At 65.1% G+C, this 55,441-nt stretch carries 56 protein-coding genes, 1 tRNA gene, 1 pseudogene and 2 riboswitches (1 of these 60 cut by a window edge); of the genes and pseudogenes, 35 read left to right on the forward strand and 23 right to left on the reverse strand.

Annotation, left to right across the window (positions count from 1 at the left end):
* The first annotated feature begins 144 nt into the window (after positions 1-144).
* Both aroQ and B0G38_RS14715 read left to right on the forward strand, forming a co-directional pair.
* Positions 145-603: a type II 3-dehydroquinate dehydratase gene (gene aroQ / locus B0G38_RS14710; protein ID WP_264670105.1), complete on the forward strand. Its 459-nt coding sequence runs from the start codon at positions 145-147 to the stop codon at positions 601-603.
* 4 nt (positions 604-607) lie between these two features.
* A complete protein-coding gene (locus B0G38_RS14715) occupies positions 608-1,657 on the forward strand; it encodes a DUF2332 domain-containing protein (protein WP_264670106.1) in 1,050 nt (349 codons plus the stop codon).
* A 28-nt stretch (positions 1,658-1,685) separates the two neighbouring features.
* On the opposite strand, the gene B0G38_RS14720 is transcribed toward B0G38_RS14715, so the two are convergent.
* A complete protein-coding gene (locus B0G38_RS14720) occupies positions 1,686-2,873 on the reverse strand; it encodes a MarP family serine protease (RefSeq protein ID WP_264670107.1) in 1,188 nt (395 codons plus the stop codon).
* Between the two features lie 258 nt (positions 2,874-3,131).
* On the opposite strand from B0G38_RS14720, the gene B0G38_RS14725 reads away from it, so the two are divergent.
* Positions 3,132-3,809 (forward strand): Crp/Fnr family transcriptional regulator, encoded by a 678-nt coding sequence (locus B0G38_RS14725; protein ID WP_074701094.1) that lies wholly within the window; start codon positions 3,132-3,134, stop codon positions 3,807-3,809.
* 79 nt (positions 3,810-3,888) lie between these two features.
* Here the strand turns inward: B0G38_RS14725 and B0G38_RS14730 are convergent, their stop codons facing one another.
* From B0G38_RS14730 to B0G38_RS14740, 3 genes are read right to left on the reverse strand one after another with little or no spacing between them, the layout of a single operon-like run.
* The gene (locus B0G38_RS14730; RefSeq protein ID WP_264670108.1) at positions 3,889-4,824 is read right to left on the reverse strand and encodes an NUDIX hydrolase; all 936 of its coding nucleotides are present in this window, start codon (positions 4,822-4,824) and stop codon (positions 3,889-3,891) included.
* Complete coding sequence (locus tag B0G38_RS14735; RefSeq protein ID WP_264670109.1) at positions 4,808-5,302, reverse strand: RidA family protein; 495 nt, start codon at positions 5,300-5,302, stop codon at positions 4,808-4,810. The genes B0G38_RS14730 and B0G38_RS14735 overlap by 17 nt, the downstream gene beginning before the upstream one ends.
* A gap of 1 nt (position 5,303) precedes the next feature.
* A complete protein-coding gene (locus tag B0G38_RS14740; protein ID WP_074701091.1) occupies positions 5,304-5,459 on the reverse strand; it encodes a DUF4177 domain-containing protein in 156 nt (51 codons plus the stop codon).
* A 90-nt stretch (positions 5,460-5,549) separates the two neighbouring features.
* On the opposite strand from B0G38_RS14740, the gene B0G38_RS14745 reads away from it, so the two are divergent.
* From B0G38_RS14745 to B0G38_RS14765, 5 genes are all read left to right on the forward strand, one after another.
* On the forward strand, positions 5,550-7,763 hold the full coding sequence (locus B0G38_RS14745; RefSeq protein ID WP_264670110.1) for a transglycosylase domain-containing protein: 2,214 nt from the start codon (positions 5,550-5,552) through the stop codon (positions 7,761-7,763).
* A 2-nt stretch (positions 7,764-7,765) separates the two neighbouring features.
* Complete coding sequence (locus B0G38_RS14750; protein WP_264670111.1) at positions 7,766-8,710, forward strand: metallophosphoesterase; 945 nt, start codon at positions 7,766-7,768, stop codon at positions 8,708-8,710.
* 150 nt (positions 8,711-8,860) lie between these two features.
* Positions 8,861-8,934 (forward strand) — tRNA-Pro (locus tag B0G38_RS14755).
* Between the two features lie 102 nt (positions 8,935-9,036).
* A complete protein-coding gene (locus B0G38_RS14760) occupies positions 9,037-10,194 on the forward strand; it encodes an FAD-dependent monooxygenase (protein ID WP_169993580.1) in 1,158 nt (385 codons plus the stop codon).
* Positions 10,195-10,254: 60 nt separating this feature from the next.
* Positions 10,255-10,932 carry a hypothetical protein gene (locus B0G38_RS14765; RefSeq protein WP_264670112.1) on the forward strand — a complete coding sequence of 226 codons (678 nt, stop codon included), beginning with the start codon at positions 10,255-10,257 and terminating at the stop codon, positions 10,930-10,932.
* Here the strand turns inward: B0G38_RS14765 and B0G38_RS14770 are convergent.
* Together B0G38_RS14770 and purD are read right to left on the reverse strand one after the other, a co-directional pair.
* Positions 10,910-11,866, reverse strand: coding sequence for a phosphoribosylaminoimidazolesuccinocarboxamide synthase (locus tag B0G38_RS14770; RefSeq protein WP_264670113.1), 957 nt, complete (start codon positions 11,864-11,866; stop codon positions 10,910-10,912). The genes B0G38_RS14765 and B0G38_RS14770 overlap by 23 nt on opposite strands.
* Positions 11,863-13,173 carry a phosphoribosylamine--glycine ligase gene (purD, locus tag B0G38_RS14775; protein WP_264670114.1) on the reverse strand — a complete coding sequence of 437 codons (1,311 nt, stop codon included), beginning with the start codon at positions 13,171-13,173 and terminating at the stop codon, positions 11,863-11,865. Before purD ends, B0G38_RS14770 begins: the two co-directional genes overlap by 4 nt.
* 79 nt (positions 13,174-13,252) lie before the next feature.
* On the opposite strand from purD, the gene B0G38_RS14780 reads away from it, so the two are divergent.
* The 6 genes from B0G38_RS14780 (at position 13,253) to B0G38_RS14805 (ending at position 18,386) form a co-directional block, all read left to right on the forward strand.
* Positions 13,253-14,257 (forward strand): asparaginase, encoded by a 1,005-nt coding sequence (locus B0G38_RS14780; RefSeq protein WP_264670115.1) that lies wholly within the window; start codon positions 13,253-13,255, stop codon positions 14,255-14,257.
* 22 nt (positions 14,258-14,279) lie between these two features.
* Positions 14,280-14,666, forward strand: coding sequence for a sterol carrier family protein (locus tag B0G38_RS14785; RefSeq protein ID WP_264670116.1), 387 nt, complete (start codon positions 14,280-14,282; stop codon positions 14,664-14,666).
* Between the two features lie 9 nt (positions 14,667-14,675).
* The gene (locus B0G38_RS14790; protein ID WP_264670117.1) at positions 14,676-15,032 is read left to right on the forward strand and encodes a hypothetical protein; all 357 of its coding nucleotides are present in this window, start codon (positions 14,676-14,678) and stop codon (positions 15,030-15,032) included.
* A 154-nt stretch (positions 15,033-15,186) separates the two neighbouring features.
* Positions 15,187-16,743 (forward strand): amidophosphoribosyltransferase, encoded by a 1,557-nt coding sequence (purF, locus tag B0G38_RS14795; protein WP_264670118.1) that lies wholly within the window; start codon positions 15,187-15,189, stop codon positions 16,741-16,743.
* Positions 16,740-17,861 (forward strand): phosphoribosylformylglycinamidine cyclo-ligase, encoded by a 1,122-nt coding sequence (gene purM / locus B0G38_RS14800; RefSeq protein ID WP_264670119.1) that lies wholly within the window; start codon positions 16,740-16,742, stop codon positions 17,859-17,861. Before purF ends, purM begins: the two co-directional genes overlap by 4 nt.
* 33 nt (positions 17,862-17,894) lie before the next feature.
* Positions 17,895-18,386, forward strand: coding sequence for a 2'-5' RNA ligase family protein (locus tag B0G38_RS14805; protein ID WP_264670120.1), 492 nt, complete (start codon positions 17,895-17,897; stop codon positions 18,384-18,386).
* 80 nt (positions 18,387-18,466) lie between these two features.
* On the opposite strand, the gene B0G38_RS14810 is transcribed toward B0G38_RS14805, so the two are convergent.
* Entirely contained in the window at positions 18,467-18,694 is a 228-nt protein-coding gene (locus B0G38_RS14810) for a DUF3073 domain-containing protein (RefSeq protein ID WP_074701078.1), read from the reverse strand.
* A 273-nt stretch (positions 18,695-18,967) separates the two neighbouring features.
* On the opposite strand from B0G38_RS14810, the gene B0G38_RS14815 reads away from it, so the two are divergent.
* Entirely contained in the window at positions 18,968-20,200 is a 1,233-nt protein-coding gene (locus B0G38_RS14815; protein WP_264670121.1) for a septum formation family protein, read from the forward strand.
* A 61-nt stretch (positions 20,201-20,261) separates the two neighbouring features.
* Here B0G38_RS14815 and clpB read toward each other — a convergent pair whose 3' ends face one another.
* Positions 20,262-22,862, reverse strand: coding sequence for an ATP-dependent chaperone ClpB (gene clpB, locus B0G38_RS14820; protein WP_264670207.1), 2,601 nt, complete (start codon positions 22,860-22,862; stop codon positions 20,262-20,264).
* 241 nt (positions 22,863-23,103) lie between these two features.
* On the opposite strand from clpB, the gene B0G38_RS14825 reads away from it, so the two are divergent.
* Both B0G38_RS14825 and B0G38_RS14830 read left to right on the forward strand, forming a co-directional pair.
* The gene (locus B0G38_RS14825) at positions 23,104-23,631 is read left to right on the forward strand and encodes a GNAT family N-acetyltransferase (RefSeq protein ID WP_264670122.1); all 528 of its coding nucleotides are present in this window, start codon (positions 23,104-23,106) and stop codon (positions 23,629-23,631) included.
* A 15-nt stretch (positions 23,632-23,646) separates the two neighbouring features.
* Entirely contained in the window at positions 23,647-24,249 is a 603-nt protein-coding gene (locus tag B0G38_RS14830) for a HutD/Ves family protein (RefSeq protein ID WP_264670123.1), read from the forward strand.
* A gap of 14 nt (positions 24,250-24,263) precedes the next feature.
* On the opposite strand, the gene B0G38_RS14835 is transcribed toward B0G38_RS14830, so the two are convergent.
* Entirely contained in the window at positions 24,264-24,836 is a 573-nt protein-coding gene (locus B0G38_RS14835; RefSeq protein WP_264670124.1) for a YceI family protein, read from the reverse strand.
* A 242-nt stretch (positions 24,837-25,078) separates the two neighbouring features.
* On the opposite strand from B0G38_RS14835, the gene B0G38_RS14840 reads away from it, so the two are divergent.
* Entirely contained in the window at positions 25,079-25,549 is a 471-nt protein-coding gene (locus B0G38_RS14840) for a pyridoxamine 5'-phosphate oxidase family protein (RefSeq protein WP_264670125.1), read from the forward strand.
* Positions 25,550-25,554: 5 nt separating this feature from the next.
* On the opposite strand, the gene B0G38_RS14845 is transcribed toward B0G38_RS14840, so the two are convergent.
* Both B0G38_RS14845 and B0G38_RS14850 read right to left on the reverse strand, forming a co-directional pair.
* Complete coding sequence (locus tag B0G38_RS14845; protein ID WP_264670126.1) at positions 25,555-26,004, reverse strand: YccF domain-containing protein; 450 nt, start codon at positions 26,002-26,004, stop codon at positions 25,555-25,557.
* Positions 26,005-26,121: 117 nt separating this feature from the next.
* Complete coding sequence (locus tag B0G38_RS14850; RefSeq protein WP_264670127.1) at positions 26,122-27,771, reverse strand: DEAD/DEAH box helicase; 1,650 nt, start codon at positions 27,769-27,771, stop codon at positions 26,122-26,124.
* 252 nt (positions 27,772-28,023) lie between these two features.
* Here B0G38_RS14850 and trmB point away from each other — a divergent pair, with 252 nt between their 5' ends.
* Positions 28,024-28,962, forward strand: a complete 939-nt coding sequence (gene trmB / locus B0G38_RS14855; protein ID WP_264670128.1) for a tRNA (guanosine(46)-N7)-methyltransferase TrmB — start codon at positions 28,024-28,026, stop codon at positions 28,960-28,962.
* Between the two features lie 24 nt (positions 28,963-28,986).
* On the opposite strand, the gene B0G38_RS14860 is transcribed toward trmB, so the two are convergent.
* Together B0G38_RS14860 and B0G38_RS14865 are read right to left on the reverse strand one after the other, a co-directional pair.
* Positions 28,987-29,646: an anti-sigma factor family protein gene (locus tag B0G38_RS14860; protein ID WP_264670129.1), complete on the reverse strand. Its 660-nt coding sequence runs from the start codon at positions 29,644-29,646 to the stop codon at positions 28,987-28,989.
* A complete protein-coding gene (locus B0G38_RS14865; protein WP_169993612.1) occupies positions 29,643-30,134 on the reverse strand; it encodes a sigma-70 family RNA polymerase sigma factor in 492 nt (163 codons plus the stop codon). The genes B0G38_RS14860 and B0G38_RS14865 overlap by 4 nt, the downstream gene beginning before the upstream one ends.
* A 209-nt stretch (positions 30,135-30,343) precedes the next feature.
* On the opposite strand from B0G38_RS14865, the gene B0G38_RS14870 reads away from it, so the two are divergent.
* Both B0G38_RS14870 and B0G38_RS23340 read left to right on the forward strand, forming a co-directional pair.
* Entirely contained in the window at positions 30,344-30,889 is a 546-nt protein-coding gene (locus tag B0G38_RS14870; protein ID WP_264670130.1) for a COG4315 family predicted lipoprotein, read from the forward strand.
* A 372-nt stretch (positions 30,890-31,261) separates the two neighbouring features.
* On the forward strand, positions 31,262-31,597 hold the full coding sequence (locus B0G38_RS23340) for a UPF0758 domain-containing protein (RefSeq protein ID WP_413542076.1): 336 nt from the start codon (positions 31,262-31,264) through the stop codon (positions 31,595-31,597).
* Here B0G38_RS23340 and B0G38_RS14875 read toward each other — a convergent pair.
* From B0G38_RS14875 to B0G38_RS14895, 5 genes are all read right to left on the reverse strand, one after another.
* Positions 31,527-31,952, reverse strand: a complete 426-nt coding sequence (locus B0G38_RS14875) for a heat shock protein transcriptional repressor HspR (RefSeq protein ID WP_264670131.1) — start codon at positions 31,950-31,952, stop codon at positions 31,527-31,529. The two genes, B0G38_RS23340 and B0G38_RS14875, sit on opposite strands and share 71 nt — an antisense overlap.
* 21 nt (positions 31,953-31,973) lie before the next feature.
* Positions 31,974-32,951 (reverse strand): DnaJ C-terminal domain-containing protein, encoded by a 978-nt coding sequence (locus B0G38_RS14880; protein ID WP_264670132.1) that lies wholly within the window; start codon positions 32,949-32,951, stop codon positions 31,974-31,976.
* A gap of 96 nt (positions 32,952-33,047) precedes the next feature.
* Positions 33,048-33,719, reverse strand: coding sequence for a nucleotide exchange factor GrpE (locus B0G38_RS14885; protein WP_264670133.1), 672 nt, complete (start codon positions 33,717-33,719; stop codon positions 33,048-33,050).
* A 2-nt stretch (positions 33,720-33,721) separates the two neighbouring features.
* Positions 33,722-35,599, reverse strand: coding sequence for a molecular chaperone DnaK (gene dnaK, locus B0G38_RS14890; protein ID WP_169993621.1), 1,878 nt, complete (start codon positions 35,597-35,599; stop codon positions 33,722-33,724).
* Between the two features lie 255 nt (positions 35,600-35,854).
* Positions 35,855-37,966: an MMPL family transporter gene (locus B0G38_RS14895; protein ID WP_413542077.1), complete on the reverse strand. Its 2,112-nt coding sequence runs from the start codon at positions 37,964-37,966 to the stop codon at positions 35,855-35,857.
* A 142-nt stretch (positions 37,967-38,108) separates the two neighbouring features.
* Between B0G38_RS14895 and B0G38_RS14900 the strand changes: the two genes are divergently transcribed.
* From B0G38_RS14900 to B0G38_RS14945, 10 genes are all read left to right on the forward strand, one after another.
* Entirely contained in the window at positions 38,109-38,678 is a 570-nt protein-coding gene (locus tag B0G38_RS14900) for a DapH/DapD/GlmU-related protein (protein ID WP_264670134.1), read from the forward strand.
* Positions 38,679-38,792: 114 nt separating this feature from the next.
* Positions 38,793-39,599: a class I SAM-dependent methyltransferase gene (locus B0G38_RS14905; RefSeq protein WP_264670135.1), complete on the forward strand. Its 807-nt coding sequence runs from the start codon at positions 38,793-38,795 to the stop codon at positions 39,597-39,599.
* Positions 39,600-39,611: 12 nt separating this feature from the next.
* Entirely contained in the window at positions 39,612-41,195 is a 1,584-nt protein-coding gene (locus B0G38_RS14910; protein ID WP_264670136.1) for a phytoene desaturase family protein, read from the forward strand.
* 41 nt (positions 41,196-41,236) lie between these two features.
* A complete protein-coding gene (locus B0G38_RS14915; protein ID WP_264670137.1) occupies positions 41,237-41,473 on the forward strand; it encodes a type II toxin-antitoxin system Phd/YefM family antitoxin in 237 nt (78 codons plus the stop codon).
* Entirely contained in the window at positions 41,449-41,847 is a 399-nt protein-coding gene (locus tag B0G38_RS14920; protein ID WP_264670138.1) for a type II toxin-antitoxin system VapC family toxin, read from the forward strand. Before B0G38_RS14915 ends, B0G38_RS14920 begins: the two co-directional genes overlap by 25 nt.
* Positions 41,848-41,877: 30 nt before the next feature.
* Positions 41,878-42,498, forward strand: coding sequence for a LysE family transporter (locus tag B0G38_RS14925; RefSeq protein ID WP_264670139.1), 621 nt, complete (start codon positions 41,878-41,880; stop codon positions 42,496-42,498).
* A gap of 14 nt (positions 42,499-42,512) precedes the next feature.
* Positions 42,513-43,010, forward strand: a complete 498-nt coding sequence (locus tag B0G38_RS14930; protein WP_264670140.1) for a low molecular weight protein-tyrosine-phosphatase — start codon at positions 42,513-42,515, stop codon at positions 43,008-43,010.
* Positions 42,997-45,081, forward strand: coding sequence for an aminodeoxychorismate synthase component I (pabB, locus tag B0G38_RS14935; RefSeq protein ID WP_264670141.1), 2,085 nt, complete (start codon positions 42,997-42,999; stop codon positions 45,079-45,081). Before B0G38_RS14930 ends, pabB begins: the two co-directional genes overlap by 14 nt.
* Before the next feature lie 138 nt (positions 45,082-45,219).
* Positions 45,220-45,819, forward strand: a complete 600-nt coding sequence (locus tag B0G38_RS14940) for a TetR/AcrR family transcriptional regulator (RefSeq protein ID WP_264670142.1) — start codon at positions 45,220-45,222, stop codon at positions 45,817-45,819.
* Positions 45,816-46,991: an FAD-dependent oxidoreductase gene (locus tag B0G38_RS14945; protein WP_264670143.1), complete on the forward strand. Its 1,176-nt coding sequence runs from the start codon at positions 45,816-45,818 to the stop codon at positions 46,989-46,991. Before B0G38_RS14940 ends, B0G38_RS14945 begins: the two co-directional genes overlap by 4 nt.
* A gap of 30 nt (positions 46,992-47,021) precedes the next feature.
* On the opposite strand, the gene cls is transcribed toward B0G38_RS14945, so the two are convergent.
* Positions 47,022-48,431: a cardiolipin synthase gene (gene cls, locus B0G38_RS14950; protein WP_264670209.1), complete on the reverse strand. Its 1,410-nt coding sequence runs from the start codon at positions 48,429-48,431 to the stop codon at positions 47,022-47,024.
* Between the two features lie 155 nt (positions 48,432-48,586).
* On the opposite strand from cls, the gene B0G38_RS14955 reads away from it, so the two are divergent.
* The 3 genes from B0G38_RS14955 to B0G38_RS14965 all read left to right on the forward strand — a co-directional run bounded on the left by B0G38_RS14955 (position 48,587) and on the right by B0G38_RS14965 (position 51,382).
* Complete coding sequence (locus B0G38_RS14955) at positions 48,587-49,459, forward strand: aminodeoxychorismate lyase (protein ID WP_264670144.1); 873 nt, start codon at positions 48,587-48,589, stop codon at positions 49,457-49,459.
* A 133-nt stretch (positions 49,460-49,592) separates the two neighbouring features.
* Positions 49,593-49,707: riboswitch (SAM riboswitch) on the forward strand.
* Positions 49,708-49,717: 10 nt separating this feature from the next.
* Positions 49,718-50,134 carry a rhodanese-like domain-containing protein gene (locus tag B0G38_RS14960; RefSeq protein WP_264670145.1) on the forward strand — a complete coding sequence of 139 codons (417 nt, stop codon included), beginning with the start codon at positions 49,718-49,720 and terminating at the stop codon, positions 50,132-50,134.
* A 3-nt stretch (positions 50,135-50,137) separates the two neighbouring features.
* On the forward strand, positions 50,138-51,382 hold the full coding sequence (locus B0G38_RS14965) for an O-succinylhomoserine sulfhydrylase (protein ID WP_264670146.1): 1,245 nt from the start codon (positions 50,138-50,140) through the stop codon (positions 51,380-51,382).
* A gap of 122 nt (positions 51,383-51,504) precedes the next feature.
* Here the strand turns inward: B0G38_RS14965 and B0G38_RS14970 are convergent, their stop codons facing one another.
* The 3 genes from B0G38_RS14970 to B0G38_RS14980 are packed head-to-tail and all read right to left on the reverse strand — an operon-like array spanning position 51,505 to position 54,479.
* Positions 51,505-52,302 carry an energy-coupling factor transporter transmembrane component T family protein gene (locus B0G38_RS14970; RefSeq protein WP_264670147.1) on the reverse strand — a complete coding sequence of 266 codons (798 nt, stop codon included), beginning with the start codon at positions 52,300-52,302 and terminating at the stop codon, positions 51,505-51,507.
* Positions 52,299-53,861: an ABC transporter ATP-binding protein gene (locus B0G38_RS14975; RefSeq protein WP_264670148.1), complete on the reverse strand. Its 1,563-nt coding sequence runs from the start codon at positions 53,859-53,861 to the stop codon at positions 52,299-52,301. Before B0G38_RS14975 ends, B0G38_RS14970 begins: the two co-directional genes overlap by 4 nt.
* 3 nt (positions 53,862-53,864) lie before the next feature.
* Positions 53,865-54,479 carry an ECF transporter S component gene (locus B0G38_RS14980; RefSeq protein ID WP_264670149.1) on the reverse strand — a complete coding sequence of 205 codons (615 nt, stop codon included), beginning with the start codon at positions 54,477-54,479 and terminating at the stop codon, positions 53,865-53,867.
* A gap of 50 nt (positions 54,480-54,529) precedes the next feature.
* A riboswitch (TPP riboswitch) is annotated at positions 54,530-54,667 on the reverse strand.
* Positions 54,668-54,776: 109 nt separating this feature from the next.
* Here B0G38_RS14980 and B0G38_RS14985 point away from each other — a divergent pair.
* Complete coding sequence (locus tag B0G38_RS14985; protein WP_264670150.1) at positions 54,777-55,037, forward strand: DUF4235 domain-containing protein; 261 nt, start codon at positions 54,777-54,779, stop codon at positions 55,035-55,037.
* Positions 55,038-55,219: 182 nt separating this feature from the next.
* Here the strand turns inward: B0G38_RS14985 and mnhG are convergent.
* A pseudogene (gene mnhG / locus B0G38_RS14990) lies at positions 55,220-55,441 on the reverse strand (monovalent cation/H(+) antiporter subunit G); its annotated part runs 156 nt beyond the window's last position; the annotation flags it as partial.

Below are 55,441 nucleotides of genomic sequence, written 5' to 3' on the forward strand. Positions count from 1 at the left end.
CCATACCCACGATTCTTCCAGCCACCGATCCCGGAACCCGGTAATTCACCCGGCGTTTTAAACCACCGGCCGGCTAATGACCCACGCTCCTAGAGGACGTAACGCGGCTCGGGGGCGCGTCCGCCGCTGAGGCATAGTTAAGCCATGACTTCGCAACCCGCCGGCACGGCAGACAAGACGATCCTGGTTCTCAACGGCCCCAATCTGAACCTGCTGGGCACCCGGGAGCCGGCCATCTACGGCTCGGCCACGCTGGCAGACGTGGAGCAGCTCGCCGCGCAGACGGCCAAGGCCCACGGACTGGGCACCACCTGCTTCCAGTCCAACCATGAGGGCGAGCTCATCGATGCCATCCACGGCGCCCGCGGCACCGCAGCCGGCATCGTGATCAACCCCGGCGCCTACACCCATACCTCCGTGGCACTGCGGGATGCGCTCTCCGGCGTCGAGCTTCCCGTGGTGGAAGTGCACATCAGCAACATCCACCGCCGCGAGGAGTTCCGCCACCACTCCTACATCTCCGGTGTCGCCCAGGCTGTCATTGCCGGCGCGGGCATCAGCGGCTACAAGTTCGCCATCGACCTGCTCGCCGAAGCCCTCTGACCCGATGGACTCGGTCAACGGCGCCGGCCCGGACCGTGGCAGGAGCGCCGGCACCGGCGCGGATCCGGGAACGGTTTCGGGCACGGCGGACTGGTACCGCAATTTCGGCCTACATGAAGCCCGCGGCCAGTCTGGCTGCTATGAGGAGTGGGCGCTGGCCATCAGCCAGGATCCGCAGCTGCTGGCCCTGATTGACACGCTGCCGTATGCCAAACGCCAGCCGAACCTCGTCCTCGCCGCAGCCAGGTTCCTCGGTGCCGGCAACACGCCCTATGCGGAATTCCGGCGGTTCCTGTTCTCCCGCTGGCCACAGGTACGCCAGGTCATCCTGACCCGCTCCACGCAGACCAATGAACCGGGCCGCTGCGCCGTTTTCCTGCCCTCCCTGGCCTGCATCGCCGCGGCCGAAGGCAAACCGCTCGCGTTGCTGGAGGTCGGCGCCTCGGCGGGGCTGGTGTTATTTCCGGACCGCTACCGCTACCAATACAACGGCGGGCCGATCCTTGCGGGGCCGGCCTCTGCCCCGGACGCGCCGATCCTGCCCTGTGCCGTCACCGGGCCTGCACCGCTTCCGTCCGAGCTGCCGACGATCAGCTGGCGGGCCGGCATCGATCTGAACCCGCTGGACAGCACAAACGACGACGACGTCGCGTGGCTCCATGCGCTGATCTGGCCGGAACAGGAGTTCAGACGGCAGCGGCTGCGGGCGGCCCTGGAGATAGCCCGGGAGGATCCACCGCGGCTGGTGGCCGGCGATCTCAACCAGCGCCTTGCGGAAGTGGTTGCCGAGGCACCTGCGGAAGCGGCCGTCGTCGTACTTCATTCAGCGGTGCTGGCCTACCTGGCTCCGCCCGAGCGGCGGAAGTTCGCGCAGACGGTGCGGGAACTCGGCGTGAACTGGCTGTCCAACGAAGGCGCGCAGGTGCTGCCGCAGCCCGGCGACGGGACCGAAGGCATCGACGCCGACCATGTCCGCGGCAGGTTCGTGCTCCGGCACAACGGCCGTCCGGTTGCGCTCACCGGCCCGCACGGGCAGTCGCTGGACTGGCTCTGACACCGACCGGAAGCTCGGGGGCCTGCCGCTACTTCCGGATGCACTGCCCGGCGGAAACTGTCTCCTGGTACACCATGGCGTTGTCGATGACCGGCTGGATTTCCTCCAGCGACAGCGCGTAGCCTACCGGCACGTCATCGGTGGCTTTGGCGAAGACGAGACCGGCAATGCGCCCGTCCTGGTCCAGCAGCGGGCCGCCGGAGTTCCCCTGTTCCACGTCGGCGGCCAACGTGTAGACCTCCAGCTCCTCCGGGTCCGCGCCATAGATGTTCTGCACCAACACGGTGGACAGGCCCTGCACCGTGGCGGGCTGGCTCTGGAACGGGCCGCCGGCCGGGTAGCCCTGGAAGGCGGCCAGCGTACCGTCGGCCAGCTCCGCCCCGATCGGAAGCGGGCGCACGACCAGGCCCTCCACGGCAAGCACGGCGATATCGTGAACCGGGTCGAAATACACCACACGGCCCGGCAGGACCCGGCCGTCCGGGATCTCCACGACCGGCTCATTCACCGACGCAACCACATGGGCGTTAGTCATCACGCGGTCCGGCGCAATCACGAATCCTGAGCCGGTCTGGTTCTGCCCGCATTGGAATGCGGTGCCGGCAATCTTCACCACGGACTCGGCGGCCTCGTTCAGCGCGGCCGTGTCCGCGCCTGCGTCCGGCACCTGCACCGGCTCGGCGGGCGCCACGCCATCGATCACTTGCGGAATGCCGTCCTGCACGGCGATGGAGCGGGCCTGTGCCAGCAAGGACTTCACCGGGGCAGGCGTCAGGGAGTCGATGGTCTGGATGACCTTCGAACCGGCGATCTGCTGCGAGACAAACGGCACACCCAAAGCGCTGATACTGAAGGCCAGCATCGACATCACCAGGGCAGCGACGGCCACGTTGGCGGCTCCGCCCAGCAGCCGGTCCACGGGTCTCACCGGGGGAAAGTCGAGCCTTCGCCGGATTGCCCGGCCAATGCCCGAGCCCATGGCGTGGCCCAGGATCACCAGCAGGACCGCGGCGGCGATGATCGCGGTCAGGCGCCAACCGGGGTCCGGCACCCACATGCTCACAAAAGGAACCGACAGGAACGCGGCGATGGCGCCCAGGACAAACCCGACAATGCCACCCAGCGTCACCAGGAAGCCTTTGCGCAACCCCCCGACCAAGTAGGCGAGCAGGATCAGGATCAGGACTATGTCCAGGATCGTCAGGCCAAAAAGCAAGCTGTCTCCATCGGGGCCGGAAGTTTAGGCATTAGTCTAGTATCCGAGGCTGGGAATATGCCGGGCCTATGCGTCGTTCTGCGCTACGGCACCCTCAGACAACGCTGTCTCCCATTGCACTGACCACTATTTTCCTCACCCCTAAGCGAAACGCGCCTGTGGAAGATGTCACAAGTGCTTTACATACGGCAAAATGGGAGGCAGTGCCTAGCTGACGAGCAGCCGGCTGACCGCCGCAAGACCGAAACAGGAGACTCCATGGACATTGAGATACTACGCCGCGCACCGCTTTTCGCATCCCTCGACGATGATGTGTTTGCCGCACTGACCGACGAGCTGACCGAGGTGGATCTCTCCCGCGGCGCCTCCGTGTTCCGTGAAGGCGATCAGGGCGATCAGCTGTATTTCATCGTCTCCGGCAAGATCAAGCTCGGCCGTACCGCTGCCGACGGCCGCGAAAACCTGGTGGCCATCCTCGGCCCGGGCGAGCTCTTCGGCGAAATGGCGCTGTTCGATCCCAGCCCGCGCAGCACCTCGGCCACCGCAGTCTCCGAGACCCGCCTGGCCGGCCTGAAGAACGAAAACCTCCGCGGCCTGCTCGAAACCCGCCCCGAGGTCTCCGCCCAGCTGCTGCAGGCACTGGCCCGCCGCCTGCGCCGCACCAATGACTCGCTGGCCGACTTGGTCTTCTCGGACGTTCCCGGCCGCGTGGCCAAGGCCCTGCTGGACCTCGCCGACCGCTTCGGCCGTCCGGCCACGGACGGCGTCCTGGTGGCCCACGAGCTGACCCAGGAAGAGCTGGCCCAGTTGGTCGGCGCTTCGCGTGAAACCGTCAACAAGGCCCTGGCCGAGTTCGTCCAGCGCGGCTGGTTGCGCCTGGAAGCGCGCGCGGTGGTCATTCTCGACATCCAGCGGCTGCGCCAGCGCTCCCGCTAAGTCCTTCCATTAATAACGACGGCGACGGTCACCTTGGAAGGGGTGACCGTCGCCGTCGTTATTTGTACCGCGGGAAACATTACCGTCCGCGCTGGAGCGAACCGCCTTCGGGGGCGGTAAGGGTTTCGACTTCGAGCATCGGCTCACCCTCCACCAAAACCAGTTCCGGATGGTAGACGCGCAGCGGCCGCTTATGGGACAGGTAGGCAATGCAGCCGCGCGCGGAAGCAATCTTTTCGAGAATTGTTTCCACCGCAGGTGAGGAGACCTCGCTGAGGTTCAGCCCGCGGGTGTCATCCTGGTCGGCCAAATCCCCGAGTGAGGAGGTACTCCGCTCGGCGATCACTTTGCCCGCGCCGATCCAGGACGCCCAGACACCCTTGCCGCTGAGCAGGCTGGGCTGCTGGCTGACCGGCTGCGCCGCGGCGAAGTACCTCGTGTCGAACCGGCGGTGGGCGAAGTCCGGGCTGAGCCACCGCGAGAGCGGCTTCAACAGGTCGGTGCGCAGCCCCAGTCCCCAGCGGTCCAGCAGCTGGGGAAAGCTCTTTTCCTGCTCCGCGACCGCCAGACGGGCGCGCATCCATTCCTCGCTGTCGCCGCCCTCGACCAGGGATGACTCGTCCTGCCCGGCCAGCAGGATGCCGGTCTCTTCGAACAGTTCCCTGATGGCGGCAACCACGAAGGCCCGGGCTTGCTGATGATCTTCCAGACCCATCATTTGCGCCCACTTGGCCGCCGACGGCCCGTACCAGGGTACGGGCTCGAAGTCCGCCTCGTCGTCGATGGTGCCCCCGGGGAACGCGATGGCACCCAGCGGCGAACTGCCGGAGCGGTACCCAAGGTAAGTCTGGGTACCCTCCGGGCTGTCGCGGATGAGGACCACGGACGACGCGTACCGCGGTTTGCGCGGCGTGCGCTCGCCATGGTCAAACCAGCTGCGCGCAGCCTCCAGTTGATCCGGCGGAAGCCGGAACAGTCGCTTGGTCTGCCGGAGCGGACTAGCTGAACTCGGCAATCAGTTCCACCTCAACCGGAGAGTCGAGCGGCAGAACGGCAACGCCGACGGCGGAACGGGCATGTGCGCCTGCCTCGCCGAAAACCTTGCCGAGCAGCTCGGAAGCGCCGTTGATAACACCGGGCTGGCCGGTGAAGTCCGTCTCCGAGGACACGAACCCGACTACCTTGACGATCCGTGTGACACGGTCCAGGTCCCCGATGACGCTCTTGACGGCGGCCAGTGCATTGACGGCGCACGTGGCAGCGAGCTCTTTCGCCTGTTCAGCCGAGACAGAACTTGAGACGTTGCCCACTTTGCCCTTGGCTGCCAGTTCACCGTTAACCATCGGCAGCTGGCCGGAGGTGTAGACATAGTCGCCGGACACGACGGCGGGCACGTAGGCGGCCACGGGAGCGACCACTTCGGGCAGGGTCAGGCCAAGTTCAGCCAGGCGCTCTTCTACAGCGGAAATGCGGGACTGCTGCGGCTGCGTCATGTTACTGCTTCTCTCTCTTCAGGTAGGCAACGAGGTTGGTCGAATCAGGCCCAGGCACTACCTGCACGAGCTCCCAGCCGTCCTCTCCCCATTGGTCCAGAATCTGCTTCGTGGCGTGAATAATCAGCGGAACTGTGGCGTATTCCCATTTGGTCATAAGTCAACCGTAACGCGTGCTTGTAAACTAGAGCCCATGCCGGCTCGTAAATCCCCTTTTTTTGACACTGCTACCACGCTGGGCAAAATCATGGCGTTCCTAGGTATCAGTGCGCTCTGCGGCGTGCTCGCTGCCGGATTGCTGGTGCCCGCAGCGGCCGTAGCCGGTGTGGGGGCGACCTCGTCCATCGACTATTTCGACCAGCTGCCGGATGAGCTGCAGACCAGCCCGCTCTCCCAGCCCTCCAAGATCTACTCGGCGGACGGCAAGCTGATTGCCACCTTCTATGCCGAGAACCGCGTCCCCGTGACGCTGGACAAGGTCTCCGAACACATGCAGAACGCCATCATCTCCATTGAAGATGTGCGCTACTACGAGCATGGCGGCGTGGATCCGCAAGGCATCATGCGTGCGGCCATGAGCAACGTGGCCGGCGGCGACCTGCAGGGTGCCTCCACCCTGACCATGCAGTACGTGAACAACGTGCTTATCGACGCCGGTGCTTCCGCCGGCAAGAGCGCCGACGAACTGACGATCAGCGGCACCAAGTCCATCGGCGACAAGCTGCGCGAAGCCAAGCTGGCCATCGCCGTCGAAAAGGAATACTCCAAGGAAGAGATCCTGCAGGGCTACCTGAACATCGTGCTCTTCAGCGGCCAGACCTACGGCATTGAGGCCGCGGCGCAGACCTTCTTCGGGGTGCCGGCAGCCAAGCTGAACATCGCACAGTCCGCCATGCTGGCCGGCATGGTGCAGTCCCCCAACTACTTCAATCCCGTATCCAATCCGGAAGCGACCATCGAACGCCGCAACACGGTTCTCGCCGCGATGCTGAGCAACCAGAAAATCACGCAGGAAGAGTATGACAAGGCGGTGGACTCGGACCTCGGCATCGACCTGCAGCCGGTTCGTTCCGGCTGTGTCGCCGCGAACTTCGCGGACTACTTCTGCAGCTATGTGCAGCACGTCATCATGCAGTCAGACGCCTTCGGTGCCGACGCCACGGAGCGCTCCAAGCTGCTGGCACGCGGTGGTCTGAACATCCAGACCACCCTGGATTCCCGCCTGCAGAAGTCCGCCCAGGAAAACGTTGAAGAGCAGGTTCCCATGGGCGACGAGTCCGGAGCCGGTTCGGCCATGGTGAGCGTGGAGCCCGGTACCGGCAAGATCCTGTCGATGGCCCAGAACACCAATTACAGTCCGGAACAGGACGCCAAGAACACAGAGCTGAACTTCAACGTGGATGCCGACATGGGCGGCACTGCCTACGGGTTCCAGCCCGGCTCGACCATCAAGCCGTTCACCACGGTGGCGTGGCTGGAGTCCGGCCGGAAGCTGAACGATCGGATCGATGCCAGCCGCACCAAGTATCCGGCCGGCTACGACTGGAAAGCCAGCTGCCTGCCCGCCGGCGCCTGGTTCGGCGAGTGGGACTTCAAGAACGCAATCTCCGGCTGGGAGCGGACCATGACGGTCAGCGAAGGCCTGACAAAGTCGATCAACTCCGCCACCGCCGCGCAGGCCGCCATCCTGGACCTCTGCGACATCCGCGATGCCGCCACCCGTATGGGCGTGCACCGCGCCGTCGACGGCGAGCCATTCGAGGTCAACAACCCGTCCTTCGTGATCGGCGGCCAGGAAGTCGCGCCGATCACCATGGCAGCTTCCTTCGCCACGTTCGCCAGCGGCGGTATCTACTGCAAGCCCATAGCGCTGGCGTCGGTCAAGGATGCGCAGGGCAAAGAATACGAAGTGCCCAAGGAATCCTGCGAGCGGGCCATCTCCAAAGATGTTGCCAACGCCGTGACCATCCCGCTGGAGAACCTCGTGTCGGACAGCCCGGGCTACATGCGGCCCATGGGCTTCCCAGCCGCTGCCAAGACCGGTACCACGGACGTGTCCGAGCAGACCTGGACGGTCGGCTACACCACCGGCCTGGCCACCGCATCGTGGGTGGGTAACTGGACCTCGTACGATTCGCTCAACAACATTCCCATCAATGGCGTTACCCGCGACTACGTGGACGGCGCTACCATCGCCGGTGCCCAGTGGACTGAATACATGATGGACGTTGCACCGCTCTACGAGACGGCTGCGTTCGACAATCCGCCGAACAGCATCGTGAACCCGGCGCAGTCCCAGCCCCGGCAGTCCCAGAACAACGGGGGCAGTTCGGACAACGGCGGAGGTTCAAACAACGACGGCGGCTCCGACGACCGCGGCAACGGCAACAACGGGCGTGGCAACGGTGGAAATGGAAATGGAAACGGCAATGGTAACGGCGGCGGAAATGATGACGACTAACCATGGACGTTGAACACTTGCGCAAGCAGCTCCGCACAGCCGGCCGCGTGGCACTTGGTGTCACAGCGGCCGGCGGTGCCGCCTTTGCCTACGGCAGCCTGATTGAGCGCAACCTCTTCGGCGTGCGTGAAGAGACCCTTGCCATCCTGCCGCCCGGACGCCGTCCGCTGAGGATCCTGCATCTTTCGGACATCCATATGACCCCGGGCCAGAAGCGCAAGCAGCAGTGGTTGCGTTCCCTGGCATCCTTTGAGCCGGATCTGGTGGTCAATACCGGGGACAACCTCAGCCACCGGCAGGCCGTGGAACCGTTGCTCGAAGCCCTCGCTCCCCTGCGCGAGTTCCCCGGCGTCTTTGTTCCGGGCTCCAACGATTACTACGCGCCGATACTGAAGAACCCCTTCGGCTACTTCACCGGCCCGTCCGACCAGCCCAACGACTACGCGGACCGGGAGCTGCCCTGGCGCCACATGCATGCCACCTTCAGCACCTCGGGCTGGATGGACCTGACCAACCGCCACCAGTCCATGGTGCTCCACGGGCTGCGCCTGGACTTTACCGGCGTCGATGACCCGCATCTGGAGCGCGACCGGTACACGGGCTATCCGCACGGTTCCTCGACCTCCGAGGCAGCGGACCATGTGCGCATCGCCGTTGCACACGCCCCGTACCAGCGCGTGCTGGACTACTTCACCGCGGATGACCCGGACCTCATCCTGGCCGGACACACCCACGGCGGCCAGGTCTGCATCCCGGGCTACGGCGCATTGGTGACCAACTGCGACCTGCCCACGTGGCGGGCCAAGGGCCTGACGTACTGGGAGCACGCGGGCCGCAGCGTGCCGTTGAACGTCTCCGCCGGGCTGGGCACGTCCCGGAAGGCCCCGGTGCGCTTTGCCTGCCGCCCCGAGGCGGTTCTGCTGAACCTCACGCCCCGCTCACCCTAACGATTCCGGGGTCGGTTCAGGCCCGGCGGGACGACATCAGACCGTGTGTCCAGCGTCACCGGGTCCCCGATTTCAGCTTTCGGCCCTTTCTCCGCTATTCTTGAACAGTTGCTTTTGCTGCTGTGGACAACGACGGCGGAGCAAAGGTTTCGGGGTGTGGCGCAGCTTGGTAGCGCGCGTCGTTCGGGACGACGAGGTCGCAGGTTCAAATCCTGTCACCCCGACGAAACCAGCAGGAAAGGCCTCCGGCCGGCAGCAATGCCAGGCCGGGGGCCTTTCTTCTTGCCAGCTTGATCTTTCGGCCAAATACACAAAGTATTGGTTGCATGGGTGCAACTGAGCGCAAGGCAATCATCATCGGAGCCGGAATCGGCGGGCTGTCTACGGCCTTGGCCTTGCAGAACACGGGCTGGAAGGTCCACGTATTGGAACGCTCCGGCACCTTGTCGCCTTCCGGCACCGGCCTGTCCCTCTGGCCCAATGCGCTGGCCGCGCTGGAACGGCTTGGCGTCCTGGACGAGGTACTGGCGGCCGCAGTTCCGGTCCGCGGCGATGTGCTGGACATGGACGGCAACCCGATCATGCTGCTGGAGCAGCTGGATGTCCGCCGCCGCTACGGCCTGCCCATCCAGATGATCCACCGCGCGGACCTCACGGCCATCCTGGCCAAGCCTCTGGCGGTCAACACTGTGCACCTGGGCCTCAACGCCGTCGGCTTCCAACCCGGCTTTCCCAGAAGTACCGTCGAACTCGACAACGGCGGCCGGCAGAGCGCCGAACTGGTAGTCGGTGCGGAGGGGCTCTACTCGGTGGTCCGCCCCGCACTGATCGGCCGGGACAAACCACGCAGCTCGGGCACCACGGCCTTCCGCGGCGTGTGCGACGCGGCCGGGCTGGACCTCGACTCCGTCCCGTGGGGCGAAATGTGGGGAGACGGCGGCGTTTTCGGTGCCACTCCCCTCTCCGGGAACCGCATCTACTGGTACGCCACGGCGCCCAAAGAAGAGCTGGCGGGCGCCGGCCAGGACGGGTGGAAGATGACGGCGATCGAGAACTTCGCCCACTGGCACCCGGGTATCGAATCCGTCCTCGTCAAGACCGAGGAAAGCGCCATCATCGCGCACGAGCTCTTCGACCGGAAACCCGAGCCGGTCTGGTCCGGGCGTTCGGCCACGCTGGTCGGCGACGCGGCCCATCCCATGCTCCCCTTCCTGGGACAGGGCGCCTGCCAGGCGCTGGAAGACGCCGTCGCGCTGGCAGACGCGCTGGCGGGTAAGGATTCGATTGCGGACGGTTTGGTGGAGTACGAATCGATCCGCGCGCCGCGCGCCAACGAAATAGTGGAGCGCTCACGGACCATGTCGCGCCTGGCCCAGCTGGACTCCGCGCCGCTGCGCAAGGCACGCAATACCACCATGCGGCTGCTACCCAAAGCCCTCAGACTCCGCCGTCTGGACGCCGTGGTGGGCTACGAGGGGCATTGACTTACGTGCCGGTCCGTACTGCAATGGCTTAAAGGGCTGTGCAGTTAGGAGGTCCCGGCCATGAACCTCACGGACTACGGTCAACTGCTGCTCGCGGGCCTGGCCGTCGTCGCCATAGTCGCGGCAACCACATGGGCTGCCGGGCGGGGAATCGACCGTCCGGATGACCTGGACAATACCTTCTGGTACGGCTTTGCGGGCCTGTCCTGCGCCCTAACGCTCGTCTTCCTGGCCTCGGCCCTCAGCGCCACCGCGGCATCGGTCCTGATGGCGCTGCTGCTGCTGACGCTGGTTCCGGCAGGCCTGCACCTGCGCCGCCGGTGGCTGGCGGGAAGCCAGTCCGCGGATACGAATGCCGCAGCGCCCTTGTCCGCGCAGCACGATGCGCTGATCAAGCGGTGGCTGCAGTACGAGCTGGATCCAGCCGCCGCGGCCGCTGCCCCGGCGCTGAGCGATGCGGCCAACCCTGCAACTGCGGCCATGCTGCGCGGAATGCGGCGCGCCGAACTGTTGCGGCCTGACAGAGGGCAGCACGGAACCGGCGGATTCAGCCGTGGCAGCGAGGAACTGGCGGCCTATGCCGGGGCCGTCACCGAATTCGGGCGGCTGCTCGCCGCAGCCGAACGGGAGGCCGGGCTGCCGGTTGACGAGGCGGCACACTCCATTGCCCGCCCCGTCAGCGAACCCGGCCCTGCCGGCCGTGTTATGCCTGCAGTCAGGAGAACTGCCGGCCAGTGAGCCGCTCGTACGCCTCCACATAGCGGGCCCTCGTCTTCTCCACGATGTCCTCCGGCAGGGCCGGCGGCGGCGTATCCGATGACTTGTCCCAGCCGGATTCGTCCGAGGTGAGCCAGTCCCGGACAAACTGTTTGTCGAAGGACGGCTGGGCCTGGCCCGGCGCATAAGTGGCCGCGTCCCAGAAACGGGAGGAATCCGGCGTCAGGACCTCGTCGCCCAGGGTGATCTCCCCGGTTTCCGGGTCCATCCCGAACTCCACCTTGGTATCGGCCAGGATGATGCCCCGTTCGCGGGCGATCTCCTCGGCCCGGCGGTAGATCTCCAGTGTTTTCTTGCTCAGCTGGGCGGCGATATCGTCGCCCACCATGGACACCACGGCGTCGTACGTAATGTTCTCGTCGTGTTGGCCCACTTCGGCCTTGGCCGAGGGGGTGAAGATAGCCGGCTCCAGACGGGAACCGTCTACCAGTCCCTCGGGCAGCGGGATGGCGCAGACTGTGCGGGACTCGCGGTACTCCGCCAGGCCGGAGCCGGTGAGATAGCCGCGGGCGATGCATTCCACCGGGAACATGTCCAGCTTCTTGCAGACCATCGCGCGGCCGGCAACGGCCTCGGGGACATCGGTAGACACCACGTGGTTGGCCACACCCTGAAGCTGCTCGAACCACCACAGGCTCAGCTGGGTCAGGACCCGTCCCTTGTCAGGAATCGGCGTGCCCAGTACATGGTCGTACGCGCTGATCCGGTCGCTGGCCACCACCAGCACGGTCTGCGCATCATCCATCGGATCCGGCAGCCGGTGCCGCGCCGCAGACTTATTGTTGGACTGTGCGGAGGCCTCGGCCGGCTGCGCGGGAATATAAAGGTCGCGTACCTTGCCGGAGTACACGTGCGTCCAGCCGGGCAGCTCCACGTGTTCGGGGTTGAAGTTCATGCCAGATCCTTTGCTGCTGTTTCGTTTCGCTGGCCGGGCAGGACGATCTCGCCGTTGGCAGCCTTAAGTCCGATATCCGTGCGGTGCTGTGAGCCGTCCAGGTGGATCAGTTCCACGCCGTCGTAGGCCTTTTCCCTTGCCTCCACCAGGTCTTCACCCAGGGCGACGACGGCGAGTACCCGCCCGCCGGCGCTGACCACCTTGCGGTGCTCGTCCAGGGCGGTGCCCGCGTGGATCACGTGTACGTCCTCGAGTGCGTTGGCTTTCTTCAGCCCGCGCACCCGGTCCCCGGTCCGGGGCTTGCCCGGGTAGTTCTCCGAAGCGACAACCACGGTCACGGCGCTGCGCCTGGACCAGTTCAGCTGTTCGGACGGGTCCAGCTCGCCCTTGGCCGCGGCGAGCAGCAGCCCGCCCAGCGGGGTACGCAGGCGGGCCAGCACCGCCTGCGTCTCGGGATCGCCGAAGCGTGCGTTGAATTCGATCACGCGCAGGCCGCGGCTGGTCAGGGCCAGGCCGCAGAACAGGACGCCGACAAAAGGCGTGCCGCGGTTGGCCATTTCGGTGATCGTGGGCATCGCCACGCGCGCCATGACCTCGTCCACGAAGCCCCGCGGCAGCCACTCCAGCGGCGTGTAGGCGCCCATACCGCCCGTGTTCGGGCCTTCGTCGCCGTCGTAAATCCGTTTGAAGTCCTGCGCCGGCACCAGCGGAACGGCCCGCTCGCCGTCGGAAATCACAAAGAGGGAGACCTCCGGGCCATCCAGGTATTCCTCGATCACCACTTCCCCGCCGGCGTCGAAGCAGGACTGTGCGTGGGCCAGGGCCTCGTCGCGGTCCTCGGTGACCACCACGCCCTTGCCCGCGGCCAAGCCGTCGTCCTTAACCACGTAGGGAGCGCCGAAGGTGTCCAGCGCCGCGGCTGCTTCCTCCGCGTTGACGGCCACCCTGGCCATCGCCGTGGGCACGTTGGCCGCGGCCATGATCTGCTTGGCGAAGGCTTTGGAGCCTTCAAGCCGGGCAGCTTCCTTACTCGGCCCGAAGACCGCGATGCCCGCTTCGCGCAGCGGATCCGCCACGCCCGCAGCCAGCGGCGCCTCCGGCCCGATGACCACCAGGTCGGACTCCAGCCGTTGCGCGAGCGCCAGCACTGCTGCCGCGTCATTGGCGTCAATGTCGTAGGTGGGCACTATCTGCGCGATGCCCGCGTTTCCGGGCGCTGCATGCACCTCGGTCACGTAGGGGTCGCTCAGCAGGGCTCGGACAATTGCGTGCTCGCGGCCGCCGGGGCCAATCACAAGTACCTTCACAACGTCTAAGCGTACTGGGCTTAGAGCGCGGTGCCCGAAGTGTTTCAGCGGACCTAAGCCGCCGCCTAGACTTAGGGGCATGCCCGAAACCTTTAAAGCTGCCGACGCCGTCGAACTGGCAGTCGTGGAACGCAATGGCTTCATCGAGTCCCGCCACCTGGGCTCGGCCGTCGTGATGGCCGCGGACGGTTCCGTGGTCACCGAACTCGGCGACATCAGCGCCCCGATCTTCCCGCGGTCCGCGCTCAAGCCGTTCCAGGCCCTGGCCTCGATGCAGTCCGGCGTCCCGCTGCGCGGCGTCCAGGTAGCTCTGGCCTGCGCTAGCCATACCGGCTCGCTGGAGCACATGGATGTGGTCAACGGCATGCTCAAGGCCGCCGACCTCACCGACGAAGACCTGCAGTGCCCGGCGGCCTGGCCGCAGGACGAGACGGCGCGGGGCTGGCTGGTCCGCACCGACCGCGGCCGGCAGCGCGTGGCGTTCAACTGCTCCGGCAAGCACGCCGGGTTCTTGTGGGCCTGTGCGGAAAACGGCTGGGACACCAAGACGTACCTGCATCCGAACCACCCGCTGCAGCGCCGCGTGATGGAGATTATCGAGGAGTACACCGGCGAGCGGATCTCCCATCTGGCCACGGACGGCTGTGGCGCCCCGGTGCCCGCCGTGTCGCTGACCGGACTGGCTCGCGCCGTCGGCAAGCTGGCCAAAGCCCCCTCGGACAAGAACGCGGATGCCCGCGCGGCCACGATCGCCACCGCAATGGTGGACTACCCCTGGGCAGTCCAGGGCCACGGCGAGGAAAACACCGTGGTCATGGAGGACCTGGAGATCATCGCCAAGCTCGGCGCCGAAGGCGTGATGGTGATGGGTACGGATACGGGTGTCTCAGTTGCGGTGAAGATTCTCGACGGCGGGGCCCGGGCGGCGTCGCTGGTGGGACTCACGCTGCTGGCGGCCGCCGGTGCGCTCGACGCGGAGAAAGTCGGCCCGGTGCTGGAAAAAGTGGTCAAACCCGTGCTCGGCGGCGGCGAACCGGTGGGCCGTATCCGGCTCGCGGCTCCGGTAATGGCACTCCTGGACTAACCGGGCGGGAAACGAAGAAAACATGGGATTACGACGGCGGATCGCACCTGCCGACGGCCACGCCGCCTTGAGCGCGTGGCTAGGCGGGGCGACGGACCGCAAAACCACCGCTACTGCCGTCCGGTTTTCGCTCGAGGAACTGGCGGAGCGGGCGCAGGGCAACAGCGTGGAAGTGCGGGTACCGCCGTTCGGTGTCACCCAGTGCATCGAGGGCCCGCGGCACACCCGCGGCACACCGCCCAACGTGGTGGAATGCGACGGTGCCACCTGGCTGACGCTGGTGACCGGCACCGAAAACTGGAGCACCGCCGTCGAAAGTGGAAAGGTCTCCGCCTCGGGGCTGCGGGCGGAACTGGCGGATCTCCTGCCCCTTTTCGCTCCGGACCATGGCGCTACCGGCAGCCGGTAGGCTTGAACCATGAGTTCCGAGCACGTTCCCGCTGAACCAGCCGAGCCCCGCGAGCCGGCCGGTTCCGGTTCCCCCAATCGTCGCGAAGTGCGGTTGCGCCGCGCACCCAAATTCGGTCCCTTCATGGGCCTCGGGGTTGTCCTCGGAATCATCGTGGCCGCCGTCTCCGCCTACACGGGCCCGGAAAACGCGGAGTTCACCCGCAGCTCCATTTTCGGTTTCCTGGCCGTACTCTTCGGCATCGCCGGCATGCTCCTCGGCGCCCTGGTGGTCTTGATCCTGGACCGGATCAGCATCAAGCGCAGCGAGAAAATGATGGCCGTGGAAACCCCGGAACAGACCGACCCGGAACAAGAAGAGCGCTGAGCCGGATTTAGCGGGCTGCCGGCCACATCAACTGTTGATCGGCAGTGCCGTTGCTCACGCTGGATCCCCCCGGCCCCAAGGACGGCGCGCCCGGCTGGTCTTAGTTGCCGTAATCCGTTGCCCGGGTCCGTTATTAGCGTGAGACAATACTGGGGTGGCACGCGGTGACGGAAAACTTTCCCATGATCTTCTCCCCGGCGAAAAGGGACCCCAGGATGCCTGTGGCGTCTTCGGAGTCTGGGCCCCAGGCGAAGAAGTAGCAAAACTTACCTACTACGGCCTGTACGCTCTGCAGCACCGCGGACAGGAGTCCGCGGGTATCGCCACGAGCGACGGCAAGCGCATCAATGTCTACAAGGACATGGGGCTGGTGTCCCAGGTCTTCGACGAGACGACGCTGAACACGCTGAACGGCCATATCGCCGTCGGCCATTGCCGCTACTCCACTACCGGCGGCTCAACCTGGGCAAACGCGCAGCCGACCCTCGGCGCAACCGCCACGGGCACCGTGGCGCTGGCGCACAACGGCAACCTGACCAACTCCGCCGACCTCTACGACAAGGTCATCGAGAAATTCGGCAAGCAGGCCCGCGGCGAGCTGGCCCAGGGCAACACCACGGACACCGCCCTCGTGACAGCCCTGATGGCAGGTGAACCCGGCCAAAGCCTCGAAGAGCGCTCGATGGAGCTGCTGCCGAAACTGCGCGGCGCCTTCTGCTTCACCTTCATGGACGAAGGAACCCTCTACGCGGCACGCGATGAGTCAGGTGTCCGCCCGCTGGTCCTCGGCCGGCTGGAACGCGGCTGGGTTGTCGCGTCCGAAACTGCTGCCCTCGACATCGTCGGCGCCTCGTTTGTGCGCGAAGTCGAGCCCGGTGAGTTCATCGCCATCGACGAGAACGGCCTGCGCTCACAGCGCTTCGCGGAGAAGAAGCCGGCTGGCTGCGTCTTCGAATACGTCTACCTGGCCCGCCCGGACACCTCCATCAATGGCCGCAGCATCCACGCCGCGCGCGTGGAGATGGGCCGCCGTCTGGCCAAGGAACACCCCGTTGACGCCGACTTGGTCATTCCGACGCCGGAATCCGGCACCCCGGCGGCCATCGGCTATGCCGAGGAATCGGGCATCCCCTACGGACAGGGCCTGGTCAAGAACGCTTACGTCGGCCGTACCTTCATCCAACCGAGCCAGACCATCCGCCAACTGGGCATCCGGCTGAAGCTGAACCCGCTCCGCAGCGTGGTGCAGGGCAAACGCCTTGTCGTCATCGACGACTCGATTGTCCGCGGAAACACCCAGCGGGCGTTGGTACGCATGCTTCGTGAAGCCGGCGCGGCGGAGGTCCACGTCAGGATCTCCTCGCCGCCCATCAAATGGCCGTGCTTCTACGGCATTGACTTCGCCAGCCGGGCAGAACTGATCGCCAACGGAATCGGTGTGGCTGAAGTCCGCGCCTCGCTTGGCGCGGATTCGCTGGGCTACATCTCCGAAAACGGCATGATCGAAGCCACCGAGCAGCCGCGCGAGAAGCTGTGCACGGCCTGCTTCACCGGCGAATACCCGATCGAGCTGCCGGATGCCAGCCGCCGCGGCAAGAACCTGCTGGAACAGCCGAATGCCGAGGAACAGGAGCACGGTTCCTGCGACCCGGGCCCGGACTCGGATTTGGAAAACCTCCTGACTGACGATGACAAGAAAGAGCGAGTATGACCTCCCCTGACCTGGGCGCCAGCCAGATCACCTATGCCAGTGCCGGCGTTGACGTTGAAGCCGGAGACAAAGCCGTTGAGTTGATGAAGGGGGCCATCAAGGCCACCCACAACTCAAATGTCATCGGCGGGGTGGGCGGTTTCGCCGGGCTCTACGATGTCTCCGCACTCCTGAAGTACCGCAAGCCCCTGCTGGCCACCTCCACCGACGGCGTCGGCACCAAGGTCGCCATCGCGCAGGCCATGGACATCCATGACACGATCGGCTTTGACCTGGTGGGCATGGTCGTCGACGACATCGTCGTGGTCGGCGCCGAGCCGCTGTTCATGACGGATTACATCGCCTGCGGCAAGGTTGTCCCCGAGCGCATCGCCGACATCGTCCGCGGCATCGCGGCGGCCTGCGAGGTCGCCGGCACCGCTCTGGTCGGCGGCGAAACGGCCGAGCACCCCGGCCTGCTGGGTGAACACGAGTACGACGTCGCGGGCGCAGCCACCGGCGTGGTGGAAGCAGACAACCTGCTGGGCCCGGACCGGGTCAAGGACGGAGACGTGGTCATCGCCATGGCCTCCTCCGGCATCCACTCCAACGGCTACTCGCTGGTCCGCCGCGTGATCAACCACGCCGGCTGGGCCCTTGACCGCCAAGTCTCCGAACTGGGCCGGACCCTTGGCGAAGAGCTCCTCGAGCCCACCAAGGTCTACGCAGCGGACTGCCTCGATCTGGCACGCTACGAGGCGGCCGGCGTGCACGGCTTCAGCCACGTGACCGGCGGCGGTCTCGCTGCTAATCTGGCGCGCGTGCTGCCGCAGGGCCTAATGGCCACCGTGGACCGTTCCACCTGGGAACTGCCGGCCATCTTCAAGCTTGTCGCCCAGCTCGGCAATGTTCCGCAGGCAGACCTGGAACGCACCCTGAACCTAGGCGTAGGCATGGTTGCCATCGTGGACGCTGCGGGTGCCGATGCTGCCCTGGCGCGGCTGAATGAGCGCGGTATGACCGCGTGGGCCATGGGCACCGTCGGCGCTGTTGATGGTTCGCTGTCCGGGCCGGACTTCGTCCAGGGTGCCAAGGGTGTCGACGGCGGAGCCGTGCACCTCGTCGGCACCTACGCATAGCCTCACCCGTGTCCCTGGTGCCAGACTGGGCACATGGGAGCATTCGTCGTCGTTGTTTTTGTGCAGCCGGTTGCTGCCGGCCTCACGTTCGAGCGTTCACAATGGCCGCTGCACATAACTTTGGCGCGCTTTGACACGAAAGAAAACGCCGACGTCGTTATGAACCGCCTCGGTCCGGCGCTGACCCGGCACTTGGGCTTCCGCGTGTGGATCGGCGGGGACGACTATTTCGGCCGCAACGGCACGGTGCACGTCTCGCTGGTGGAACCGGAGCCCCGCCTGCAGCGTCTGCATGAGGAATGCCTGCAGGCTGTTGGCCCGGATGCTCACCTCCTGGGCCCGCACCACACCGGCAAACATTTCCGGCCGCATGTCAGCCACACGGTGGGCCGGCTTCAGCCCGGCGACGACGTTGCGGTGCGGCAGGCGGCGTTGGTGGACATGCGGCCGGACTCCGACAGCCGGTTCCGCAGGGTGCTGGGCGTTTGGGATAGCGACGCGGAGGCCGGTGGAGCCTGCCCTTAAACGCCTCTTAGCGGCGTGCCAGGCACGCCGCTAAGAGATGAGATTCAATGCTGAAAGAGCCGGCAACTGCCCGGCGACATTCAGCCGATGCGGCGAGTTTCCTCGTCCTCATCGTCGAATTGATCTGCGTATTTGTCCTCATACGCCGAATAGTCCGGCTCAGCCGGTTCCTCCGGATACCGGCTGGAGGCACTACTCTTAGACGCTGCCAGCTCACGCTGGAGCGCCGTGTAGTCAGTGTTCGGGGTGAAGTACTTCATCTCCCGAGCCTGCTTGGTTGCTTTTGCCTTTTGACGGCCGCGCCCCATGGCGTGACCCCCTTTATCGCCTCGATCCGGAGGTGGTCGCTCGGGCGACGAGCGAGGCCCCGGAATGTTTGATCAATTCTGTCGTATATCTAGGGTACATGCTTTCTTCGGGTCCCGTTGCCGCAGCACAGGCAACGAAGTTCGCAAAATCCGGCTCGTCATAGCCCGGTCCGGTCGCGATAACCTGCATTGGCGCCTGAGAGTTGGCTAAAGTCGGGAGTAACGGACATTTCCGCAGAGCGCGGGGCAGGTATCAGGAAGGCAATTTTCCCCATGAGCGAACAAGGCAAAAAGCCAGACGACGCCGCAGCGGCGGCCGAACCGGAGGCTGATGCCGCGCCCGTCGCGGAGCCGGAGCTGGAGACGAACCCCGAGGAGCTGGAGTTTTCGGAACCCAAGCTCGAGCAGGCCCAAATCGGTAACGATGCCGCGCGCGAAGCCGAACTTGATGTCGTTGCCGCCGAAACCGAGGCTGCGGCAAAAGAAGCCGAAGCGGCCGGCCAGCAACTCGGCCGCGGCCGGAACACGGATGTTCCGGCTAGCGCGGCAGGCACCGCACCTGCCGGCGCGGCGGCAGGCGATACAGCGGCCGCGTCCGGCGGCGAAACCAGTGCGGGGCTCAGCCTGGAAGCGGCGTCGCCGCAGCCGCAATGGGCCCCGGAGGCTACGGATGACAAGCAGTGGGACCGGATCTTCGACGCGGTCCAGATTTCCGCCGCTGCGCAACAGCCAGACGGCGGCACCACTGCCCCCGAGGAGAAAGCCACCGATGCCGGTTCACCCGCCCCGGCGGAGGGAGATCCCGAGCCGCAGCCCGGCGCAGCCACTCCCCCGCCCACCGAAGACCCCGGCACCGTACCTCCGTCGCAATGGACTCCTGCTCCAGGGAATTCCGACGGCGAGACACCGCCGAACACCTGGTATTCGGTCGGCCAGCCGCCCGCAGGAAAGAAGCCGGCAGCAGCCGCTGGTCCCACAGACAGGCCCCGGGGCAAAGCCCTGCTGTTCATTGGCCTCGGCATTGTCGCCGCCATCGTGATTATCGTGGTGATCATCATCAGCCTCCTCAACAGGGGCGGCGAACCAACCGGTACCGCCGCGAGCTCGTCGCCGGCCGTTGCGAAGGAGTCGCCGGGCGCGGACGGGATCATCGCCGAAGACGTTTCGCCGTTCGACTTCGAAGAGGGCCAGTGCTTCATCGACTTCGAAGCGGCCACGCAGAATGCCACCGTCGTCAGCTGCGAGACCCCGCACGCTGCCCAGCTTGTCGGCACGTATTTCTACGAGGAGGCCGACAAATTCCCGGGCAAGGACGAACTCAACGTGCAGGCCGAGGAATTCTGTTCCGCCATCGAGCTGAACGACAAGGCCGACGAGTACGAGAACTTGCGCAACTCCTACGGCATGCCGTCGGAAGGCACCTGGCAGGAAGGTGACCGCCGCATCGACTGCTTTGTCATCTCCGACGAAGGCAACAATATCTCGGCGTCCCTCATCGGCGAATAAAAAAGCAGCAGAGCCTGCCCCATGCGGGGCAGGCTCTGCTGCTTTACGCGCGGGGCGGGTGCTACTTCGCCCGGACGGTCAGGCCTTCGGCACCGCCCTCGAGGGAGACATCGGAGACGTCCACCAGGACGGTGTCACCGTCCGAAATGTCACCGGAGAGCAGGCCGCGGGCCAACCGGTCGCCGATCTCCCGCTGCACCAGGCGGCGGAGCGGACGGGCGCCATACGCAGGATCAAAGCCGGTCAACGCCAGCCACTCGCGGGCGCCGTCGGTTACCTCCAAGGTGAGCCGGCGCTCATTGAGCCGGGCCGCGAGCGACTGCACCTGCAGGTCCACGATCCGGGACAGCTCTTCGATGCTCAGCGGATCAAACATGATCACGTCGTCCAACCGGTTCAGGAATTCCGGCTTGAAGCTCGCGTTGACCACCTTCATGACCGCTTCGCGCTTCTGCCCGTCGTCCAACATCGGGTCAACCAGGAACTGGGAGCCCAGGTTGGAGGTCAGCACCAGGATCACGTTGCGGAAGTCCACCGTACGTCCTTGGCCATCGGTGAGCCGTCCGTCGTCGAGCACCTGGAGCAGGATGTCGAACACTTCCGGATGCGCCTTCTCCACCTCGTCCAGCAGCACTACCGAGTACGGCCGGCGGCGGACCGCTTCGGTCAGCTGGCCGCCTTCTTCATAACCGACATATCCCGGAGGGGCACCCACGAGGCGGGACACGGAATGCTTCTCCGAGTACTCGCTCATGTCGATCCGGACCATAGCCCGCTCGTCATCGAACAGGAAGTCCGCCAGCGCCTTGGCCAGCTCGGTCTTACCGACGCCCGTGGGTCCCAGGAACAGGAAGGAGCCCGTGGGCCGGTCCGGATCGCTGATCCCGGCCCGGGCCCGCCGGACGGCGTCGGACACAGACGTTACCGCCTTGGACTGCCCGATCAGGCGTCCTCCGATGAACTGTTCCATCTGGAGCAGCTTCTGCGACTCCCCCTGCAGCATGCGCCCGGCAGGTATGCCCGTCCAGGCCGAGATGACCTCGGCGATATCGTCGGCGCCCACGTCCTCGGACACCATCAGTTCCGGTGCTTCCGTCTGGGTTTCGGCTGCCTGGGCAACATCCAGGTCCTTCTGCAAGGCAGGGATTTCACCATAGAGAATACGGGAGGCCTCGGCCAAGTCGCCGTCGCGTTGGGCCTTGTCCGCCAGGCTTCGCAGTTCATCGAGCTTGGCCTTCAGATCACCCACCCGGTTCAAGCCGGCCTTCTCTGCTTCCCAACGGGCATTAAGGGCAGCCAGCTGCTCCTTCTTGTCAGCCATATCAGCGCGCAAAGCCTCGAGCCGCTCCTGCGATGCCACATCCGTTTCGTCGGCGAGGGCCAGTTCCTCCATGGTCAGCCGGTCAACGGCGCGGCGGAGCTGGTCGATCTCCTCGGGAGCGGAGTCGATTTCCATCCGCAGCCGGGAGGCGGCTTCGTCAACCAGGTCGATCGCCTTGTCCGGCAGCTGCCGGCCGGCGATGTACCGGTTGGACAAGGTAGCCGCGGCGACCAACGCCGAGTCGGCAATGGAAACCTTATGGTGCGCTTCGTAACGTTCCTTCAGGCCGCGCAGGATGCCAATGGTGTCATCCACGCTGGGCTCCCCTACATAGACCTGCTGGAAACGGCGTTCCAAGGCCGGATCCTTCTCCACGTTCTCGCGGTATTCATCCAGCGTGGTCGCGCCGATCAGCCGCAGCTCACCGCGGGCCAGCATCGGCTTGAGCATGTTGCCCGCATCCATGGATCCTTCGGAAGCGCCGGCGCCGACGACGGTGTGGAGCTCGTCGATAAAGGTGACGATCTGCCCGTCCGAGTTCTTGATTTCCTCCAGCACGGCCTTGAGCCGCTCCTCGAATTCACCGCGGTATTTGGCGCCGGCCACCATGGAACCCAGGTCGAGGCTGATCAGCGTCTTGCCCCGCAGGGACTCCGGGACATCCCCGGCGACCATGCGCTGCGCCAGCCCCTCCACAACAGCGGTCTTGCCGACGCCCGGCTCACCGATCAGTACAGGATTGTTCTTGGTGCGGCGGGAGAGAACCTGGACAACGCGCCGGATCTCGGAGTCGCGCCCGATGACCGGATCAAGCTTGCCGGAGCGTGCGATGGCGGTCAGGTCCACACCAAATTTCTCCAACGCTTGAAACGTGTTTTCCGGATCCGCGCTGTCCACCCTGCGGTCACCGCGCACGCCGGGCAGCGCCGCCCGCAGAGCTTCATGTGAAGCGCCGGCGTCCCTCAGGATTTTCCCGGTGGCAGCCGAGTCAGCCGCCAGCCCCAGCAGCAGGTGTTCGGTGGATACGTAGGAGTCACCGAGCTTTTCGGCCTCCTGCTGGGCAACATTGATGACTTGCAGAATGGGGCGCGAGTACTGGGCCTGGGCCACCGAAGATCCGGACGATGCGGGCAAGGCCTTGATGGCCGAGCTGGCCTGAACGCTGACCGCATCTGGATCAGAGCCCGTGGCTTTCAAAAGTGCGACGGCGACACCATCGCGCTGGTCCATCAGCGCCTTGAGCAGGTGCGCCGGCTCGATCTGGGGGTTACCCGCCGTCGAGGCGTTCATGGCAGCGGAGGAGAGAGCCTCCTGACTCTTGGTAGTGAATTTGGCGTCCAACACGAGCTCCCTTCCTTCAGCTGTTAGTGCATAACTTCAACGCAACTAAGTTGAGTGTACTACGCTCAACTTTGAAAGTAAAGTTATCCACAGCCCCTGCGACGGCGATTACTCTTATCGTGGCATCCGAAAATAGGTACGTGAAGGGAAGCTGTTGGATAGCGCGTATGACTCCTCGCGCGACGGCACTAGGCTGGTGTCATGGCAGGAATTCCGGCGGTAGGGCCACGACAGGCAGTCCATGGAAACAACACTGCAGACTGAGCGCCTGATCCTTAACCGGCCCCGGGGCGAGGACGTGGACCCCATGTTCCGGATCCTCTCCGACCGGCGGACAACGCGGCACAATCCCGGTGACGCGCTGGGCTGGCGCGAGGAAGCGGAAGGACTGTTCGCCCATTGGGAGGACCAGTGGGACCGTCACGGTGTGGGCTACTTTGCCGTCCGGTTACCTGACCGCACAGACCCGATCGGTTTTGCCGGCGTCAAACATGTACTGCTCGACGACCGTCCCGTCCTCAATCTCTACTACCGGCTGGAACATCGGTCCTGGGGAAAAGGCTACGGGACGGAGGCCGTGCGCGCCGTCGTCGTGCATGTGAACGAACTGTTGGAACTTCCGCCCATCATGGCCCGGGTCAAGCCTCGCAATGTCGCCTCCGCAAAAATTGTTGCGGGTCTGGGTTTCATTCCGGCACCCGGCCTGGACTTGGCTGCGGATGACGAGCACGAGGACGTCTATGTGCTCAACTGGGACAGGCATCTCTGATCGATAAAGGAAAACATGCGCATCATTGAATTCGCGTCGTTGAAAGCACAGCCCTGGCGTAATGGCGGCGGCGTTACGCGTGAGGTTGCGCTGGGTGGCACGGCAACGGAACCGGCATGGCGGCTGAGTATTGCCGACGTCACGGCGGCCGGCGCCTTCTCCGCTTTCCCCGGGATGGAGCGCACCTTCACCGTGATCGAGGGGGACGTAGTTGAGTTGACGGTCGACGGCGTTGCGCGCCGACTGGAGCGGTTCCGCCCTTTTAGGTTCGACGGCGGCAGTACCACCTCATGTGCGCTGCCTACCGGTGCATGCCGTGCCCTGAACGTCATGACCCGCAAGGATTCCTTCGGTGCCGGCGTCCTCATCGCAGAGCTCTCCAAGAAGCAACCGCTGCCGCTCCAGCCGGACCAGTTCCTCGTGCTGCTGCAGGGGCAGGCGCAGGTTTTGGACGGAACCGCTACACGGGCTCTGGCGCCATTCGACACCGTTACCGGCAGCATTCCACAGGCTGAAGCACCCACGGCAGTAACGGGCGAGCCGCAAAACGATGTTCCGCGCCCGCCCGAAATCAGCGGCCGAGGTTTCGCCGCACTGGTTTCGGTCTTCGCCCTGTAGCGTGGCCAAGCGACCTATCTGCCGTCGCTGGCATTGTTTTCAACTTTTACCGCGGAGACCTCGAACTCGAGCAGGATCCGGTCCGACACCAGCACGCCGCCGGAGTCCATCGCTGTGTTCCATTTGACGCCGAAATCCTGGCGGTTGATCCGGCGTGTGCCTTCGAAACCGGCGCGCAACTGTCCACCCGGGTCCCGTTCAACGCCGACGAATTCGATGGGAATGGAAAGCTGCTTGGTCATGCCGCGGATGGTCAGATCCCCGTTGACGATGAAATTGCGCTCTTCCACCTGGTCAATGTGGGTGCTGACGAAAGTGATCTCAGGGTAGTTCGGCGCGTCGAAGAAGTCGTTGGTCCGCAGGTGTCCGTCCCGCTGTTCGCTGCGCGTATCTATGCTGGCCACTTTGATGGCGAGCTTAACGGACGAATTGGACGGGTTCTCGACATCGGCATGGATGACCCCGTCGAACTCATTGAAGGCGCCCCGTACTTTGGTGACCATGGCATGCCGGGTGGAAAATCCTATGCGGGTATGTGCCGGATCAAACCGCCACTCTCCGGACAAATCGGCCGTGAGCTCAGACATTGCTGCCTCCTGAATATAGGGCATAGGCATTGCCTCCCCAGGCAGATGGATGTGTCCGGCCCATGAGTAAATAGCCTGAACGGCTATGCAGGTAATTCCAGCACATCCGTAGGCAGAATGCACCTGTTTTCCACCATGAATGAGGCCTGCGAGGGCACTGTTTCCGCACCCCTGCCAGGGCTGGCAAGATGGCGCTGACCCGGGGCTATCTTCCTGGCCTCCAGCTCAAATAGACTGTGGTCATGACGGCACTAGAGGCATCCCAGGGCATCGAGAACCTTTCATCCAGCCAGTGCTGGGAAATGTTCCGCAGTACCGATTTCGGCCGACTCGCAGTAGTCATGGAAGGGCACCCGGAAATTTTTCCGATCAATTACGTTGTCGATCATGGCTCCCTGGTATTCCGCACCGCGCGGGGCACGAAGCTGGATGGTGCACTGTCCGGAGTAAACGTCGCGTTTGAAACGGATGGCTACAACCCGGCAACCAATACGGCCTGGAGCGTGATCATCAAGGGACCCGCTGAGCGCCTGAGCAGCATTGAAGATGTCCTGGCCTCGTCCATGCTGCCGCTGTTTCCCTGGCAGGGCGGCGAGAAGAACAACTTTGTCCGGGTTGTCCCCGCTGACATCACCGGGCGGCGCTTCCGCGTGCAGTCCGTGGCACGCCGCAGTCCCGGGCTTAGCGATGCACGCCGGCTCAACGTCGAATAGTCGCTCTAGCGTCCGTACCCCGGGTACTGCCTGTCGTAACCGATGACCGGGTACTGCTTGTCGTAGCCGATGAACGGACGGTCCGTGGGCACGATTTCCTTGCCCAGCGGGGTCAGGGATACCGGGATCATCTTCAGGTTGGCGATCGCCATCGGAATGCCGATGATGGTCACCGCCTGCGCGATGGCCGTGGCCACATGCCCGATGGCGATCCAGATCCCGGCTACGAGAATCCAGATAATGTTGCCCAGCGTCGACATGACATACGTGCGGCCGCCTTTGTCCACCACCTTCCGGCCGAACGGCCACAGCGCGTACCCCGCGATGCGGAAGGACGCGATGCCGAAGGGAATGGTGATGATCAGCGCGCAGCAGATGATGCCGGCGAGGAAATACCCTGCCGCCAACCAGATGCCGCCCAGCAGCAGCCAGATGATATTTAGTATTGCCCTCATACCACCCATTCTGGCGGCTGCAACTAATATGCGCCATCAGGTAAGGCCCTGACCAGCCCCTCAATGGAGGTCGGTCAGGGCCTTGGCCGGCGGGCTCGTTGAGCGCCGTTTAGGGAACTAGCGGCTGCGGCGGGCGTTGCTGGCCGGCGCCGAGGCGCGGCGGTTGCCGCGGCGGGGAGCGGACGACGAGGACGAGGGCGCCTGACCAAGGCCGCGGCCCTCTCCGCGTGCGCTGGAGGACTGCGGTCCGCCGGCAGATCCTGCGGCACGCTGCCCGGTGGCCCGCTGACCTGTGGCCGGACGCCGCGAGCGGCCCGGCTGAGCTACATCGGCGTCAGCACGGCGGCCACCCGGGGCAGCGGTATTGCGCGCTGCCGGTCCGCGACCGGCGCCGTCTGCCGCCGTTGCGCGGCCCGTTCCGCCAGCGGAAACACCGGCAGTTCGGCCGCGGCCGCCCTGGGAGCGGGCAGCGCGCTTGCGCTGTGCATTGGCTCCGGTGGACTTGCCCTGTTTGGGGGCAGCACCACGGTGGGCGGCCTTGGCATCCATCGCCGCACGGCGGGCTACCGGGTCTACCGGGGCCGCGACGTCTCCGACCAGTTTGGCCACCAGCGGAGAGGAAGCGGTCACGGATTCAAAGGCTACGTCAACGCCGGCAGCCTTCATCAGCTTGCCGACTTCGAGCTTCTGGTCCGGGATCACGATGGTGACAACCGTGCCGTCGGTGCCAGCCCGGGCGGTACGGCCGGAACGGTGCAGGTAAGCCTTGTGTTCCGTGGGCGGGTCCACATGCACGACGAGTTCGATGTCATCAACATGCACGCCGCGAGCGGCCACGTCGGTGGCCACCAGGACGCGGACATCGCCTGAGGAGAACTCGGCCAGGTTCCGGTCGCGGGCATTCTGCGAAAGGTTTCCGTGCAGATCAACCGCGGGAATGCCTGCATCGGACAGTGTCTTGGCCAGCTTGCGCGCGTGGTGCTTGGTCCGGGTGAACAGGATACGGCGGCCGGTGCCGGACGCCAGCGCCTTCACCAGCTGCTTCTTCACGGTCTGGTCCGGCGAGACGAGCACATGGTGTTCCATGGTGCTGACGGCGGCCTGCGGATTGTCCACGGAGTGGGTCAGGGGGTTGGACAGGTAGCGCTTGACGAGCTTGTCCACCCCGTTGTCCAGGGTGGCGGAGAACAGCATCCGCTGCCCCTGGGTGGGAGTGGTATCGAGCAGGCGCTGGACCACGGGAAGGAAGCCCAGATCCGCCATGTGGTCCGCCTCGTCGAGGACGGTGATTTCCACCGACTCCAGCGTGAGGATCTTCTGCTTCATCAGGTCCTCGAGACGCCCGGGGCAGGCGACCACAATATCGACACCGGCGCGCAGAGCCTTTTCCTGCCGCTGCTGGGAGACGCCGCCGTAGATCACGGTGGTGTTCAGGCCCATTTCGCGGGCCAGCGGCTCGATGGTCGCGTTAAGCTGCGTGGCAAGCTCGCGGGTGGGAGCCAGCACCAGTCCCAGCGGGCGGCCCGGCTTGCGGCGGTAGGCTGCTTCCTGGTCTGCCAGGCGGGCAACCAGGGGCAGGGCAAAAGCGAGCGTCTTTCCGGACCCGGTGCGGCCGCGGCCCAGGACGTCACGTCCGGCCAGCGTATCCGGGAGGGTTTCCACCTGGATCGGGAACGGTTCAGTGATGCCGCTGCCGGTCAGGGAGGTGACGAGCGGCGAGGGAACTCCGAGCTGCTTAAAAGAGCGCACGGCAGTAGAGGTAGTCATGAGAGTAATCAGTTACTTTCGGTCAGTGTCCCCGGCACCGGTATGGCCCAGGGTTTCGCCGAAGAAAATCATCAGACAGAGTCAACCGCTCGGCTTCTTACCTGTTGGTCAGGACTTCTGGAGAAGCGATGGAACTGCGGGAGAAATGTGAAAGCGTTCATCGACGCAGGGAACGTACAGCAATGCACGCTCCAAGTAGGTCAAGTTTACCAGCCCCGCGGCATCATCCAGACCACGGCTATTCTGAAGTAGATGACTCACGAGACCAGCTCTTCCCACACACCTTCTTCCGGCAGTACCGGCAACGCTGACGGCGATACCGAAACCGCGTCTGCGGCGGAGCCGTTCCTGACCCGTACAGTCAGCTTTGTCCGCCGCGGCAACCGACTGCAGGGACGCCGGCAGCAGGCCTGGAACGACTATGCGGAAAAGTACGTGATCGATGTCCCGCGGGACAGAACCGACACGTCGGTGCATCCGGACTTCGTCCTGGATGTGGCCGCCGCCTTCGACCGCGAAGCTCCGCTCGTCGTCGAAATCGGGTCCGGACTCGGCGAAGCCGTCTGCCATGCCGCCGAGCAGGACCCCGCGCGCAATTTCCTGGCGCTGGAGGTCTACAAGCCCGGTCTGGCGCAAACCTTGCTACGGGTGGGGCAAAAGGGTTTGCGCAACGTCCGGGTGGTCCAGGCGAACGCCCCGGAGGTACTCGCCACAATGCTGCCAGCCGGTTCGGTCAACGAACTGTGGGTCTTTTTCCCGGACCCCTGGCACAAGACGCGCCACCACAAGCGCCGCCTCGTGCAGGAAAGTTTCGCCGGGCTGGCGGCGCGTGTGCTGGAGCCGGGAGGCTGGTGGCGGCTGGCCACGGACTGGTCGTCCTACGCCATCCAGATGCGCGACGTGGGCGATGTCGCGGAAGACTTTGACAACGTCCACGCCGGCGAACGTTTCGGCGCCGACAGTCCCCTGACCAAGGTCTGGGAAAGCGGCGTCGAAAAAGTGGTCGGCGGCGCCCCGGTCCGCGAAGGCAAGTTGCCTGTCAGCACCGGCAACGCAAGCGAGGGTGAAGGCATGGACGACATCGGCGGCTGGGCGCCGCGGTTCGAGGGCCGGGCCTTGACCAGCTTCGAGCAGAAAGCGCATGAGGCTGGCCGGGAGATTTTCGACCTGGCTTACCGCCGCAAGCCGTAGTCGCTGGCTCCTGGCCGCGGCCGTTCAGCCGCGCGTAACTACCGAGGCGACCGGAACAGCGGCGTCATTCTTGATCTCGACCCTGACGATGTCTTCAGTTCCCACGTCGGTAGCTGCCGTGAGCCGTGCCCGGCCTGCGGGTGTTGCTTTCCACGTCGCCACCTGGCGGGCCTTGCCTGTGGAATCGGTGACCCAGAGGGAGAGTACGCCGCTGTTGGGCAGTTGCTCGCCGTCCACAGCCAGCTCGGTGCCCCACCGCTTGTAGACCAGGTCCAGATCCACCTGCAGACCGCGGGAGGAAGCCATCGTATAGCTGTCCATCTCCTGCTCCGGCGCCGTGACAACCGGTCCCACGACCGCACCGATGATCAGCGATGCCGCGGCGACGGCGGCGACCAAGCCAGCCACCCGGCGTCGTGCTTTGCGGCGGCGCACTGCCAATTCGTTCAGCAGCTGCTTGGTATTCTGCTCGATTTCTTCGATGGGCGGTTGCGCCAGCTCCAACGCTTCGTCCCGCGGCACGGCGTCCAGCATGCCTGGGAGGCTCTCCAGCTCGGCGGCTTCCTGACGGCAGACGGGACAATCATTGAGGTGCGCTTCGAATGCCCTGGCCTCATCCCGCCGGAGACCGCCGAGGATGTAAAGCCCGAGCAGTTCCCGCAGCTGCTCATGGTCGCCTTTCATCGCTTGACTCCCATCTCATCGAGTACAGACCGTAGCGCTTTCACGCCGTAAAAGGCGCGTGACTTGACCGTCCCCAGCGGCAGGTGCAGTTCCTCGGCTGCTTCAGCGGCGGTCAACCGCTGGTAATGCAGCGCCAGAATGACGTTCCTGTGGTCCACGCTGAGCCGCGTCAGGGCTTCCTCCATAATCACTTTGAGCAATAGCCGGTCCACCTGGTCGGCCGTTGCCAGCTCTTCTTCCGGCAGGCTTGTTTCCTGAGGCCGGCTGTTGCGGCGCCGGTAGTTGTCGATAATGACGTGCCGCGCAGTCCGGTACAGGTAGCCGCGCATGTTCTCGACCTCCGGGCCCAGTTTCCAGACACGCAGGATCGTCTCCTGCACCACGTCCTCGGCCTGATCCGGGTCTGATGTGGCGGCCAGCACGAACCGTCGAAGTGCCGCCGCATGGTCGCGGTACAACAGCGCGACCGCTTCTTCTTCCATCGACATCGACGTTCCCTCCTGACCGGGCGGCCCGGGTTCCGGAGCCGTCCGCAATCAGGAAGACGTGCCCAACAGCGGAATGGTTCACCGGCAAAGAAGAAGAACATCCCCCAGGCGTTGAACCATTTTCGCCCGGCAGTACGTCTTTGCCAATAGCGGCCCGCAACCGGCGGGCCGGGACCGAGCACAACCCGGTTGATCGTTAGGAATTCCTCATGAAAATCAAACTCAGTGGTGCTGCTGCCCTTATGACCGCAGCCCTTCTCGGCCTCACCGGATGCGGCGGCGGCGATGAATCAGGGACGGAAGCCCCGCCGCCGGCCGAAGAAACAACCGCTATGCCCGAGACCACCGAATCGGCACCGGGCGGGGCAAGTGCCCCGGCCTCAGGTGAAGCCGGGGCGATGGCTGGTTCCCAGCTCATGACTGCCGAAACCGACCTCGGTGAGATTGTGGTCGATAGCGAGGGAATGACCGTCTACTACTTCACCAAGGACGAAAAGGATTCCGGTGTCAGCAACTGCACCGGCGACTGCCTGGTCGCGTGGCCGCCTGTCCTGACCGAAGGCGATGCCCCGGAAGTTGAAGGCATCACTGCGGAAGTCGGAACGATCGACACCCCCGACGGCAAGAAGCAGGTGACCATCGACGGCCTGCCGATCTACTACTGGCAGAACGACAAGGCGCCGGGAGACGTCGACGGCCAGGGCGTCAACGATGTCTGGTATGTAGTGGCCCCGGACGGGGAAATGATCCGCTGAAAGAACGGAGATTAGTCTTGGTTCATAGTTGAAACAAGACGTGGCAGGGCATGATCGATAGGAACGAGGCCCTGCTCCTCCGCAAGACAAGTAGAGGGTCCGACGCGCGGGTGGACGAGGCCCAAGAGGCGAGCGTCCGCCTGCGCAGGACTCCCCGCGTGGCTGGCGCCCCCGCGCGTCACCGCCACAGCGCTATGGTTGCAGGTGAAAGTGCGGCCAACTGATTCATTCCGGCCTGGCCCCATCTCCACAGGGGCCGTTCCGCACCTGCGCTGTCCACATGGCCTCGGCGCCGCCTTCGGATCAGTCTTGCCTGCGCCTACCGTTGGCCGCATGAACACACGTCACAGGAACCATCTCGCGATCGCGCAGATGCAGGCGGAAGACCGGCCCCGGGAGCGCATGGCACGGATGGGAGTCCGGAGGCTGAGGGATGCGGAGGTGCTGGCGCTGGTCATCGGGTCCGGGACGCGGGATGCGAGCAGCTTGGAACTGGCGCAGTCGATCCTGAAGAGGCTCGGTGGTCCGGCCGGGCTGCAGCTGGCCGAGCCCGGGGAACTTCAGGAAGTGCCTGGAGTCGGCGCTGCTCTGGCGGCACGGATCGCCGGTGCCATGGAGTTGGCGCGACGGGCAGCCCTTAGGAGTGCGGGCGCCAGACCACCAAGGCCTGGCTCCGCGGCCGCGGACGCTTCCCACGGGACAGGGTAACAACGTCTCCGGCCAGCCCGGCGGCGAACACCCGGCTGGCTTCCGTTCCGCTTTGCCGCCGCGTGCTTTCGAGCTCGGCGGTCAGTTCCTGCACCCGGGAGCGCAGGGCATTCACCTGGTTCTCCAGCTCCAGGATCCGCTTGATGCCCTCAAGCGACACGCCTTCCTGCGACAACCGCTGGACTTCCCGCAGGGTGTCCACGTCGCGTTGCGAATAGCGCCGCTGGCGGCCACGCTGCCGGGACGGTGAGACCAGGCCCAGCCTGTCGTACTGGCGCAGGGTTTGCGGATGCATCTCCGCGAGCTCTGCAGCTACGGAGATCACAAAGATAGGCGCGTTGCGGTCAATACCCATTGCTCTCTCCATATCTGCCGCCTAGAGCCGGGCCTTGGCTGCCAGGTTGGCGCGGGGATTCGCATCCCCAGTGGCCGCGGCGAATGCCTTGACGGCTTCTTCAGCTTCTTTGTTCAGGTTTTGTGGAACAACGACGTCGATGGTTACCAGCAGATCTCCCGTCGCCTTAGCCGTCTTAACACCGCGTCCCTTGACCCGCAGCGTCCGTCCCGATGGCGTGCCGGCAGGCACCTTTACCTTCACCGCTTCGCCGTTCATGGTCGGAACCTCGATCTGCGCGCCCAACGCCGCTTCGTCGAAGCTCACCGGGACATGGATCCGAAGATTGTCACCGTCGCGTGTGTAGAAGCTATGGGGCTGGACATTTACGGAAACCATCAGGTCACCGTTGCCGGCAGGGCCGGGCTGGCCTTTGCCGCGGACGCGGACCTTTTGACCGTCCTTGATACCGGCGGGAATACGGACGTCAATGACTTCGCCGGAAGGCTCGCGCAGCCCGATGGTGGTTCCCTTGATGGAACCGGCAAAGGAAATGCTGGTGGATGCGGTCCGGTCCGCACCTTTGCGCGGGGGCGCCTGCGGCGGCTGGAACCCGCCCCCGAACCCGCCGCCGAATAGGTCGGCGAACTCGGGCGGGATATTCCCGTTGCCGAATCCGCCGGCTGAACGGCTGCGGGTGCCCTGGCCGAACATGTTGCCGAAGATGTCCTCAAACCCGCCGCCGCCGGGTGTACCCGCTCCGCCAGCGGTAAAGCGGGCTCCACTGCCCATCGCCCGGATGGCGTCGTACTGCTGCCGCTCTTCCGGATCGGAGAGCACCGAATATGCTTCGGAGACGTCCTTGAACATCTTTTCAGCCGTGGCGTCAGAGGAGTTCGTGTCCGGATGGTACTTCCGGGCAAGTTTGCGGTATGCCTTCTTGATGTCGGCATCCGACGCGTCCTTGGAGACACCAAGGATCTTGTAGAAGTCCTTCTCGACCCAATCCTGGCTAGCCATTCAGGCGCCTCCCTTCATGTAGTTCAAAGTCTATGGTGGCCCGAGAGCCCATGAGAGCCGGGGACGCCTTCACGACGTCCCCGGCCTCGTTCGGAGCTACTCGGCCGGTACAGCCACGATCACCTGGGCAGCGCGCAGGACACGCTCCCCGGACTTGTATCCAGTCCGCAGGATCTGGCTGACCGAATCGACCTGGACATCCGCGCTTTGCTGCTGCATCAGCGCTTCGTGGATATTCGGATCGAACTCCACGTCCGTCTCGGAGATCGGTTCCAGACCGTAGACCTTCAAGACGTTTTCCAGCTTGGCCGCGATTGCAGCGAAGGGTCCGTCCTCGAGGTCGCCGTGCTGGCGTGCGGCATCGATGTCGTCAAGTACCGGAAGCAGTGAGTTGAGAACGCCGATGATGGCCATCTGGCCGGCCACCGCGCGGTCCCGTTCCACCCGCTTGCGGTAATTGACGTACTCCGCCTGAAGGCGCAGCAGGTCATTCCTCAGCTCTGCCGCCTGTTCCGAGTCCGCACCTTGGGCTACCGATTCCCCGGCGGGAACGTCGGTGCTGTTCAGGATCGCCTCGGCCTGGGACAGAGCGTCACCCTCAACATCCTCCGATGCGGGTGCCTCCGCGGCGGCAGCCTCCTCGGCTGCCTCCGCATCGGCAGGTGCTTCCTGGCCACGGACCTTGCCCGTCTCCGGGTCAATCTTACGGTTGTCGCGGAAGCTCACCGGCTCTGACTCGTGCTCGTGCTCGTTACCGTGGTGGGGCATGGTTACTTCTTCTCTTCTTCCTCGTCGACAACCTCGGCGTCGACGATGTCCTCGTCAGCGTTGGCTGAGCCTTGTCCATCAGCGCCGTCTGCTCCGGGTGCACCCTCGCCGGCTGCGCCGGAGGCCTGGGCCTGCGAGTAGATGGCCTCGCCGAGCTTCGTCTGGGAAGCCTGCAGCTTCTCGAACGCGGACTTCACCTCGTCGTCGTTGTCCTGCTTCTCCAGTGCGGATTTCAGGGCATCGACGTCGGCCTTGACCTCGGTCTTGACCTCTTCGGGCAGCTTGTCGTCGTTGTCGGCGAGCAGCTTGTCCACGGAGTAGGCCAGCTGTTCGGCCGAGTTGCGGACGTCTGCGGCCTCGCGGCGCTTCTTGTCCTCGGCCGCGTGTTCCTCGGCCTCGCGCACCATGCGGTCGATGTCATCCTTGGACAGCGCGGTACCGCCCGTGATGGTCATGGACTGCTCGGCGCCGGTGCCCTTGTCCTTGGCGGACACGTGGACGATACCGTTGGCGTCGATGTCGAAGGTGACCTCGACCTGAGGCACGCCGCGCGGAGCCGGCGCGATGCCGGTCAGCTCGAAGGTGCCCAGCGGCTTATTGTCCCGGGTGAACTCGCGCTCGCCCTGGAAGACCTGGATGGCCACCGACGGCTGGTTGTCATCCGCCGTGGTGAAGGTCTCGCTCCGTTTGGTCGGGATCGCGGTGTTGCGCTCGATCAGGTGCGTCATGATGCCGCCCTTGGTCTCGATGCCGAGGGACAGCGGGGTGACGTCGATGAGCAGCACGTCCTTGCGCTCACCCTTCAGCACACCGGCCTGCAGTGCAGCGCCCACGGCGACGACCTCGTCCGGGTTCACGCCCTTGTTCGGCTCCTTGCCGCCGGCCATTTCCTTGACCAGGTCGACCACTGCGGGCATACGGGTGGAACCGCCGACCAGAACGATGTGGTCGATGTCGGAAACCTTGATGCCGGCTTCCTTGATGACGTCGTGGAACGGCTTCTTGGTCCGGTCCAGCAGGTCCTTGGTCAGTTCCTGGAACTTGGCACGGCTGAGGTGCTCGTCCAGGTGGACCGGCCCTTCCGGGGTCACCGAGAGGTACTGCAGCGAGATGTTGGTGGAGGAAGCCGAGGACAGTTCCTTCTTGGCCTGCTCGGCAGCTTCCTTCAGACGCTGCAGGGCAATCTTGTCCTTGGACAGGTCCGCACCCTTGGACTTGGCCTGCTGGAGCAGGAAGTCCACAACGCGCTGGTCCCAGTCGTCGCCGCCGAGGCGGTTGTCGCCCGAGGTGGAACGGACCTGGATGGTGGAGAAGTCGTCTTCATCCTTGCCGACTTCGAGCAGCGAGACGTCGAAGGTGCCGCCGCCGAGGTCGAAGACCAGGATGAGTTCGTCTTCCTTGCCCTTGTCAAGGCCGTAGGCCAGTGCGGCAGCCGTCGGCTCGTTGACAATACGCAGGACGTTCAGACCGGCAATTTCGCCGGCTTCCTTGGTGGACTGGCGCTCGGCATCGTTGAAGTATGCCGGCACGGTGATCACAGCGTCGGTGACCTTCTCGCCCAGGTAGGACTCGGCGTCGTGCTTGAGCTTCTGCAGCACGCGGGCAGAGATTTCCTGCGCGGTGTAGTTCTTGCCGTCGACCTCGACCTTCCAGTCGGTGCCCATGTGGCGCTTGACCGAAGCGATGGTGCGCTCAATGTTGTTGACGGCCTGGCGCTTGGCGATTTCGCCGACGAGGACCTCGCCGGACTTGGAGAATGCCACGACCGACGGGGTGGTGCGGCCACCCTCGGCGTTGGCGATAACGGTGGGCTCGCCACCTTCCAGTACGGAAACCACGGAGTTGGTGGTACCGAGGTCAATACCTACTGCACGAGACATACGCTTGTCCTTTCATGATGAACCGAATACCGGCCCGAAATAGTGGTCCCGCCGCCGGCCGCGCCCCTAAGGACCGGACCGGCGGAGCCCTGGCATTGCAGGGCCTGAACCATATTGAGCGTTCTGCACTCAAGTTTACTCAGACTCGAAACGATGTCAATTCAACTTGAGCCAAGGCGACTCAGGTTTGGCCCAAAGGGACAAGCAGCACAGTTCAGGGGGAAGACCGCCAGCGCGCGGTTTCGGGCCTGAACCTCAGACCTTGGCCTCCACCACAGGTGCCGCGGATTCAGCGCTCGGCGAAGTCCGCGAGAGCTTGCTTGGCCACCAGATGCGCCGCCCCAGATCGTACGACAGCGCGGGCACCAGCAGCGAGCGCACCAGCACCGTATCCAGCAGGACTCCGAAGGCCACGATGAAGGCCAGCTGCCCCAGGAACAGGATCGGAATGACTCCCAGAGCCGCAAAGGTAGCCGCCAGGACGATGCCGGCCGAGGTGATGACGCCACCGGTGGCCCCCAGTCCGCGCAGGACCCCGGGGCGGGTGCCGATTTTCAGGGATTCTTCCCGCACCCGGGTCATGAGGAAAATGTTGTAATCCACGCCGAGAGCCACCAGGAAGACAAAACCATAGAGGGGCACGGAAGCATCGGCACCGGGGAAGCCGAAGATGTGGTTGAACACCAGCGCGGAAACGCCGAGTGCCGTCAGGTAGGACAGGGCAACACTCATGATCAGCAGCACCGGCGCCACCACGGCGCGCAGGAGCAGCATCAGGATGACCAGGATGACCAGCAGCACGATGGGCGTGATCTTGAGCAGGTCAGCCTGGGCGGTCACGTTGGTATCCAGTGCGACGGCGGTGACCCCGCCTACCAGCGCGGTTTCATCCACGGCGTCCAGGTCCGCACGGAGATCGGCAACATCGTTCTCCGCGCCTTCCGAGTCGGCGGCCTTCTCCAGCGTGGCGTTGATCATCACGTGCCCGTCCAGTTCGAAAACTTCGCCGTCTTCGCTGAAGTAATCGGCTTCGGCAACGCCATCATGTTCACGCACGGCGTTGAGCACATCGCCCCGCGCCGAGCTGTCGGCCACAATCACGGCTGGAGAGCCTGATCCGGCGTCGAAATGGCGGGCCAGCGACTCCTGCCCGTCCGCCGAGTCCGTCTGCACCATCACCAGTTCGGACTGTGGAACGCCGTGTGCCTGCAGTTGCAGGACGCCCAGGGATCCCGCCACGAGGACGAGCAGCGAGACGAGCCAGGTGGCCCGGGGACGCTTGGCAATCAGCCTGGCCACAAGGCGCCAGGTACCGCGCAGACCCTCCGCGCCGGCCGGCACCGTTCCGGCTTCCCCACGGTGCGCGTGTTGTCCAGGCCGCGGGACGATCGGCCAAAAGGCAGCGCGGCCGAAGATCAGCAGCAGAGCCGGCAGCAGGGAGAGCGCGGCAAGGACGGAGAAAACAATCCCGATGGCTGCAATGGGGCCGAGGCTGCGGTTGGAGTTCAGATCCGAGAACAACAGGCACAGCAGCGCCAGGACCACGGTGGCGCCGGAAGCCGCAATCGGTTCCAGCGAGCCCCGGTACGCAGTCTTCATTGCAGTCCACTTGGCGTCCTGCTCCCCCAGCGCCTCGCGGAATCGGGAAACCAACAGGAGGGCATAATCCGTCGCGGCGCCGATCACCAGGATGAACAGGATGCCTTGGCTCTGCCCGCTCAACTGGATCCAGTCCATCAGCGCAAACCAATAAATCACCAGGATGGCAACGCAAAGGGCGAAGACGGATGTCAGCAGGACCAGGAAGGGCAACAGCAGCGCCCGGTAGACAATCAGGAGAATGACGAAGACCGCCAGCAGCGCCACCCCGAGCAGCAGGCCGTCGATTCCGGCGAAGGCCTCAACCAGATCGGCGATGAACCCTGCCGGTCCGGTGACGTACGCGGCGGCCTCCGCAGGCAGTTCAGCTTGGAGCACTTTCCGCAGTTCCTCGACTGCTTCTCCCGCGTCTCCCGCGATCGGGACAATGAACTCGATCGCTTCGAAGTCTTCTGCGGGAATCGGGCCGGCAACCTGGCTCTCCGACGCCTCGGTCACCCCTGCCGCCTCGCCGAGTTTGTCAGCCAGCGGGACATAGCTCCGGAGCTCCTGAGGCTCGATTGCCTGCTCAAACTCAATAACGACGACGGCGGGCACGGCATCGGAATCGAGGAACCTCTCCTGCCACTCGCCGGCTTCCGTGGACTCGGCACTTTGCGGCAGGAACCCGGCCTGATCATTGGTGGAGACATCCGAGAGCTTGCCGAATGTAGGTCCGCCGGCGCCCGCCGCGGCGAGCCAAACAAGGACGATCAACACAGGGAACAAGGTTCTAAGCCAGCGCTTCAATGCGTTCCTTTGAGGGGGTGGAAAAGTCCTCTCCACTATAAACTATTTCCATAATCGAGATACCTATTCCTACTTGGCTCTTAGCAGGGCGGAGCGCCCGAGCTTTGATAGAAAGGAGGGCATGGAACTCGACGACCTCCTTGAGGCATTGAACGCGGGACAGACCATCACGGGGGATTCGCCGCTGCACGAGGTCATGCACCGCGTCAGTCAGGATGCCTTGCGCATCACTGGTGAACTCAACGGCGGTTACCAGGAACCGGCGCGCGTGCGGGAACTGTTGGCCCAACTGACCGGCAAGCCAGTTCACGAATCCGTGACGGTTTTCCCTCCCCTCTACTCCGACTTCGGGAAGAACATCACCCTTGGGGAGCGGATCTTCATCAATTCCGGGTGCAAGTTTCAGGACCAGGGCGGTGTGGTCATCGGAGACGACTGCCTTATCGGGCACAACACCGTGTTTGCCACGCTCAACCACGATCTTGCGCCGAGCTGCCGCGCGGACATGCACCCGGCACCCGTCGTCGTCGGCCGCAATGTTTGGATCGGCTCCAACGCCACCATTCTGCCGGGCGTGACCATCGGTGATGATGCCGTCATAGCGGCCGCATCCGTGGTCACGAAAGACGTACCGGCAAAGTCCATTGTTGTGGGCTCGCCTGCGCGCGTTGTGCGCTCAGTTCCCGACTGAACCGCACTGTTTCAGCCTCAATTGGATCGGGCAGATCACGCACGGCGACACCTTGCGCAATAGAACGGGCACGTCGCTGTCTCGAGGAGGCCGATTCAGAGTAGTCTGCCCACTATGAAGGATGAGGTGTACTCCCACGGCCACCACCAGAGCGTTGTCAACGCGCACGCAGTCCGCACTGCCGAGGACTGCGCAGCGTACCTGCTCCCCCATCTCAAGCCCGGCCTGAAACTGCTCGACGTCGGCTGCGGCCCGGGCAGTATCACTGCAGATCTGGCCGAGCTGGTGGCTCCGGGCGAGGTCATCGGGCTTGACCGCTCGGATGACGTGCTCACACAGGCTGCCGAGCTGGCCGCGCTGCGGGGGCTGGAGAACGCCACCTTCGTCAGCGGCAACATTTACGACCTTGATTACGACGACGACACGTTCGACGTGGTCCACGCCCACCAGGTCCTCCAGCACCTGACGGATCCGGTTGCCGCCCTGTACGAGATGCGTCGCGTCACCAAACCCGGCGGACTTGTGGCCGTGCGGGACGCGGACTTCCACGGCATGAGCTGGTTCCCGCAGTTGCCGGAGCTGGATGACTGGATGGACACGTACCAGCAGATCGCCCGCGGCAACCACGCGGAGCCGAACGCCGGCAGGCATCTGATTTCCTGGGCCATGGCCGCCGGATTCCGCGACATCACGCCGTCCTCGTCCAACTGGCTCTACGCGACAGAGGAGCAGCGCGCCTGGCAGGGCAACGTGTGGTCGGAGCGGGTGCTGCATTCGGCCTACGCGGAACAAGCGCTTGAACGCGGCATCACCGACCAGGCAGGTCTGGACCGCATTGCGCAGGGCTGGCGGGAATGGGCGATGGCCGCGGACGGCTGGTTCCTGATTCCCAACGGCGAGATCCTGGCCCGCAAACCGTAAAGCGGCAGCCGCATGGCCAGACAGCCCCACCAGCACGAGCATTTCGACGTCGTGATCGTCGGCGGCGGGCACAACGGATTGGTCGCCGCAGCGTATCTGGCCAAGGCCGGCCGATCCGTGTTGGTCCTTGAGCGGCAGGACCATCTGGGCGGCGCGGCCGTGTCGCAGGAAGTCTTCCCCGGCACCGGCGCCTTGCTCTCGCGCTATTCGTACCTGGTCAGCCTGTTTCCGCGGCAGATTATCCAGGACCTGGGCCTGGACCTGCAGCTGATCCGCCGCCGCTACTCTTCCTACACCCCCGTACCGGATACGGACCGCGGGCTACTGGTGGACAACCAGGACGGCCAGGCCACCCGGGAGTCTTTTGAGTCCATAGGTGTCGCTGCGGATTTCTCCGCTTTCGGCGACTTCTACCGCCGCACCGGAGAGCTGGCACGGACTTTGTGGCCCACGGCGACCCAGCCCCTACGCCGCCGCAACGAGATGCGGCAGCTCGTCGCGGACAACCAGCTCTGGTCGGACATCTTCGAACGTCCGATCGGCGAGGTTCTCGAACGCACCTTTACTTCCGATCTGGTGCGCGGGACTGTGCTGACCGACGCGCTGATCAGCACCTTTGCCGGTGCACACGATGCGAACCTGCAGCAGAACAAGTGCTTCCTCTACCACGTCATCGGCGGCGGAACCGGCGACTGGGACGTTCCGCGCGGAGGTATGGGTGCGGTCTCCGGAGCCTTGGAGCAAGCGGCGCGTGCCGCCGGAGCACAGTTCCGCACGTCGTGCGAAGTCACGTCCGTCAGTCCGGAGGCAGCGGTGACGTACGACGGCGGCGGGCAGACCGGTGTCGTCGTCTCCGGTAATTTTGTGCTCGCCAACGTTGCGCCGGCGGTGCTGCACCGGTTGCTGGGCGAAGAGCCGGACACTCCGGTCCCCGTACCTGAAGGTGCGCAGGCCAAGGTCAACCTGCTGCTGGCCAGGCTGCCAAAGCTGCTCGACCCGCAGCTTGCGCCGGAGGCGGCGTTCGGCGGGACCTTCCATATCAATGAGCTGTATTCGCAGCTCGAGACCGCCCATGCGGAGGCCGCCGCAGGAAACGTCCCTAACCCGCTGCCGGCCGAGATCTACTGCCACACGCTCTCGGATCCGTCCATCCTGCCGGAGCAGCTGGGCGCTTCCGGCGCACACACCCTGACCGTGTTCACTCTGCAGACCCCGCACCGGCTGCTTACCGCAGGGAACAACAGCAGGATGCGCCAGCAGTTGCAGGACGCGGTCCGGGCCTCGCTCAACTCCGTCCTCGCTGAACCGATCGAGGACTGCCTGCTCCGTGACGCCGACGGCCGGCTGTGCATCGAAACCAAGACGACGATGGATCTGGAAGCCACCCTGAACATGCCCGGCGGGAACATCTTCCACGGGCCCTTATCCTGGCCTTTCGCCGAAGACGATGACCCGCTGGACACCCCTGCCCGCCGCTGGGGCGTGGGCACTGCTCATTCCCGCATCCTGCTCTGCGGTGCCGGCGCCCGCAGGGGCGGAGGCGTCAGCGGGCTCGGCGGCCACAACGCGGCCATGGCCGTACTCGAAGAGGGCTAAGAGCTTATGCGACGGAGGTTGACCAACTAAACTTGGTCAACATGGGACAGTACAACGTGCAGGATGCCAAGACGCGCTTTTCCGAGCTGCTGAACCTGGTTCAAAACGGCGAGGACGTCGTTATTGCCAAGGCGGGCAAACCCGTTGCGCGTCTGGTCAAAATCGACCCGCCCATGCAACGGCGGCTCGGCTTCCTCAAGGGGACCGTTCCGGAGGATGTTCTGGAACCGGCAGGCAAGGAGGAACTGGACGCATGGGAACAGCCACTTACCTCTTAGACAGCCATGTCCTCCTCTGGGCGCTGTTCGAGCCCAGAAAGCTCTCGCAAAAAGCCAGGAGCATCATCAGAAACCGCGGCAATACCATCTGCGTCTCGGCTATCACCGCCTTCGAACTGGGCCACAAACACCGGCAGGGTAAATTACCCGGCATCGAATCGCTCTTTGTCGGCTACCGCAGACACGTTCTTGAACTGGTAAGCGAGGAAATTCCGCTCAGCGGCGTGCATGCGTTGGAAGCAGCACAGCTCGAATGGCCTCATCGTGACCCCTTCGACCGGATGATCGCGGCACAGGCCATCGTGGAGGGATTCACGGTCATCACCGCGGATACGGCTTTGCACGACTTCGAACTGCTTCAGACAGTATGGTGAAGCGAGGCCTGCGGCGCGTAATATCATCTGGTGCAGATTTCCCTGTGGCTGGCGCTCGTAGGCGCAGGCACCGTCATCAGTTTCACCCCGGGTGCGGGTGCCATCAACACCATGAGCAATGCCCTCAATGCGGGCTTCCGCCGTTCCCTGTGGGGCATCCTCGGGCAGCAGACGGCGCTGGTCATCCACATCCTCATTGTGGCACTTGGCGTTGGCCTGCTCGTAGCCAGTTCCCCAACAGCTTTCTACGTCATCAAGTACGCTGGCGCGGCTTACCTTGTCTACTTGGGCATCCGGCAGCTGCTGGCCAAACCCTCGGCCGACCAGGAACTTATCCAAGCCCAACGGAACGAGCCCGCGTGGTCGATGTTCCGGCGCGGCCTGTGGGTCAATCTGCTCAACCCGAAGGCGATCGTGTTCTTCCTGGCGTTCATGCCCGGCTTCATCCGCCCCGAGCAGTCGCTGGCACCGCAGTATGTTGTCCTGGCCGGCACAATTGTCATTATCGACATCCTGGTCATGTGGTTCTTCTTTGCCGCAGCGGCACGGTCCTTCCACCGGTTCACCAGGACTGAACGCGGGCAGCGCATGCTCGGTTACGTTTTTGGTGTCCTCTTCATCGGTGTCGGCCTGCTGCTGGCGTTCTTCTAGTTAGACTCGTGGCTATGTACCGGATAATTACTGTCTGCACAGGCAATATCTGCCGCTCCCCTATGGCCCAGTACATCCTGACCAAGGCCTTCGAAGATGCCGGCCTGTCCGACGAGGTGTCCGTGGACTCGGCAGGCACTACCGGGTGGGAGACCGGCCGTCCCATCGATGAGCGCGCCGCCGCGCGTCTCAAGCAAGCCGACCTGCTCACCGCAGACCATCGTGCCCGGCAGTTCGAACCTGCCTGGTATGCGGACCGGGACCTGATCCTGGCCCTTGATATGGACCACTATGAACAGCTGCGTGGCGCCGCTCCGGATGATGGCGCCCGGAACAAGGTCCGCATGCTCCGCTCCTTTGATCCCAAAGTCGCGGACCACGGTCCCGCGGAACAGGGCATCTACGACCCGTGGTTCGGCGACGAAGCCGACTTCGATGTCAGTTGGAACCTGATCAGCGCTGCTGTTCCGGGCATTGTGGAACACGTCAGGGCGCAGCTTGCCACCCACTGACAAACCGGTCATCATCGCCGTGGACGGACGATCCGGGGCGGGAAAGACCACTTTGGCGGTGGAACTGGCCGCCCTCCTGCGTGAGCACCACACCGTTTCGCTGTTCCATCTGGAAGACATCTATCCGGGCTGGCACGGCCTGGCCGACGGGCAGCGGCGCTACCTGGAAACGGTGCTGCAGCCGCTTGCCCGCGGCGAGCGCGCAACCTGGACGGCCTGGGACTGGGAGCAGAACGACGACGGCGAGCGCCGTTCCACGGAGCCTGCCGAGATCGTCGTCGTGGAAGGAGTTGGTGCCGCCCACGCCGCCGCACGCAAACTCACCGACGTCGTTATCTGGATCCAGGCCGAAGCGGTGGACCGCCGGACCCGGGCCATTGCCCGCGACGGCGCCGGCTACGAGCCGTTCTGGGACCTGTGGGCGGCGCAGGAAGAAGCCTGGCTCGACGGCGACGATATCGCCCGCGCCGCAGACCTGCTGCTCCGTGGTCAAACCGGCGCCACCGCGGCTGCCGGTGTGCTGAAGGCCCTGGCCTCGCTCCCGCAGTTGGACGCACTGCTCTCGGTGGAGCGTTCCCATGGTGTTGCTCCTCAATTGCTGACCGAGCGGATTGATGCCCTGCCCGACGGAGCCGAGCTCTTCCGTGCCCTTTATGCAGCCTCGGACCGCGCGGTCTGGCTGGACAGCTCCAATGCCGGAGCCACGGCGGTGCCGGACCGCAACGAATACAGCATCATGGCCGACGACGCCGGGGCCTTCGGCCGCTATGCCGAACATCGCTCGGGCATCACTTCGGTGGCCGACGGGGCTGTTACTACCCGGATCCGCTCGCCCTTCTTCCGCTGGCTGGATGGAGTGTGGGGCGTTCCCGCTGTCACCGGCCCGGTTGAGGTTCCCGGCGGATTCGCCTTGGGCTGGCTGGGGTATCTGGGCTATGAGCTCAAGCGCGAATGCGGTGGCAGCGACGTCGCGGCTGCCACCCCCGATGCCGCCTTGATCTTTGCCGGCCGCGGCATCGTGCTCGACCACGCCCGCAGGTGCACCTACCTGCTGGCATTGGCCAGCGACGCATCCCGAGATGAAGCCCGCGACTGGTTCGCCCGGACCCGGGCCGCCGTCGAAGTGGCGGCGGCTGGGGAGGGCTCCGCCGCGTCCTGCATGTCTGCCCCCGGACCGCATGGGATGCCCGGCTCCGAAACCGCTGGTTCCGTTCCGGCGGCATCAGGCGGCCCGGCCTTCAAGGTGCGGGACAGCAAGGACCAGTACCTGCTCAAGGTCCGCCAGGCGCAGGCGGAAATCCACGACGGCAACTCCTACGAAATCTGCCTGACCACGGAGCTGTCCGCCACCGCTGCCGCAGGGACGGATCCGCTGGAAACATATCTGTCCCTGCGCCGTCGTAATCCCGCACCGTTCGCCAACTACCTGCGCTTCGGCAGGTTGACCGTCGCAAGTACTTCCCCGGAGCGGTTTATGAGCCTGGCCGCCGACGGTGCCCTGCGCGCCGAACCGATAAAGGGTACGCGGCGTCGCGTGGCAGATCCGGAGGCGGACGCGGCGCTGAAGGCCGAGCTGGCAACCAGCCTGAAGGACCGCGCCGAGAACATCATGATCGTGGATCTGCTGCGCAACGACTTGAGCCATTTCGCGGTGCCCGGTTCGCTGCGGGTCAGCCGCTTGTGCGCGATCGAAAGCTATGCCACAGTGCACCAGATGGTTTCCACGATTGACGCGACCTTGCGTCCGGACGCGTCCCGTGCGGAGGCCGTTGCTGCGGCGTTCCCCGCCGGTTCGATGACCGGTGCCCCGAAGATCAGCACGATGGATATCCTGGACCGGCTGGAGTCCGGAGCACGGGGTGTTTATTCGGGGGCGGTAGGCTACTTCTCGCTCAACGGTGCCGCTGACCTCTCCGTGGTGATCCGGACCCTGGTCCGGCAGGGAGACCAGCTGACGTTGGGCGTCGGCGGTGCTATCACCGCGGATTCCGATCCGGAAGCCGAATGGGACGAGGTCCGGGCCAAGGCCTTCGGCGTGCTCTCGGCACTCGGCAGCGTTTTTCCCGACTAAAGCCGACGCGAACCGCGCACCGGCCCGCCGGCGCCTTCTGCAAAGAAATCTGCTGCGGGGCTGTTTTTTGGACAGTGGCGCGTGGTAGACCGGAAATCGAAGTATTTGGACGAGCGTCCAAAAGATTCGAGGTCTGCAATGACAACCGCCCATGTGAAAACTGCCAAGGGTACCCGGACCCGGGACCGGATGCTGGAGTCCGCCGTCGTACTGATCCCGCGGCTGGGCTGGTCCGCGGTCACGGCCCGGGCCCTCGCCGGGCACGCGGGTGTGCGGCCGGGCATCATCCACTACCATTTCGATTCCCTGGAAGCCCTGCTCGCCGAAGCGGCCGTGGGCGCAGTTCGTGAGGCGCTTGAATATCCGAGCCGCCAACTGGAGTCCGGTATCAGTCTTGATGAAGGACTGCACATGTTCCTGGCCGCGCTGGACGAGTTCGCGCCGGATGAACCCGTCAATCTGCTGTTCGTCGAAACATTCCTGGCGGCAGCGCGCGGCGGGGTGCTGCGGGGTGAACTGGCGCAGGTACTCCTGGATTTCCGCACCCGCACAGCCCGCTGGCTGGAGCGAGTGGGTTTCGACGGCGATGCCGACGCCACGGCCGCCGTTCTGGCCGCTGCGGTCGACGGGCTGATGCTGCACCGGGCGCTTGACCCGGGGCTCACTGCCGACAAAGCGTTCCCGGTGCTTCGCAGGGCCTTGGGCACCACCGCTGCAACGGAAGGAAGTTCCCCATGAAGGCCATTATCTGCGGCGCCGGCATCACCGGTTTGTCCGCCGCCAATTTCCTCAGCACCAAAGGCTGGGACGTCACCATCGTGGAACGCTCGGCCGGGCCGCGGCCCGAGGGCTACATGATCGATTTCTTCGGCTCCGGCTGGCAGGCAGCCACCCACATGGGCGTTATCGGCAGGATCCGCGAGCTGGGATACGACGTCAACCGGATCGACTACGTGGACAGCAGCGGCCGGAGCACGGCCCATCTGGGCTACGAGAGCTTCACCAAGGTGGTCGGCGACCAGCTGCGCAGCATCCTGCGCCCCGATCTGGAACAGGCCATCCGCGAAGTGTTGCCGGACTCGGTCGAACTGCTCTATTCCACCACGATCGGCTCAATCCAGGACACGTCCGCCGCCGCGACCGGGTCCGGCGGGAAGGTGGACGTGGAACTCTCGGACGGCCGGCGGCTCACTGCCGACCTGCTGATCGGGGCCGATGGGATCCACTCGGACGTCCGCGCCATGGTCTTCGGGCCCGAGTCCGACTACTTCAAATTCCTGGGGTTCCACGTCGGAGCGTATTCGTTTCGGGACAACCGGGTAAAGGACATTCTGGCCAACCGTTATGCCATTACGGACACCTGCGGTGAGGCCATGTTCTTCTACCGGTTGCGGGACGGCAGCATTTCGGCGCTGGGCGTCCACCGCACCGACCGGCAGGAGCGCCCGGGCGATATCCAGCAGGAATTCCGCGAGCGCTACCGGTCTCTGGGGTGGCTGTGTCCGCTGGCGTTGGAGCATTGCCCCGAATCCTTCTACTACGACCAAGTGGCGCAGATCCGGATGCCGCGCTGGCACCGCGGCAGGGTGGTCCTGCTGGGAGATGCCGCTGCGGCAGTTTCATTGCTGGCAGGCCAGGGCGCTTCGCTGGGCATGGCCGGCGCCTATGTGCTCGCCGACGAACTGGCCAAACATGACCAGGTGCCGGCCGCCCTCGCCGCCTTCGAGTCACGCTGGCGCCCGTACGTTGCCGAGCAGCAGAAAGCCGGCGTATCCGCCGCCAAATGGTTTGTTCCTGCGGACCGCCGCGCCCTGCTGATGCGGCGGCTCTCGATGCGGCTGATCAAGGTACCGGGCGTCAGCAGGCTGGTCAGCGGCGCCGTCGTCGGTAAAATCGGGGCTGCGATCTAAACATCCCGTCCGGCTCCAGCACAGCCGGAACTATTGGAGGGTCGCGGTCAGGCGGGCCACGTTGTCGACGTACCGCTCCCACCGGGTGCGCTGGCGCCACTCGTCCAGCGTGATCTCCCGGGAAACTTCGCGGTAGCTTTGCTGGATTTCCCGCATCTTGCCGACGATGTCGCCGCCGAGATGCATGACCGACACTTCCAGGTTCAACGAGAAGGAGCGCATGTCCATGTTGCTGGAGCCCAGGACGCCGACCTCGTCGTCCACCGTGAAGTGCTTCGCGTGCAGCACCAGGGGTTTCGGATACAGGTAGATGCGCACGCCGGCTTCCAGCAGGGCCTGGTAGTAGGAACGCTGGGCATGATGGACCAGGAACTGGTCCCCCTGTTCCGAGACGAAAAGCTCGACGTCGACGCCGCGCTGTGCCGCCGTCGTAATCGCATAAAGCAGCGAATCATCCGGCACGAAGTACGGGCTGCAGATGGACAGCCGTTCCACCGCCGCGTAGATCAACGTGTTGAATAGGCGCAGGTTGTTCTCCGTGGCAAAGCCCGGCCCGCTCGGAACCACTTGGCAGGTCATGGGGCCCGGTTCGCGGACCGGTGCCGGCGTGAACAGCTCGCTGCCGAGGATGTCGTCCGTTTCGCTGGACCAGTCGGTAGCAAACACCACGTTGAGCGCGGTGACGATGGGGCCCTCATAGCGGGCCATCAGCTCCACCCATTGCCGCCCGGTGCGCTCGCTGGAGGCACGGTGATAGCCGGGCTCGATCAGGTTCTGCGACCCGGTGAAGGCCACGCGCCCGTCCACCACGAGGATCTTGCGGTGGTTGCGCAGGTCGATGCGGCGCCATTGGCCCCGCACGGGCAGCAGCGGGAGCATGCGCTGCCACTCAATCCCGCTGCCCTGCAGCCAGCGCCGGAACTTCCGGTAGCCCTTGATCCGCATGGTGCCGAAGTGGTCGAAGAGCAGGCGGACCCGGACACCGCGGGCCGCCGCCTCTTCCAGCGCCACGAAGAGCTCCTCGGTGACCTCGTCCTTGGCCATGATGTAGAACTGGATGTTGACGAATTCCTGCGCCTTGCGGACGGCTGCGGCCATCGCGGCGATGGAGCCCTCGTAGTCCGGATAGAGCTCCACGTGGTTGCTGTCCACCATTGGGAAAGAGCCGAGCGAACGGTTCAGTTCGGCGGCCGAATGGACCCAGGCGGGTGCATCGCGTTCGCTGCGCGGCTCTTCCATGTCCTCGGTGGCTGCCCAGACTTTCCGGTTGATCTCGGTCTGTTTGGCGATCCGGCGGTCCGAAAGCCGGAAACTGCCGAACATGAAGAACAGGGCGATGCCGACCAGCGGAATGAAGAAGATGGCCAGCAGCCACGCCATGGCGGTGGTGGGGCGGCGGTTGCCCGGCACAATGCCCAACGCCGCGATCCGGATTCCCATGTCCAGTATCGAAGCCACCACGACAACCCAGTCCGGGAACGTGCCCAGACCCGCAAGCGACCACAACACGGCAGCGAACTCCTCCCTTTCCCGCCGGTCCACGGCGCTGTCCTTGTACAGCCTAATGTGCCCGCGCGGCAATCTATGCTGATCCCATGACAGTTTTGGTGTTTCTCGACCCTGGCCTGGAGAACGGGCGCATCGCCGATGCCACAAAGCCGCAGCTGATGGCAACCGATCTGGGCGCTACCCGCGGCGACGGTATTTTCGAATCGCTCCTGGCGGTGGACGGTGTTCCCCGCAAGGTGCAGGCGCACCTGGACCGGCTGGCGTCCTCGGCCCGCATCATGGATCTGGACATTCCGCCGGCCGATGACTGGGAACGGGCCATCGCCACCGCCGTCGCCGAACACGCCCCGGCCGAAGAGCTGGTGCTCAAGCTGCTGGTCACGCGCGGCGTGGAAGGCGCGGAGCGTCCCACCGCGTGGGTGCAGGCGTCCCTTCCCGGTTCCGCCGGCAGGGAGCAGCGGCAGGAGGGTCTCAATGTGCTCCTGCTGGACCGCGGCTACGACAGCAACATCGCCGAGCGCGCGCCCTGGCTGCTGCTGGGCGCCAAGACCCTCTCCTACGCCGTCAACATGGCTGCCCTGCGCTATGCCAAGGCCAACGGCGCGGACGATGTCATCTTCACCTCCACCGACGGCCTGGTGCTGGAGGGCCCCACCTCCACCGTGCTGATGGCGACCGTGCGCGACGGCGTCCGGAAGCTCACCACGCCGCTGCTCGAGAACGGAATCCTGCCGGGCACCTCCCAGGGCGCCCTGTTCAACGCGGCCGCCGATGCTGGCTGGCAGCTGGGCTACGGGCCGCTGGAACCGCACCACCTGCTGGCGGCCGATGCAGTGTGGCTGGTCTCCAGCATCCGGCTGCTGGCGCCCGTCAAGTCGATCGACGGCCAGGCCATTCCGGTGTCACACGAGATGACCGAGGAACTGACGGCGCTACTGGCCAAAGGCAGCCGGGAGTAGCCCAAAAGCTTCTCGCGGCGGCGAGGGCGGCAGCCTTCCGCCGTCGTAAACCTACGTAACCGTTACCAACGATGACGACGGCGGCGCCCCGGCTTGGGTGCCGTGGGCGGCAGCGTGCTACTTTCTTGAACAGAGTAACGAGGTCCAGCGTCAAGCCCTGACTGTGCTGGCCGGCAACCCTCTTCACGGCGGGGTGCCTCAGGTGACTACTCGGCAGTGTTCATTTGGTTCATTTGCAAGCGTGATCAGGAGTGCCCCATGCCCCCATTGGAACAACCCGTCCAGTCCCCCGCTGACAGGACACAGCGTATGAGCTACGCCGGAGACCTCACGGTGGAAGAAGCCGTGGAGAAGCTGCGCGGCGGTGCGGTCCTCGTGGACGTCCGCACCGAGACCGAATGGCAGCAGGTGGGCGTGCCCGTGACGAACGACGACGGCGCTCCCGCGCGGTTCATCGAGTGGAACCGGATCGACGGCAGCCGCAATACCGGGTTCCTCAACGAACTGCAGCCGCTGCGCGGCAAGGAACTGCTGCTGCTGTGCCGCTCCGGACGGCGCTCCATCGATGCCGCCATCAGCGCTACCGCCGCCGGGCATACCGCGTACAACGTGCTGGGCGGCTTCGAAGCCGCGGGCGGCTGGCAGCAGAGCGATCTGTCCTGGAAGCGGGGCTAGACGATGGTGCCCACGGAGTCTGCCGGTCCAGGGCCGGATCCGAGGGAGCTGCTCGCCGGCTGGGCCCCACAGACCCGGGCCGTCCGCGGCGGCCTTGACCGCACGGGCTTCCAGGAAACCTCAGAAGCCTTGTTCCTGACGTCCGGCTACGTTTTCGATTCCGCCGAAGCCGCCGAGGCCTCTTTCAATGGCGAGGTGGAACGCTTCGTCTACTCCCGCTACGGCAACCCCACCGTCGCCGCCTTCCAGGAACGGCTCCGGCTGCTCGAGGGCGCCGAAGCCTGCTTCGCCACCGCCAGCGGCATGAGCGCCGTCTTCACCGCCCTGGGCGCCTTGCTCGCCGCCGGTGACCGGGTGGTTGCGGCGCGGAGCCTGTTCGGTTCCTGCTTTGTCATTCTCAACGAGATCCTGCCGCGCTGGGGCGTGGAAACGGTCTTCGTGGACGGGCATGACCTCGCCCAGTGGGAGCATGCCCTCTCCACCCCGGCCGCTGCCGTGTTCTTCGAATCGCCGTCCAACCCGCTGCAGGAACTGGTGGACATCCGGGCGGTCGTGGAACTGGCGCACGCTGCAGGCGCGCAGGTGGTGGTGGACAATGTCTTCGCCACCCCGCTGCTGCAGCAGGCAACGGAACTGGGTGCCGACGTCGTTGTTTATTCGGGCACGAAACACATGGACGGGCAGGGCCGTGTCCTTGGCGGTGCGGTGCTGGGCCGCGCGGATTTCATCAACGGCCCGGTCAAGCAGCTGATGCGCCACACCGGGCCCGCGCTGAGCCCGTTCAACGCCTGGACGCTGCTCAAAGGCCTGGAAACGATGTCCCTGCGCGTGAACTATTCGACGGCGTCCGCACTGGAGATCGCCCGCTGGCTTCAAACGCAGCCGGCGGTGCGCCGCGTGGTCTACCCGTTCCTCGAATCGCATCCGCAGTACGAACTGGCCCGCCGCCAGATGAGCGGCGGCGGAACCGTGGTCACGTTTGAGCTCGAGCCTGACGCTGCGAGCGGTTTGGAGGCCAAGGCCGCCGCGTTCCGGCTCCTCAACGCACTGACCACGGTGGATATCTCGAACAACCTCGGTGACGCCAAGTCCTTGATCACCCATCCGGCCACCACCACGCACCGCGCGATGGGACCGGAAGGGCGGGCCGCGATCGGGCTCGGCGACGGTTTTGTCCGGCTGTCCGTGGGGCTGGAGGCCACCGATGACCTGCTCAAGGACCTGGACCAGGCGCTGGCCGGCCCGTAGGTCCAGGACGTTGACGAAGGCCCGCGCCTTGTACGCGCCCAGCCGTAATCGAGGAGGCAACTGCGGCCCTTCCCAGATCTGAAAAGGGCCGTAGCTGACCGGTGGATCGCGAAGGAGCCGGGTTAGCCGAAGATGAAGTTCCAGGTGCCGGCGGAGACGGCGGCGGTAACGGCCGCCGCCGAGACCAGGGCACCGCCCAGGAAGACCCAGATGTCCACCCTGCTGAACGTCGATTCCCGCGCCCAGGTGCGTTGCGCCCCGCCGAAACCTCGGGCTTCCATCGCCACCGCCAGACGGGTGGCGCGCCGGATCGCCTGGACGATCAGCCCGAACGCCTGGCCAAGGAACGCCGCTAATTTGGCCAGCGGCTTGTTCTCGGCGCCGACTCCGCGGGCACGGCGGGCAAGTCCCAGAGTCCGCCATTCGTCAACCAGCAGGCCCACCAGCCGGAGGCCGGCCAGTGCGCCGAGCACAAACCGGTGCGGAAGCTTGAGCTTCTGGGCCAACGCATCGGCCAGATCCGTGGGGTCGGTGGTCAGCAGCAGGAAGATCCCGGGCAGTGCCACCGCCAGGGAACGCAGCCCGATGGCCACACCGGAGTTGATGGAATCCTCGGTGAAAAGCAACGGGCCTGCTTCGAAGACCACCGCACCGGTTTTCTCCGCCAGCAGCGCCGTTCCGTAGGCGCCCACCAGTGCCGCCACCACCAGCGGCCAACCGCGCTTGAACAGCGCCCAGGCGCTGATGCCGAGCACCGGCATCAGCAGCAGTTCCGCGGCCAGCACCACGCCGGCGCTCACCCAATCCACACTGAGCATCACCACCACGGTGACCATGGCCACGGCGGCAAGCTTCGAGAGCGGATTGGCGCGGGTAAAGGGCGAGGCAGTCAGCCGCGGGGTCATGATGTCCAGGCTCATGCCGCCCTCCCGCTCGTGGCCGGCGCCTGCAATTGCGCTGTTCCATCCGCCACACGCAGGACGTTTCCGCCGAGCGCAGCGGTGAAGTCGCCGTCGTGGGTCACGGACACCACGGCGTGGCCGTCGGCGATCAGGCCGCCGAGCAGGGAGACCATCTCCGCCCAGGTGTTCGCGTCCTGCCCGAACGTCGGTTCGTCCAGGACCAGGATGTCCGGGCTGGTAGCCAGCATGGTTGCCACGGACAGCCTGCGCTTCTCCCCGCCCGAAAGGGTAAAGGGGTTGGCTTGCAGGAGTTTGGTCAGCCGCAACCGCTCCGCGATGGCATCAACGCGACGCCGCACCTCGTCCTCCGGCAGCCGGGCGACGCGCCGGGGACCGAATTCGAGTTCGTCGATCACCCGGTGGGTCAGGAACTGGTGCTCGGGTTCCTGGAAGACGGTGCCGATCCGGGTGACCAGTTCAGCCGATTTCCACTTGTGCACGGTGCCGGCCGCACCCCGCCGGAGCTCCGGTGCGGCCTCAAGCTTGCCGCCCGCGGGGGTCAGCAGCCCGGCTAGGGTCAGCGCCAAGGTCGACTTGCCGGCGCCGTTGGGGCCGGTAATGCTCAACGCCTCGCCCGCCGCCAGTTCCAGCGAGACTTTATTGACTACCGGTCCGGCCCTGCGGGTCCGGGCAACGGACAGATCCGCCGCCCGGAGCAGGTCCGTCCCCGGCGTGCCGTGGCCGCCGTCGCTGCCGTTGCCACCGCCGGTGGGCAAGGAGGTGCGCAGCCGGGGCGTGTAGCCGGGGACCCAGACACCAGCTTCGATCAGGCGTTCCCTGGTACCTGCGGCATTGAGAACGTCCGCCGGCGGACCGTCGGCGAGAACACCGCCGCTGGCCGCCAGCACAATGACCCGGTCCACCACGTCCGCCCAGACGGCCACGCGGTGTTCCACCACGATCAGGGTGGCACCGGTGCGCTCAAGCACCCCGACCACCGCGTCCCGGACCTCAAGCACACCGTCCGGGTCCAGGTTCGCCGTGGGCTCGTCGAGCAACAGGACACCCGGCCGCATGGCCAGGACCGACGCCAGCGCAAGCCGCTGTTTCTGCCCTCCGGAAAGCGCCGTGGTGGCGTGGTCCAGCGGGACCTCGAGGCCCACGTCCCCGAGGCTTTCGCGCACCCGGGACCAGATTTCGTCCCTCGGCAGGGCCATGTTCTCCGCGCCGAAGGCAACCTCGTCCCCCACGCGGGCCATGACCACCTGGGACTCCGGGTCCTGGAGCACCAGTCCAGTCCGGCCGCGGGACTGGACCGGGTGCATGCCGTCGACAGCCAGGCTGCCCGCTTCATCGCCTTCGCCGTCGTCGCCCAGCACCCCCGCAATGGCATGCAGCAGCGTGGACTTGCCGGCACCGGAAGCGCCGAGCAGCAGCACCCGCTCCCCCGGCTCGATCCTGAAGCTCACGTCGCTGAGCGCCGGATCCTTGCGGCCGGCATGGCGCCAACCGTATCCCTCGGCGGTGACGGCCGCCGGGTGGCCGCGCTCCGCCGTCGTGCTTTGAATGGTTGCCATGGTCTATACGTCTGCTGTCCGGCCGGCGGCAAAGGACGAGAGCGCGCCCGTCTTTGCCAGTCCTCTCATGGCCAGCCAGGGCAGCAGGCCGGCGATGACCACGCCGGAGATGGCCGCGAACAGTGTGTACCAGAGCTTCCAGTCGGTTGCCCACTCCACGTTCCACAGGATGTTCTCGCCGATGGCCAGGGCCAGACCGGCACCTAGCCCGGCCAGCAGCGACACGCCGAGGTTGAACTTCTTGTAGAGGAAGAGCAGGAAGACCAGTTCCGCCCCGAGCCCTTGGATCAAGCCCGAGAGGAGCACGGTGAGGCCGAACTGTGTACCCAGCAGGCTCGACACGGCGGCCGCGAGGACCTCGCAGTAGATCGCCGCGCCGGGCTTACGGATGAGCAGCCCGCCCAGGACACCGGCCGTGAGCCAGCCTCCCGCATAGAGCCCGCCGGCCGGAGGGAAGGCAGCGGTCAGCACCGCGATGCCCGAATAACCGGCGGACCAGGCCCAGAAAATGACCCCGATGGCCACGCCGATCACTGACGCGACGACAATATCGACAACGCGCCAGGTGTAACGGGGTTTGCGCGCAGCAGCCTGCGCCGAAGGTGTAACGGTGTTCATGGAATCCTCCTGAGGTTCAGGAGGGGAAGGCAACCCGGCTTTTCCGGGCACACCCTGAGATCTCGACTCCCTTCGCCGGTACTAGCCGGAGCAGGTTCGAGGGTCTGCGGCTGTCCGCACTCTCAGCGTCCCGACCCGGTACGGCTGTTGCCGTTGTTACCGTGACGGACGCTCCCCTGTCGTCATTGGTGCTTTTTCAAGCGACTTCCAGTGTACTACTGACGACAGCGCGTGGCAGCCGGGGCGGAAAACGCTAGGCTGGGTGGCAGATGACATCACCGACGAAAGGCAGTGGCAGTGAACATTGTGTTGAAACTTCTGGGCACAGCGGTGAGCATCGGGGCGGGACTGGCCGGCGCCAAGCTCATCGACATCCTGTGGAAGGCCGTCACCGGCGAAGACTCCCCCAAGCATGACGACGACATGGAAAACAGCCTGAGGGCCACCATTGCCTTCGCCGCGATTTCCGGTACGGTCAGCGCCATCATCCGCGTGCTTTCCCAGCGTGGAACCATGCAGGCGGTCAACCGCTTCAATCGGACCCGGGACATGGTCTAGTCCTTAGAGCAGTTTCAGGATTCGCGGCGGCGTTTGGCGGAAGCCTTCGCCGCCGTTTCCTTTGGTTCCTTGGTGCGCAGCACGCCCTTGGGCTTGCCTGCGGGCTTTTTCCCTGCGTCCCCTTCGGCGGCCAGTTCCGCCGCCAATTCGGGATCGGCCGCCAGCGCCGCCTCTTCCGCGGCATCCGCTTTCCGGCGTTCGGCTTCTTCCGCCGCAGCTTTCTGGACCACGGCGTCCAGATCATCCACGCTCAGCGTTTCCCGGTGCAGGTGCTTGGTGCGGTAACCGGCACGGCCCACCATGTGCGCCGACACCGGAACCGTGAGCAGTTGGAACAGCCAGGCGATAATCAGCACCGGCACCGCTGCCCAGCTGCGAAGCTGGAGGGCCAGACCGATCAGCAG

This window comes from Crystallibacter permensis (assembly GCF_025960875.1).
In the GTDB taxonomy this organism is placed as follows: domain Bacteria; phylum Actinomycetota; class Actinomycetes; order Actinomycetales; family Micrococcaceae; genus Crystallibacter; species Crystallibacter permensis.

Coding starts and splice junctions, on each gene's coding strand:
- aroQ (WP_264670105.1), top strand. CDS start 145: ATGACTTCGCAACCCGCCGGCACGGCAGACAAGACGATCCTGGTTCTC.
- B0G38_RS14715 (WP_264670106.1), top strand. CDS start 608: ATGGACTCGGTCAACGGCGCCGGCCCGGACCGTGGCAGGAGCGCCGGC.
- B0G38_RS14725 (WP_074701094.1), top strand. CDS start 3,132: ATGGACATTGAGATACTACGCCGCGCACCGCTTTTCGCATCCCTCGAC.
- B0G38_RS14735 (WP_264670109.1), bottom strand. CDS start 5,302: ATGACGCAGCCGCAGCAGTCCCGCATTTCCGCTGTAGAAGAGCGCCTG.
- B0G38_RS14740 (WP_074701091.1), bottom strand. CDS start 5,459: ATGACCAAATGGGAATACGCCACAGTTCCGCTGATTATTCACGCCACG.
- B0G38_RS14745 (WP_264670110.1), top strand. CDS start 5,550: ATGGCGTTCCTAGGTATCAGTGCGCTCTGCGGCGTGCTCGCTGCCGGA.
- B0G38_RS14750 (WP_264670111.1), top strand. CDS start 7,766: ATGGACGTTGAACACTTGCGCAAGCAGCTCCGCACAGCCGGCCGCGTG.
- B0G38_RS14760 (WP_169993580.1), top strand. CDS start 9,037: ATGGGTGCAACTGAGCGCAAGGCAATCATCATCGGAGCCGGAATCGGC.
- B0G38_RS14765 (WP_264670112.1), top strand. CDS start 10,255: ATGAACCTCACGGACTACGGTCAACTGCTGCTCGCGGGCCTGGCCGTC.
- B0G38_RS14770 (WP_264670113.1), bottom strand. CDS start 11,866: ATGAACTTCAACCCCGAACACGTGGAGCTGCCCGGCTGGACGCACGTG.
- B0G38_RS14780 (WP_264670115.1), top strand. CDS start 13,253: ATGCCCGAAACCTTTAAAGCTGCCGACGCCGTCGAACTGGCAGTCGTG.
- B0G38_RS14785 (WP_264670116.1), top strand. CDS start 14,280: ATGGGATTACGACGGCGGATCGCACCTGCCGACGGCCACGCCGCCTTG.
- B0G38_RS14790 (WP_264670117.1), top strand. CDS start 14,676: ATGAGTTCCGAGCACGTTCCCGCTGAACCAGCCGAGCCCCGCGAGCCG.
- purM (WP_264670119.1), top strand. CDS start 16,740: ATGACCTCCCCTGACCTGGGCGCCAGCCAGATCACCTATGCCAGTGCC.
- B0G38_RS14805 (WP_264670120.1), top strand. CDS start 17,895: ATGGGAGCATTCGTCGTCGTTGTTTTTGTGCAGCCGGTTGCTGCCGGC.
- B0G38_RS14810 (WP_074701078.1), bottom strand. CDS start 18,694: ATGGGGCGCGGCCGTCAAAAGGCAAAAGCAACCAAGCAGGCTCGGGAG.
- B0G38_RS14815 (WP_264670121.1), top strand. CDS start 18,968: ATGAGCGAACAAGGCAAAAAGCCAGACGACGCCGCAGCGGCGGCCGAA.
- B0G38_RS14825 (WP_264670122.1), top strand. CDS start 23,104: ATGGAAACAACACTGCAGACTGAGCGCCTGATCCTTAACCGGCCCCGG.
- B0G38_RS14830 (WP_264670123.1), top strand. CDS start 23,647: ATGCGCATCATTGAATTCGCGTCGTTGAAAGCACAGCCCTGGCGTAAT.
- B0G38_RS14835 (WP_264670124.1), bottom strand. CDS start 24,836: ATGTCTGAGCTCACGGCCGATTTGTCCGGAGAGTGGCGGTTTGATCCG.
- B0G38_RS14840 (WP_264670125.1), top strand. CDS start 25,079: ATGACGGCACTAGAGGCATCCCAGGGCATCGAGAACCTTTCATCCAGC.
- B0G38_RS14845 (WP_264670126.1), bottom strand. CDS start 26,004: ATGAGGGCAATACTAAATATCATCTGGCTGCTGCTGGGCGGCATCTGG.
- B0G38_RS14850 (WP_264670127.1), bottom strand. CDS start 27,771: ATGACTACCTCTACTGCCGTGCGCTCTTTTAAGCAGCTCGGAGTTCCC.
- trmB (WP_264670128.1), top strand. CDS start 28,024: ATGACTCACGAGACCAGCTCTTCCCACACACCTTCTTCCGGCAGTACC.
- B0G38_RS14860 (WP_264670129.1), bottom strand. CDS start 29,646: ATGAAAGGCGACCATGAGCAGCTGCGGGAACTGCTCGGGCTTTACATC.
- B0G38_RS14865 (WP_169993612.1), bottom strand. CDS start 30,134: ATGTCGATGGAAGAAGAAGCGGTCGCGCTGTTGTACCGCGACCATGCG.
- B0G38_RS14870 (WP_264670130.1), top strand. CDS start 30,344: ATGAAAATCAAACTCAGTGGTGCTGCTGCCCTTATGACCGCAGCCCTT.
- B0G38_RS23340 (WP_413542076.1), top strand. CDS start 31,262: ATGCAGGCGGAAGACCGGCCCCGGGAGCGCATGGCACGGATGGGAGTC.
- B0G38_RS14875 (WP_264670131.1), bottom strand. CDS start 31,952: ATGGGTATTGACCGCAACGCGCCTATCTTTGTGATCTCCGTAGCTGCA.
- B0G38_RS14880 (WP_264670132.1), bottom strand. CDS start 32,951: ATGGCTAGCCAGGATTGGGTCGAGAAGGACTTCTACAAGATCCTTGGT.
- B0G38_RS14885 (WP_264670133.1), bottom strand. CDS start 33,719: ATGCCCCACCACGGTAACGAGCACGAGCACGAGTCAGAGCCGGTGAGC.
- dnaK (WP_169993621.1), bottom strand. CDS start 35,599: ATGTCTCGTGCAGTAGGTATTGACCTCGGTACCACCAACTCCGTGGTT.
- B0G38_RS14900 (WP_264670134.1), top strand. CDS start 38,109: ATGGAACTCGACGACCTCCTTGAGGCATTGAACGCGGGACAGACCATC.
- B0G38_RS14905 (WP_264670135.1), top strand. CDS start 38,793: ATGAAGGATGAGGTGTACTCCCACGGCCACCACCAGAGCGTTGTCAAC.
- B0G38_RS14910 (WP_264670136.1), top strand. CDS start 39,612: ATGGCCAGACAGCCCCACCAGCACGAGCATTTCGACGTCGTGATCGTC.
- B0G38_RS14915 (WP_264670137.1), top strand. CDS start 41,237: ATGGGACAGTACAACGTGCAGGATGCCAAGACGCGCTTTTCCGAGCTG.
- B0G38_RS14920 (WP_264670138.1), top strand. CDS start 41,449: ATGGGAACAGCCACTTACCTCTTAGACAGCCATGTCCTCCTCTGGGCG.
- B0G38_RS14930 (WP_264670140.1), top strand. CDS start 42,513: ATGTACCGGATAATTACTGTCTGCACAGGCAATATCTGCCGCTCCCCT.
- B0G38_RS14940 (WP_264670142.1), top strand. CDS start 45,220: ATGACAACCGCCCATGTGAAAACTGCCAAGGGTACCCGGACCCGGGAC.
- B0G38_RS14945 (WP_264670143.1), top strand. CDS start 45,816: ATGAAGGCCATTATCTGCGGCGCCGGCATCACCGGTTTGTCCGCCGCC.
- cls (WP_264670209.1), bottom strand. CDS start 48,431: ATGGGAATCCGGATCGCGGCGTTGGGCATTGTGCCGGGCAACCGCCGC.
- B0G38_RS14955 (WP_264670144.1), top strand. CDS start 48,587: ATGACAGTTTTGGTGTTTCTCGACCCTGGCCTGGAGAACGGGCGCATC.
- B0G38_RS14960 (WP_264670145.1), top strand. CDS start 49,718: ATGCCCCCATTGGAACAACCCGTCCAGTCCCCCGCTGACAGGACACAG.
- B0G38_RS14965 (WP_264670146.1), top strand. CDS start 50,138: ATGGTGCCCACGGAGTCTGCCGGTCCAGGGCCGGATCCGAGGGAGCTG.
- B0G38_RS14970 (WP_264670147.1), bottom strand. CDS start 52,302: ATGAGCCTGGACATCATGACCCCGCGGCTGACTGCCTCGCCCTTTACC.
- B0G38_RS14975 (WP_264670148.1), bottom strand. CDS start 53,861: ATGGCAACCATTCAAAGCACGACGGCGGAGCGCGGCCACCCGGCGGCC.
- B0G38_RS14980 (WP_264670149.1), bottom strand. CDS start 54,479: ATGAACACCGTTACACCTTCGGCGCAGGCTGCTGCGCGCAAACCCCGT.